Below are 55,824 nucleotides of genomic sequence, written 5' to 3'. Positions count from 1 at the left end.
ACCACCCCCCACCCCCAGCAACACCAACGCCCCCCTCCCCCTCCCCTCCCCCCCTCCACCAGCGAGAGGGACGCGCTGCGGGAGGGGCGGCGCAGGGGGTGGCCCGGAGAGGGGCGTTGCGGGTGATTTTCAGACTGCCTACGGCGATCAGCACCCCACCCACAGAGTCGGCAGTCGGAAAATCATCCAGCCCCCGGAGCGGCCACCCCCGGAGCCGCTCCGCACCCACCCTCCCGGGAGCCCCACCCCCGGAGCCCCTCCCGCAGTCGCCCCCCCATGTGCCGGACCAGCCGGTCCAGGTCCGCGCAGTACACCGACGGGTGCCCGAAGCCCCCGCCCGCACCGTCCCCCGCCCACCGGTGCGCGTACAGCCCGCCGCCGCAGACCCGGGCCAGCGGACACCCGGCGCAGACCGGTCCGAGCCCGGCGAGGCCGCGCTGGCGGGCCCGGAAGGCGGGGTGCGCGGCCGCCTCCGCGAAGCCGTGCCGCCACACGTCCAGGCCGGTCCCCGGGGCGCCGTCGTACGCCGCCTTGAGGCTGTCCGCCTGCTCGATGGTGCCGTCCGCCTCGATCACCACCAGGTCGACCGGGGTCAGGCCGACCGCTTCGCTGGCGGCCCGGCCGCCGAGCAGCAGGACGGCCAGCTCCTCGAACAGCCGCACTCCGGTCTCCCGCCGCGGCGCGCCGTACCAGCGGTCGAAGGCGGCGATCAGCCACTCCCCGTACGGCGCCGGGTCCGCGCCGGACGGTGGCGCGCCGGGCACGGGCCGTGCGCGCAGCCCGGGTGGTGGGGTGTGCCAGGTCCCGTGGGGCAGCAGCAGGTCGAGTCGGGGCGGCGCGAACTCCAGGAGCGCTTCGTAGGTGTCCACCGGGTCGGCCGCCAGGTCGACGACGCACAGCAGGCCGGCGAACAGTTCCCGGTGCCGGTCCGTGCCGAGCAGCCGCACCGCCTCGGCGGTCCGTGCCCAGCTGCCCGCGCCGGAGGGCAGCCGGCGGTGCCGGTCGTGGTCGGCCCGGGTGCCGTCGAGGGACACCCCGACCGCGACCCGGTGCCGGTGCAGGACGTCGAGGAGTGAGGGCTCCTCCAGCAGCCGCAGCCCGTTGGTCTGCAGGCTGAACCGCACCCGCGGCCCGCCCGCCACCGCGCCGCTCAACTCGCCGAGCAGTGCGTCCAGATGGCCTGTTCCGACGAGCAGCGGCTCGCCGCCGTGGAGCACCACGGAGATCTCGTCCAGCCCGTGTTCGGCGGCGTGTTCGGCGATCCGCCGGGCGGTGCGGCGGACCGTCGCGAGTTCCATCCGCCGGGGCCGCCGGCGCCAGCTCTGGTCCGCGCTCTCGTACACGTAGCAGTAGTCGCAGGCCAGGTTGCACCGACTGTGGATCTTCAGCAGGAACTGCCGGAACGGCACCATGCCCGTGAGCCTAGCGCCGCCCGACAAGCCTCCCGAGCCGCCGTCTCCTGACGTGCCGTCACACGTGCGGCGGCTCCACGTCCGAGTCCAGTCGCGCTCCCGCCCGCACCGCCACCGTCGTGGGGTGCTCCTCTCCCAGTGTCACCTGCGCCCGCCGGATGCAGTCCGCCCGCAGCTCGGCGGCGCGTTCGGCCTGTCCGGAGGCGGCCAGCGACAGCGAGAGGTTGGACTTGATGCCGATGGAGTCGTAGTGGTCCGGGCCGAGGGCTTCGGACATCAGCGGCGCGGCCTCCAGCTCCAGGTCGAGCGCGGCCTGGGTCCGGCCGGACAGCGCCAGGTCGTTCGCGTGGTTCATCATCGCGATCGGGATGTAGAGGTGGTGGGCGCCGAGGACGGCCCGGAACTGCGTCAGGGTGCGCCCGGACAGCTCCAGGGCCTCCTGGGTGCGTCCCGCCAGCCGCAGGTAGACCGACAGGTTGTTGGCGCCGGCCAGCGTCACCGGGTGGTTCTCGCCCAGGTAGTCGCGGTACCGCGCGAGCGCCCGTTCGGCCAGCGGGATGGCCCGGGTGGTGTCGCCGAGGGCGCTCAGGTCGCTGGCGAGGTTGGTGGCGGCGGCCAGGGTGTCGGGGTGCTCGGCGCCGTTGATGTCCAGGTAGCGCTGGTAGATGTCCTCGTCTATCTCCAGGGCTTCGTGGTAGCGGCCGGCCCGGCGCAGTGCCACGGCGAGGTTCTTGCGGGCGCGCAGGGTGTCGGTGTGGCCGTCGCCGATGGTCTGCTGGTAGATCCGGACGGTCTCCTCCAGCAGGTCCAGGGCCTCCCGCAGCCGCCCGGTCTCGCGCAGGTCGCGGGCGTAGTTGGAGGCGGAGGACAGCGCGTAGAGGCTGTGCGCGCCGAGCGCGTCGCGCTGCTGGAGGTAGTTGCTGCGGTGCCGTTCCAGGGCGGCCCGGCGGTCGCCGGCCAGGTAGTCGGAGACGGCGAGGTTGTTGGTGATCATCAGGGTGCGCGGGTGGTCGGGGCCGAGGGTGCGCCGGGCGGCGTCCAGGGTCCGGCGGTCGAGCGCCCGGGCCTCGTCGTAGCGGCCGAGGAAGCGCAGGTCGGCGCCGAGGCTGTTGGCGACGGCGAGGGTGTGCGAGTGCTCGGGGCCCAGGGTCGCGGTGAAGCGGTCCAGGATGTCCCGGTCCATCTCGTAGGCCTCCTGGAGGGCGCCCTGGGAGCGGCGGATGTTGCTCAGCTGGGTGCGCAGCATGAGCGTCTGGGCGTCGTTGTCGGCGTCGAAGCCGGGGCCGCCGTAGCCGTCCTGGCGCCAGTGCTCCAGGGTCCGTTCGGCCAGTTCGCGGCCGGACTCGTGCAGGCTGCGCTTCCACTGGTAGCGGACCGAGTCGATGATCCACTGCCGGACGTCCTCGTCGGCGCTGTCGACGGCCCCGGACGGCCAGAGGTGGGGCAGGAGTTCGGCGTACTCGGACCAGTTGGCGGGGACGTCCGGGTCGCCGGGGTTGGCGGTGGCGAGTGCGGCGTGGACGACGCCGCGCAGTTCGGCCCGCCGCTCCTCCTCGACCTGGTCCCGGAGGACGGCTTGGACCAGCCGGTGCACGGTGATGGTCTCGCTGCCCTGGTCGGTGCGGGCGAGCCCGAACCGGTTGATGGCGCGCAGGAATTCGCCGATCGCGAGCTTGTCGCGGGGCGCGCGCGGGGGCAGCCGCAGGGCGCGGGTGACGGCCCGGCTGTAGAGCAGTCGCATCGGGATGGCGTCGGGGCCGAAGAAGGCGCAGATCTCCAGGATCTGAGCGGCCGGGGCGTTCATCCGGCGGAGTTCCTCGACGGAGATGCGCCAGGTCGCGGCGGCCGAGTGCGGGTAGTCGGCGGTGCGCAGCCGGGTGCGCTCCAGCATCTCGGTGAGCTCCTCGTCGAGGAGTTCGAGGTAGGTGGCGATCGGCATCGACGTCTCCTGGAGCCAGACGGCGGCCTGGCCGACGGCGAGCGGCAGGTCGCCGAGGCGTTGCGCGACCTGGTCGGCGTCCTCCGGGGAGAGGCCGCTGTTGAAGCGGCGCAGCAGCCGGACGCTCTCCTCGCGGAGGAAGACGTCGACCTCCACCAGGCCGGCGTGCCGGGCCCAGCCCTGGTTGCGGGAGGTGATCAGCACGTGCCCGCCGGAGGAGCCGGCCGGCTGCCAGGGGGCGAGTTCCTCGGGGGTGCCGGCGTTGTCGAAGACGAGCAGCCAGCGGCGGTACGGCTGGCCGCGGCGCAGCGCGTCGAGGACGGCGGCGGCGGTGTGCGCGACGTCGTCGCTGGTGGGCACGCCGAGCCGGGGGGCGAGTTCGGCGAGCTTCTGCGGGATGTTGGCGGGCTCCTCGGCGGGCACCCACCAGACCACGTCGTACGCGGCCTTGAAGCGGTGCGCGTACTCGGCGGCGATCTGGGACTTGCCGGCGCCGCCGAAGCCGTAGAGCACCTGGCTGAGCACGGCGGCGGGGCCGCCGGTGAAGCGGTTGCGGAGCAGTTCGAGGAGTCGGCCGCGGCCGATGAAGGCGGCGTTGCGCGAGGGCGCTTCCTGGACCTGCGGCGCGGTGCCGGGGAAGCGTGCGGGTGCGATGATCTCGCCGCTGTCGGTGTCGAGTTGGCGGGTGCTGCCGGGTGGCGGGCCGAGTTCGCCGTACAGCTGGGACTCGGCGCCCGCCGCGGCGGAGCGGACCAGGTCGGGGGCGGCCTGTCCGGAGAACGGACGGGGCACCGGCTCGTCCGAGTCCTGCAGCCGCAGGGCGACCAACGCCGGTGAGCCGGAGACGAGTTCCCGGCCCTGCAGGAGCTGCCAGACCTCGGCGGCACGGGGCAGGGCGGTGTACTCGGGCGAGAGCAGGGCGAGCAGCCGACCCTGGCCTTCGAGCGGTCCGGCGACCTCCGGCGGCCGGGGGCCGGTGTACGGATCGGCGGCGTTGTGCAGGGAGGTCTGGTAGCCGAAGCGGGTGAGGGTGCCGGCGGCCCACTCGGCCCACATCCGGTCCTCGGGCGCGTAGCTGACGAAGACCTGGCGCGGCACCGCGCGGGCGGAGCGCAGGTAGGCGCCGTAGAGCCGGCGGCGGGTCTCGGAGGTGAGCGGGCGCAGGGTGCGGACCCGGCCGTCGGTGATCCAACCGGCCAGCCGCTCGAAGGCGTTGAGCAGGCTGCGGGCCTCCTGCGGCCGGTCGGCGACGGTGGCGGGGACCTCCTCGTAGGCGTAGAACGGCTTGTACGGCACCTCGACGTCGGCCCAGTAGGCGGCCCGCCGGTCGCCGGGCAGCCAGCGGCCGAGGTAGGGCGCGAAGGCCTCGCGGGCGTAGTCGCGGCCGGCCTCCAGGCGCTCCTGCTCGGCGTCCTCGACCCGCATCGGGACCGGGAGCACCCGGATCGCCCGTTCCTCGGCCTCGGCGATGGCCCGGGCGGCGTCGACGCCGCCGCGGATGTTCTGGGCGCTGAAGGTGAAGCAGTCCACGACGGTGTCGGGCATCAGGACGGTGCAGATGCCGGAGGTGTCGCTGACGCCGGTACGGCTGTCGATGAGCACGTAGTCGTACCCGCGGGCCCAGCGTTCGCGCAGTTCGCGCAGGAACTCGCCGCCGCGGATGTCCCGGCCGTGGTAGAAGCTGCGCCAGTTGAAGCTGGTGACGGCGGCGGCGTAGGCGGCGTTCTGGCGGCCGGCGGGCAGGAAGTCGAGCCGGCCGCCGGGCGGCAGGTCGAGGGCGAGGCCGCAGAGGTAGCCGTCGAGGCGCCCGGGTTCGTCCAGCCAGGCGGCCGGGGAGAGGCCGACCGGGCCGGTGGCGGAGGGCAGCGCCTGTTTGACGTAGGAGCGCAGCAGGTCGATCAGGCCGTCGGTGGAGTGCAGTTCGGGGTCGACCAGGAGCGGGTGGTAGTACCGGTGGAGGCCGGGGGCCTCCAGGTCCCAGTCGACGACCAGGACGCGCAGGCCCCGGCTGGCGAGGATCCAGCCGACGTTGGCCAGGGCCATGGTCCGGCCGGTGCCGCCCTTGAAGGAGTAGAACGTGACGACCGAACCCGGTCCGCCGCGCTCCGACTCTGCGCCGGGCTCAGTGGTCATCGTCCTGGTCTCCCCTCAACGGGACAGCGTTGTCCTTGCCACGACTCTGGTGCGGGAGGTCCGTGCGGCCCGGGCTCGGATCGAGGCGCGCGGGCGGGCCCTGGCGGGGTCCGGGTGGGCCGGCCGGGATGGACAGCCCTGGCATGGCCGGGCCGCCGCCGGGGCCGAAGCCGAAGGCGTCGCTGCCATCGTCCCCCCAATCCAGGTTGTCGTCCATGAGCTTGTTCTGAGCGACCGTCACCATGATGGTGAGGTCGTTGTCGAAGCTCTCCCGGCTCACTTTGACCCGGAACAAGTGCTCCATGTCGCTCCGGCGCAGCCAGTTGCGCCGGAACACGTCGCGTACGCCCGCCCACAGGGTGTCGCGCTCCGGCCCGTCGGCCGGGTCGGCGCTGCCGGTGGGCACCATCACGCCGGTGACGGGGTGGTTCTGGTCGTCGTACTCGCGCAGCGCGGAGCGGTAGCGCTCGCCGCCGGCCACCCACGGGTCCACCAGCAGGATGCTGACCTGGCTGTCCTCGCGGGCCTGGTCGAGCTTCCCGCCGAGGCCGCCGTCGACCTCCTCCAGCGTGGTGGTGTGCCCGGCGGCGGTGATCACCTGCTGGGCGCGCGCCACCAGCGACGGGTTGGTGGGCGGATGGTAGGGCGCCCAGTGCCACGGCTTGGCGCCGTACCAGCCGCCCGCGCGCGAGCCGCCCTCGGCGGCGGCCTCCGAGGCGCGCCCGGCCGCGATGAACAGCCGCACCATGCCGGGGGCGGAGACCACCTCCGGCGCCGCCGGGGGCGGGAAGTAGCCGCGCACCGTGCCGAGGTCGAACTCGGGCAGCTCGCCGAGCCGGCGCGCGGCCGCCTCCCGGACCCGCTCGGCGACCACCCGGACGACCTGTTCGTACGCCTCGCTCTGCGCGGTGCGCAGCAGGGCCCGCAGGCCGTACCGGGCGTAGGCCTCGCCCATGTCCGGCTGGGCCCACTGGATCTTGGTCACCTCGTCGGCCAGCTCGCCGGGCACGACGGGCTCCCAGAGCACCGGGATCAGGGCCGGGATGAGTTCCCCGCTGTCCTCGTGGTGGCGCCGGACCCGGCCGCGGAAGGCGGTCCACTCCTTGCCGCAGTACAGGCTGGTGAAGTAGGCCGGGGAGTAGAGCGCGATCATGGTCCGGCTGCGGCCCAGCATCGTCGCCAGCTTCTCGGCCCAGTCGTCGCCGAGCCGCAGCTGCTCGGTGTCGCGGTAGGCGAGTTCCTCGACGCGTACACCCGTCCCGACGAGCCGGCCGAGTTCGTCGCGCAGGTCGTTGAAGAACTGGTTGACGAAGGCGTCCTCGGCCTCGAAGTCACGACGCGCGTAGCTGAAGAAGAAGTACGGCCGTTGCTGTTCCTGCTCCATCACCCGTTCCCCCCGTGCCCGACGGTGCCGCGACGGCGCTGGTTTCATACCCCAGCATGTCGTGAACTCCACCGGCCGCGCTGGCGAGTTGGCGGATTCGGCCGCCCCGGTGGTTTAGCCGGTGATCAGGCGCACGCCCGCAGCCGGGCGCCGCTCCGGCGCTCGGGGGCGCACTGATGGGGGCGTGGGCGCGCCGAAGGAGTCGCGGGCGCCGGAGCCGCGCTACCGGCTACCGGCTACCGGCTACCGTCGAGCGACGACTGGAAGGCGGCGAGCGGCTCCGCGCCGGGAGTCAGGGCGTCCGCCACCACCCGGCGCAGCAGGTCGCCCAGGACGGTGTCGGGCAGGGCGTCGAGCTCTTCGAGCGACAGGGCGGCGACGTCGACCAGGTCAGAGTCGAGTCCAGCGGCGGCTTCCGCACCGGTGACGCTCATCAGTCCCTCACTCGATCGTGCCGGCACAGCGCGTTGCTGGCCGGATGTGCCTCGACCCAGGTCCGCGACGGGCATCCTACACCCGAGGCGTGACGGCCCATCAGCTTCACGCCGCCGCCGCGCCCGGACCGACCCGGTCGGCCCACCGGGCTCGCGAGGCCCCCGGAACCCGCAACGCCCGCAACGCCCGCAACGCCCGCAACGCCCGCGGGCCCCGTCGCACTCACGGGCAGAGCCGTTCCACCCGCCACCCCGTCGGGCTCGCCGGGTCGGCGAGGTAGCGGAGCCGGTCGTGCAGGCGGTTCTCGCGGCCCTGCCAGAATTCGACGCTCTCCGGGACCACCCGGTACCCGCCCCAGAAGGGGGGGACGGGCACGCCCTCGCCCTCCGGGTAGCGGCGTTCCAGTTCGGCGTAGCGCTGTTCGAGGACCTCGCGCCCGCCGACCGGGCTGGACTGCTCGCTGGCCCAGGCGCCCAGCTGGGAGCCGTGCGGGCGGGTGCGGAAGTAGGCGGCGGTCTCGTCGCGGCCGACCTTCTCCACCCGGCCCTGGACGGTCACCTGGCGGGCCAGGGCGATCCACGGGAACAGCAGCGCGGCGTACGGGTTGGCGGCTAGTTCGGAGCCCTTGCGGGAGCCGTAGTTGGTGAAGAACACGAAGCCGCGCAGGTCGTAGCCCTTGAGCAGGACGGTGCGGGAGCTGGGCCGCCCCTCGGCGTCGGCGGTGGAGAGCACCATGGCGTTGGGCTCCGTGACCCCGGCGTCGTCCGCCTCGTGGAACCAGCGGGTGAACTGGCCGATCGGCTCGGGCGCGAGCTGCTCCTCGACCAGGCCCTCGTGGACGTAGTGCTTGCGCATCACGGTGAGGTCCGGGCCGGGGCGGGCCTCGTCGGCCAGGGTCCGGGTGACGGGGCTCGGGGGTGTCGACTGGGCGGGTTCCGGGGTCTGCACGCCAACATCATCCCGTACGACAAGCAACGGGCACCGCTACCTCCGGACAAATCCCGGTGGGAGATAAGGTGTCTCGCCACCGCTTGGCCGCCCGTCGTGCGGAGAATTGTCCGGAACCGGGGGTTTGGTTCCGGGTTTCTCCCGGGCACGACCGACCCTCGACGGGAAAATCGAGCGGGCCTACGGCAAACATCACCACGGTGGTGTATGGCGCAATGCACCCCGTGCCTGTCACTCTGGCACCGAGTGCCAACCACGATTCGGTCACTGGTATGCCGCCCCACCACGGCGGAGCGCCGAACACAGAACTGAAGGAGCCGTCGCATGTCCGATTTCGTACCCGGGCTTGAGGGAGTCGTCGCGTTCGAGAGCGAGATCGCCGAGCCCGACCGGGAAGGCGGCGCCCTGCGGTACCGCGGTGTCGACATCGACGACCTGGTCGGCAACGTCTCCTTCGGGCACGTCTGGGGCCTGCTGGTGGACGGCAAGTTCAACCCCGGCCTGCCGGCCGCCGAGCCGTTCCCGATCCCGGTGCACTCCGGCGACATCCGGGTCGACGTGCAGTCGGCGCTCGCCATGCTCGCCCCGGTCTGGGGCCTCAAGCCGCTGCTGGACATCTCCGCCGAGCAGGCCCGCGACGACCTCGCCCGCGCCGCCGTGATGGCGCTGTCCTACGTCGCCCAGTCGGCTCGCGGCCAGGGCCTGCCGATGGTCCCGCAGAGCGAGATCGACAAGGCCGAGACGGTCGTCGAGCGGTTCATGATCCGCTGGCGGGGCGAGCCGGACCCGAAGCACGTCAAGGCCGTCGACGCCTACTGGACCTCGGCCGCCGAGCACGGCATGAACGCCTCCACCTTCACCGCCCGGGTCATCGCCTCCACCGGCGCCGACGTCGCGGCCGCCCTCTCCGGCGCGGTCGGCGCAATGTCGGGCCCGCTGCACGGCGGCGCCCCCTCCCGCGTGCTCGGCATGATCGAGGAGATCGAGCGCACCGGCGACGCCACCGCCTGGGTCAAGAACGCCCTGGACAAGGGCGAGCGCCTGATGGGCTTCGGCCACCGCGTCTACCGCGCCGAGGACCCGCGCGCCCGCGTGCTGCGCCGCACCGCCAAGGAGCTCGGCGCGCCGCGCTTCGAGGTCGCCGAGGCGCTGGAGAAGGCCGCGCTGGAGGAGCTGCACAACCGCCGCCCCGACCGTGTGCTGGCCACCAACGTCGAGTTCTGGGCCGCCATCATGCTGGACTTCGCCGAGGTTCCGGCCCACATGTTCACCTCGATGTTCACCTGCGCCCGCACCGCCGGCTGGTCGGCGCACATCCTGGAGCAGAAGCGCACGGGCCGGCTCGTGCGCCCCTCCGCGCGCTACATCGGCCCCGGCCCGCGCCGTCCCGAGGCGATCGAGGGCTGGGACGCCATCGCCCGCTGACCGCACCGGACGACCGTCCGCACAGTGCCCCTGACCAGCGGGTCCGGCCTCGGCCGGGCCCGCTGTCGGCATCTCTGAGCAGCGAAGATCACAGTCTCAGCGGGCGGACGACCGTACCCCCGCCCGGCCCCCGGCCGGTAGGCTGCGCGCGTGGCTCAGATCCAGATCCCCGCTGACATCAAGCCCGCAGACGGCCGTTTCGGCTGCGGACCGTCCAAGGTGCGCCCCGAGGCCCTGAGTGCCCTCGCCGCCACCCAGACCTCCCTGCTCGGCACCTCCCACCGCCAGGCCCCGGTCAAGAACCTGGTCAAGCGCGTACGCGAGGGCGTGAGCAGCCTCTTCTCGCTGCCCGAGGGCTACCAGGTCGTCCTCGGCAACGGCGGCTCCACCGCCTTCTGGGACATCGCCGCCTTCGGCCTGGTGCGGGAGAAGTCCCAGCACCTGGACTTCGGCGAGTTCTCCTCGAAGTTCGGCGCCTCGGTCAAGGCCGCGCCGTGGCTCGCCGAGCCGAGCGTGATCAAGACCGCCCCGGGCACCCACCCGCTGCCGGTCGCCGAGGCCGGTGTGGACGTCTACGGACTCACCCACAACGAGACCTCGACCGGCGTCGCGATGCCGATCAAGCGCCCGGCCGGCGCGGACGAGGGCTCGCTGGTCCTGGTGGACGCCACCTCGGGCGCCGGCGGCCTGCCTGTCGACATCACCGAGACGGACGTCTACTACTTCGCCCCGCAGAAGTCCTTCGCCTCCGAGGGCGGCCTGTGGCTGGCCACCTTCTCCCCGGCCGCCCTGGAGCGCGCCGCCGAGATCGCCGCCTCCGGCCGCTACATCCCGCCGTTCTTCTCGCTGCCGACGGCCATCGACAACTCGTCGAAGGACCAGACGTACAACACCCCGTCGATCGCCACGCTCTTCCTGCTGGCCGACCAGCTGGAGTGGCTGAACGGCAATGGCGGGCTGGACTGGGCCGTCGCCCGGACCGCCGACTCCTCCTCCCGGCTGTACGCCTGGGCCGAGAAGTCCTCCTTCGCCACCCCCTTCGTGGCGAACCCGGCCGAGCGCTCCCAGGTGGTCGGCACCATCGACTTCGACGAGTCGGTGGACGCCGCCGCGGTCGCCAAGGCACTGCGTGCCAACGGCATCGTGGACACCGAGCCGTACCGCAAGCTGGGCCGCAACCAGCTGCGCATCGCGATGTTCCCGGCGATCGACCCGGCGGACGTCGAGGCGCTCACCCAGTGCATCGACTACGTGGTCGAGCAGCTCTGAGCACCCGCTGAGCACCACCTGAGCACCCGCTGAGGCGTGCGTGAGGGCCACCACCCACCCGGGTGGTGGCCCTCACGGCCGTTTCCGGTCTACCGGCCGGCCAGTGAGCTGATCAGCACGACGACCAGCAGCAGCACCAGGGTGCCGGAGACGATACGCATACGAGTCTTGGGATCCACGGTCAACGAGCGTACCTCCGCCCCACGCCCGGACGGAGCGGAGGTCCCGGTAGCTCCGCTCAGCCCGACGCTAGCTCCAGTCCGCCAGGGCCCAGGAACCCAGCGACTCGTAGTGCGCCAAGCCGCCGTCCGGGTCGCTGTTCATCAGGTGCAGCTCGGTGGCCTCCCACTCCGGCCCCCGGTAGTCCGCCAGCGCCGCCGCCAGGCCGTCCAGCTCGGCCGCCGCGAGCCGCTGGACGGCCCGCCGGTGGCCGCGGTGGGAGCCGGCCCGGGCGAGGGTGAGGTGCGGGTGGAAGACGAAGGTGTCGGCCGTCTCCCCGACCGCCTCGGCGGTGACCTCGGCGACGGCCTCGGCCAGCCGGCGCAGCGCCCAGGTCTGGCCCTCGACGCCGGCCCAGAGCACCCGGTCGCCGAACCGCCCGGCGCCGGCGATCCGCAGCCGGTGGACCTCGTGCACCTCGGCCACCGCCGCCAGGCCCGCCGCCAGCTCGGGCAGCCGCTCGGCCGGCACCGCGCCGAGGAAGGCCAGGGTCAGGTGCCAGCCCTCGACGGTGGTCCAGCGCAGCCGGTCCGCCCCGGGCAGCCCGCGCACCGGCGCGACCGCGTCGGAGAGCCCCTGCAGCGCCTCGACCGGGGGGAGCACCGCCACGAACAGCCTCATGGACCCATCTTCCCGCGGTCGGCCTTTCGGTGTAGAAACGTTTTTCATGAAGATCCGCACCGGGGGGCCCGCGGACGTCCCCGACATCCTGTCCCTACTCGACGGCGCCGTCTCCTGGCTGGCGGCCGACGACCGCACCGGCCAGTGGGGCGACCAGCCCTTCAGCACCAACCCGGCCCGCGTCGACCAGGTCACCTCGTACGCCTCCGAGCCCTTCCTGATCCGCCTCGCCGTGGACGAGGACGGCCGCACGGTCGGCTGCTGCGTGCTCAACGAGGACCGCGGCAAGTGGATCCCGGCCGTGGACGAGCCCGAGCTGTACGTCCGGCTGCTGGTCACCGACCGCAGCCGCAAGGGCTCGGGCATCGGCTCCGCGCTGATCGCCGACGCGGTCGAGGAGACCCGTCAGCGCGGCATCGGCCTGCTGCGGGTGGACTGCTACGCCGGGAACGACCGCAAGCTGGTCGGCCGGTACCGGGCGCTCGGCTTCACCGAGACCGAGAGCTTCGAGGTCGAGCAGCCGAACGGCGTCTGGCCCGGCCAGGTCCTCGCCATCCGGCTCTGACGCCACGAACCCCCCGAGGCGAACCCTCGGGGGGCCTGACATATCCGACTGATCGTCAGCAGGCGGCGGCCAGCTCCGACTTGCGCGTCGGAGTGGTCCGCGGCACGACGGCCACGACCCGGCCGCCGCGGCCCGGGTGCAGGTCGAAGCGCACCCGCAGGTCCGCGCCGCGGGCCAGCACCAGGCCGACCGCACCGGCCGCCAGCGCGGACACCAGTCCGCAGGCCAGCAGGCCGAGCCGGGGCCCGTACGAGGCGGTCACCCAGCCGACGATCGGGGCACCGATCGGCGTGCCGCCGGTGAAGACCAGCACCAGCAGGCCCATCACCCGGCCGCGCATCTCGGGGTCGGTGGCCAGCTGCAGCATGGAGTTGACCGAGGTGTTGAAGCTCAGCCCGAACACCCCGATCAGCATCAGCAGCAGCGCGAAGGTCCAGTAGTCGGGCGCGAAGGCGGCGACCACCTCGAGCGTGCCGAAGGCCAGCGCCGCGCCGACCAGTCGGCGCAGCCTCGGCGCGCCCCGGCGGGCGGCGAGCAGCGCGCCGGCCAGCGAGCCGACCGCCATCGCGGTGTTCAGCAGGCCGTACTGGCCGGCGCCCACCTTGAAGGTGTCGTACGCGAAGCCGGAGAGCAGGGTCGGGAAGTTGAAGCCGAAGGTCCCGATGAATCCGGCCAGCACCATCGGAAAGAGCAGTTCGGGCCGCTCCTTCACGTACCGCAGACCCTCCCGCAGCTGCCCCTTCTCGCGGGCGATCCGCGCGGTCGGGCGCAGTTCGCTCTCCCGCATGGCCAGCAGTCCGCCGATCACGGCCGCGAAGGACAGCGCGTTGACGGCGAAGGCCCAGCCGCTGCCGACCGCGGCGATCAGCAGGCCCGCGACGGCGGGGCCGACCAGGCGGGCGGTCTGGAAGTTGGCGGCGTTCAGGCTGACGGCGTTGGCGAGGTCCTTGGGTCCGACCATCTCGGAGACGAAGGCCTGCCGGGTCGGGTTGTCGACCACGGTGACCAGGCCGAGCAGCAGCGCGAACGCGTACACGTAGTACGGCGTCACCACACCGCCGATGGTCAGCACGGCGAGGCCCGCGGCCAGCAGGCCCATCGCGCCCTGGGTGTAGATCAGCAGCCGGCGCTTGGGCATCCGGTCGGCGAGCACGCCGCCGAAGAGGCCGAGCAGCAGCATCGGCAGGAACTGCATGGCGGTGGTGATGCCGACCGCGAGCGGGCTGCCGGTGAGGCTCAGTACCAGCCAGTCCTGGGCGATCCGCTGCATCCAGGTACCGGTGTTGGACACCACCTGGCCGGCGAAGTAGTAGCGGTAGTTGCGAACGCGCAGGGAGGAGAACATCCCCCCGGGCCGGGTGAAACGGGCGCCTGTGGGAGATGAGGCCGCGTGGCTGCGGCCGGGAGCGGCGGGGTCGTCCGCCGCGGTGCGTTCGTCGGGGTCGTCGTCGCCGCTGCCCGGCAGCCCCGTGGGGGCGGGTGCCTGGGTGTCGGCGGCCGCGGTGTTGGCCGCGGCGGGGTCGTTGGTCGGGTCGTCGGTACGGATGGCGGCGGCGCTGGCTGCGGCCGGCGGTGTCACGGTGCTCTCCCCTCGCAGCGCGACGGCCATGGCGGTGGCCGTCGCGCTCCTGGTGTCGGTGGTCGGTCCTGCGGTGATGCGGGCTCCTTTGTCTCCCGGCGGCCGGCCGGGTTCGGTGTGCCTCAGAGGTGTGCGAGCTTGTAGAGCACGGGCGCGGCCTCCCGGAGGACGGCCCATTCCTCCTCGTCGAGCCCTTGGGCGAGCTCGGCGAGCCAGACGTTTCGGCGCCGACGACTCTCCGCGAGGATCGTCTCGGCCTGCTCGGTGCTGCTGACGACCACCTGTCGGCGGTCCTCGGGGTGCGGCTCCCGCCGCACCAGCCCCTTCTCCTCCAGCATCGCGACGATCCTGGTCATCGAAGGAGGCTGCACGTGCTCCTTCCGGGCGAGCTCACCCGGCGTCGCCTTTCCGCACCGGGCGAGGGTGCCCAGCACCCCCATCTCGGTGGGACTGAGCGACTCCTCCACCCGCTGGTGTTTGAGTCGTCGGGAGAGGCGCATCGTGGACGATCGCAGCTGATTGACGGCTGCGAGGTCCTGCTCGGACATCTCGGGCATCTCTTTAGACTACGTCATTACTCTCGCTAAAGAAAATCGGCGTCCCGCCGCGCCGGAGCATCCGCCCGGTGCCATATTGGTGATGGGTGATCGTTCCCGACTCCCGGAAGGGCCGACCAGACATGTCCGACCTCGCCGCTGAGCAGTCCGCCGAACAGTCCACGCCGAACGACGGCGGGTTCGCCAGGCTCGCCATGGTCACCATCGACTGCGCCGACCCGGTCGCGCTGGCGTCGTTCTACGGCGAACTGCTGGGGTGGGAGACCCGGCACGTGGACGAACACTTCGCGATCCTGGACAACCCGGAGGGTGGCAGCCCGCTGGGCTTCGGGCGGGTGAAGGGGTACCGGCCGGAGCCGTGGACGGAGCCGGACGGGAGCAAGCACTTCCACCTCGACTTCTACGTGGACGACCTGGAGGAGTCCACCGCGAAGGCCCTCGCGCTCGGCGCGACCCAGCCCGCGTACCAGCACGGGCGCACGCTCAAGGTGCTGATCGACCCGGCCGGCCACCCGTTCGGGCTAGCACCCTTGGAGTAAGGCACGAACGGGCCCGGGGAGCGTGCGCAGGCGGTGTCAGGGCTTGGTGCCAAGATCATGCAGGAGCGGTAAAGGTCCATCCTGACCTGGGATTTCACCAAAAGCACGAACATTGTGCGACCGGCGGGTAGTGGCTACTCTCCCCCGTTGTCAGGGGCACCACACGCCAGGCTCCCCCCGGCGGACCCCGTTCCGTTTCCGTGCCCGTTTCCGCACGCTTCCCGACCGCCCCGGTCGACCGCGTCCGCCCGAGCCCTGGCGCCCTCAACCCCTCGTCCAGGGAGCTCAATTGGGTGAGATCCATCATGCCGACCACGGCTGGGTGACGCCGGCGGTCTCGTACTTCGTCGCCTGCCTCGGCGCCTTCGTGGCGCTGCGCGGCGCCCGCTGGGCACTCGTCTCCAAGGGCCGCAGCCGGGCCGTCTGGCTGCTCTTCGCGTCCACCTCGCTCGGGGCCGGCATCTGGTCCATGCACTTCATCGCGATGCTCGGCTTCTCGGTGACCGGCGTCGAGATCACCTACCAGCCCGGGCTGACCGTGATCAGCCTGCTGGTCGCCGTCGCCTTCGTCGGCGTCGGGCTCTTCACCGTCGGGTACTGGCGCAAGCACCCGGCGCTGGCGCTCATGGTCGGCGGGCTGACCACCGGCCTCGGGGTCGCCGCGATGCACTACATGGGCATGGCCGCGATGGTCCTGCCCGGCCGGCTCGGCTACGACCACACGACGGTGGCGCTCTCGGTCGCCATCGCCGTCTTCGCGGCCACGGCCGCGCTCTGGGCCGCGCTGAACATCCGGGGCACGATCGCCGTACTGGCGGCGGCGCCGGTGATGGGCGTGGCGGTCTGCGCGATGCACTACACGGGCATGGCGGCGCTGTCGGTCCGGGTGGACCTCTCGCACTCCACCCAGGGCGGCGTGATGGCGCTGCAGTTCATCTTCCCGCTCGGGGTCGGACTCGGCTGCTACGTGTTCTTCGGTTCACTGGCCTTCGCCGTCTCCCCGAGCCGCCCCGACTCGCAGCCCCTGCTGGCCGGACCGGCCGCCCCGCTGCCCCCGCGGGCACCCCGGCCGCCCCGGCCGCCCCGCGTCCCGCAGCAGCGGCTGGGCGGGGCCGGCGTCCGGCGCTGAGCGGGCCGACAGACACAGAACGGGAGACACAGAGCGACGCCCGGCCGGGGTGGGGGACCCGGCCGGGCGTCGCCGTGTGTCGGCCCGCCGGCCCCTTACGCGGGCCGCCCGAGCAGCCCGGTCAGGTGCTCCGGCGTGGCCACCGGGCAGACCTTGTGCACGAAGTCCCGCCGCAGCCCGTGGTACGGCTCGTCGGTCCGGTAGAAGTTGGCGTGCATCCGCCGCAGTTCCTCCGCCCGGTACTCGGCCAGCGGCTTCGCCTCCTCGTCGGCGGCGCGGCGGCGCTTCTTGTCCACCAGCCGCCCGGTGAGCTCGGGCGAGCCGGCGATCCCGGCCGCCTCCCGGGCCACCCAGCGGCGGAACTCCGCCGCGTCCCCGCCGGACGTCCGGTCCACCAGGCCGATCCGGCGCGCGTGTTCGGCCCCGACCGGCAGCGCCTCGGTGGTGAGCCGCTCGGCCTGCTCGGCACCGACCCGGTTCGGCAGGGTGTACGTCCAGTACTCGGAGCCGTACAGGCCCATCAGGCGGTAGTGCGGGTTGAGCACCGCCGAGTCGCGGCACCACACCTCGTCGGCGGCGAGCGCCATCATCAGCCCGCCGGCCGCCGCGTTCCCGGCGAGGGCCGCGACGGTGACCTTGTCCGTCGTGGTCAGGACGGCCTCGACGAAGTCGTCCATCGCGTTGATGTTCTCCCAGGACTCCAGCGCCGGGAAGGCCGCGCCCTCGATGACGTTGAGCTGGATCCCGTTGGAGTAGAAGTCCCGGGGAGCGCCGAGCACCAGCACCGAGGTGGGCCGGGCGGCCGCCTCCCGGTAGGCGGCCAGCAGCCGACGGCACTGCTCGGTGCTCATCGCCCCGCCCGGGTAGGCGAATTCGAGGTAGCCGACGTCGCCCTCCTCCCGGTAGCGCAGCTCCGACCAGGTGTCGCGACGGGCGGCCGCCGCCGGGCGCACCGGCACCTCGCGGACCCGGTACAGCTCGTCGGCGAGGACCGTCGCGGCGGGCAGCTTGAAGGTGGCCGGCCCGCCGGGGGTGCGGCGCGGGCGCAGCTGCGGGATCCACACCGCGCCGTCCACGGTGGCCCGGCAGATCGCGCCGTCCCTGGTGGCCAGCACGGCGCCGGGCACCGGGCCGCGCAGCTCGTCCTCGGGGTGGGCGCCGTGCAGGAAGAACTCGCGCCCGTACAGCTCGTCCAGCACGCCGGGCTGGGAGTCGGCGGCGCGCAGCTTGCGCAGCACGGTGGCGGTGTCGTCCTGCTCCCAGTCGATCCGGCGCGCCTCCTGGCGCAGGAAGGGCCGCAGCTCGCCGTGGACGTCGGGTCGGCCGTAGTCCAGCGGCTCGGGGGTGAACAGGCCGCCCTCGTAGCGCTGGACGGCCAGCAGGACGGCCTCCACGGCGGCGTCGGCGACCTCGCCCCGGTACAGCTCGCTCTTGCCGCAGTCGGGGACGGGGAACTCGACGGACGCCCAGATGTCACCGGCGTCCATCTCCTCGACGGCCTGCAGCACCGTGACGCCCCAGCGCTCCGCGCCCTCGGTGATCGCCCAGTCCAGCGAGGAGGGGCCGCGGTCGCCGGTGGGCCCGGGGTGCACGATCAGGACGGTCCGGCTGGACCAGATGTCCTGCGGGACGGCCTTGGTCAGCATCGGGCAGATGATCAGCTCGGGGTCGGTCCGGGCCACCCCCGCCCGCATCTGCTCGTCCCCGAGGGCGAGCTGGACGGCGACCTGGTGGCCGCGCTCGCGCAGCTCGGCATGGACGCGCTGGGTCAGGCTGTTGAACGCACTGGCGATCAGGAGAATGCGCAAGGGGGGCCTCCGGCGGTACAGGGGTCGCGCGGAGGTGATGAAACCAGGGCATGGACACGTAACGATTACGGTCCGTACCTCGGCGCTCTACCCTCACGTACCCCGCACACCTGTGGTCCCGGCGTGCTCCCCCTTCGCCCGATCTCCCCAGCTGTTTCCCAGAGTTGGTCTAGCGCGGAGCGCCCCCGGCCCAGTGCGGAACGCCCCGCCCTACCGCGGGAACGCCCGCCGGGCCCGCCAGGTGGTGTGCTCGCGGGAGACCGCGTCCTCCGCCTCGGCGGCCAGCCGGGCCCAGCGCGCCTCGGCGTCCGGCGCCCTGACGTCCAGGTCGGAGAGCTGGTTGCCGACGTTCTCCAGCTCGCGCGCGGCCAACTGGTAGGCGGCGGCCAGCGGGCGGAGCTGCTTGAGCTGCGTCCAGGCGATGATCGCCGCGGCCGCGGCCGAGCTGGCGCCGAAGATGTGCACCTGCAGCGCACCGGTGGCCTGGGCGATGGCGGCCGCCGCGCCGAGGATGATCAGCACCGCGATGCCGAGCCCCCAGGAGACCGCCTGCGACTCGCAGGCGTCCGCCCGGGAGCGGTACCAGGTGCGCTGCCCCTCGACCCGGGTGCGCAGGTAGAGGGTGCGCCGGGCGGTCAGGCTGTCGGCACGCAGCCGCCGCATCTCCGGGGTGATCTCGGCGACGGTGTCGGGCGGCACGATCGCCGGGTCCTCGAAGGCCCGCATCACGTCCTCGACCTGCAGCAGGTAGCCCCGGTCCACGTCCGGGGACTGCCCCTCGCCGTCGAACGGGCTGGCCCGGACGGTGTACTTCCAGGCCAGTGTCTTGACCGACTCGGCCGCCGCCCGCGCCTCGTACCAGCGGCCCTGCGGGTTGCTGCGGCGCAGCCGGGACCAGAAGTAGCCGGCCAGCAGGAAGGCGGCCACCGAGAACAGCGGCCAGGGGTCGAAGTCGCCCTTGTGGTCCGGGCCGGGGAACGACCCGATCAGCGCGGCGACCACCAGCATCGCGATCAGGCCTCGGTACCAGCGCAGCGTCTCGCGCTGGCCGTCCAGCGAGGCCTTGTCCGCCGTCCGGAACAGCTCCGGCAGCAGCTGTGCCTCGACGCCCCCGGGCGGATCCTGTTGCACCATCGGTCGAGTCCCCTCCCCCTTCTCCGTCCAGCCAGTATTCCCACCGTCAACTGGCCTACACGGGCGCCTTTTTGACAGCTTCCGACAGTGGCTGATTGCCCGACCATCCGGTAACCGATAGAAACGGTTACATGCCGCTGCACTGGAAGCTCGTCATCGACTGCGCCGACCCGCACCGCCAGGCCGCCTTCTGGGCCGCCGCCCTGGAGTACACCCGGGAGGACCACGGCCCGCTGGTCACCCGCCTGCTTCAGGCCGGCGCGGTCGGCCCCGACGCCACCACCGAGGTGGACGGCCACCCCGCCTGGCGCACCCTGGCCGCCGTCCGCCACCCCGAGGACCCGTTCGACCCGGCCTCGGACACCGGCCTCGGCCGTCGCATCCTCTTCCAGGCCGTCCCCGAGCCCAAACGGGCCAAGAACCGACTGCACCTCGACGTCCACCCCGCCCCGGGCGAGCGCGCCGCCACCGTCACCCGCCTCGAAGCCCTCGGTGCCACCGTCCTGCGGGAGGTCAAGGAGCCGGGCGGCGAGTGGACCACCATGGCCGACCCCGAGGGCAACGAGTTCGACGTCCAGTGACACCACGGGGTCCGGTGACACCACGGCCGGTGAGACCACGGCCGGTGACACTTCGGAGCACGGTGGCACTTCGGAAACGCCGCGGCCCCGTACGGCGTCAGAGCAGGCCGAAGGCCGGCATCAGGTAGTAGAAGGCGAACACCGCCGCCACCGCGTACAGCGGGGCCGGCACGCCGCGGCCGCGGCCGGCGGCCACGCGCAGGACGCAGAAGGCGATGAAGCCGAAGCCGATGCCGTTGGTGATGCTGTAGGTGAACGGCATCATCACGATGGTCAGGAAGGCCGGGATCGCGATCGTGTAGTCGGCCCAGTCGATCTCCTTGATCGAGTTGGCCAGGATCAGGAAGCCGACCGTGACCAGGGCCGGGGTGGCGGCCTGGGCGGGGACCATGGTGGCGAGCGGGGTGAGGAAGAGCGCCACGACGAAGAGCAGGCCGGTGACGATCGAGGCGAAGCCGGTCCGGGCACCCTCGCCGACGCCGGCGGTGGACTCCACGAAGCAGGTGTTGGCGGAGGAGGAGGTGGCGCCGCCGAGCGCGGTGGCGATGCCGTCGACCATCAGGACCTTGTTGATGCCGGGCAGGTCGCCCTTCTCGTCCAGCAGGTGGGCCTCGTCGGCCACGCCGAGGATGGTGCCCATCGCGTCGAAGAAGCACGACATCAGCACGGTGAAGACGAACAGCACGCCGGTCAGCACGCCGACCTTCTCGAAGCCGCCGAACAGGCTGACCTTGCCGACCAGCCCGAAGTCCGGCGCGGCCACCGGGTTGCCCGGCCAGGCCGGGACGGTCAGGCCCCACTTGAGCGCCGGGATGTCGACGACCTTGTCGAGCACCACGGCGAGCGCGGTGGAGGCCACGATGCTGATCAGGATCGCGCCGGGCACCTTGCGGATGACCAGGATCAGGGTGAGCAGCAGGCCGACGACGAAGACCAGCACCGGGAAGCCGAGCAGGTGCCCGTTGCCACCGAGCTGCAGCGGGACGGTGGTGTGCGCGGCGTCCGGGACGCGGCTGACGAAGCCGGAGTCGACCAGGCCGACCAGGCTGATGAACAGGCCGATGCCGATCGCGATGGCCTTGCGCAGGCCGAGCGGGACCGCGTTCATGACCCGCTCGCGCAGGCCGGTGGCGACCAGCAGCATGATCGCGAGGCCGGCTAGCACGACCATGCCCATGGCGTCCGGCCAGGTCATCTTCGGGGCGAGCTGGAGCGCCACGATGGTGTTGACGCCGAGGCCGGCGGCCAGGCCGATCGGGACGTTGCCGATCACACCCATCAGCAGGGTGGTGAGACCCGCGGTGAGGGCGGTGGCGGTGACCAGCTGGGCGCTGTCCAGGTGGGCCCCGGTCATGTCCGTGGCGCTCGCCAGGATGATCGGGTTCAGCACCAGGATGTACGCCATGGTGAAGAAGGTGGCGACGCCGCCGCGGATCTCGCGCGGCAGGGTGGAGCCGCGCTCGCTGATCCGGAAGTAGCGGTCGACGGCGCCGGTGGGGGGCTTGGGCGCGGCGTCGGCGGGTTCGGGCGACTCGGTGGTCGGCTGGACCACAGGCATGCGTGCGTCCTCTGTGGGGGAGCTGAGGAGAGGGGGTCGACGCCCGAGGCGACGGCGGCTCGGTGTCAGACCTTTAAGTATGGTTTCCCCATCGCACACGCGCTATCTTCGCGCGTAGAGCCCGCGGCAGGCCCACAGGCCGCCCGCGCGGCCCCCGCCTGGCCCGTGCGCGGCGGCTGCGCGACGACGACCGGCCCCCACCGCACCGTACGCTAGGCCCCATGCCGAAGACGCCGCTGCACCCCTCGCCCCCTCCGCTGGAGGCCAACGACGTCGCCATCGTCGGCGGCGGCACGGTGGTGTGGTTCGTCGCCTTCCTCGCCCTGCTCCCCTTCCAGGGCACGCTCTCCGAACACGGCCACGGCACCTGGCCGTGGATCTGCCTCTCCGGCGGCCTGCTCGGCCTGATCGGCCTCTGGTACTGCCGCGCCCGGCGCGACGCGATCGCCCGCAGCCGCGCCGCCGAGGCGGCCGGACGCATGACGGACGGCGACGGTCAGGACCCGGCCACCCGGTCGGACTGAATAGCCCTTTAGTAGCACGCATCGGACATAAGGCACCCGTAGAGTCGGTGCCATGACGCAGCCTGCCCAGCCAGCGGAAGAGCGGCCGACCGACGGGGACCGTCCCGACGGAGCCCACCCCCTCGGGCTGCTGCCCGGGCGGCGCGGCGGACTGACCGTCGCCGAGGTGGCCGAGCGGGTCGCGCAGGGACAGGTCAACGACGTCCCGGTCCGGTCCAGCCGCTCCACCAGGGAAATCGTCCGGGCCAACGTCTTCACCCGCTTCAACGCGATCATCGGCGTGATGTTCGGGATCATCCTGATCGTCGGACCGATCCAGGACGGCCTGTTCGGCCTGGTCATCGTCGCCAACACGGCGATCGGCATCATCCAGGAGCTGCGCGCCAAGAAGACCCTGGACAGCCTGGCCCTGATCGGCGAGGCCCGCCCGCAGGTCCGCCGGGACGGCGCCGTCCAGCAGATCGGCGTCTCCGAGATCGTCCTCGACGACACCGTGCTGCTCGGCATCGGCGACAAGGTGATCGTGGACGGCGAGGTCACCGAGGCGGACGGCCTGGAGATCGACGAGTCGCTGCTCACCGGCGAACCCGACCCCGTCCTCAAGCAGCCCGGCGACCAGGTGATGTCCGGCAGCTTCGTGGTGGCCGGCGCGGGCGCGTTCACCGCCACCAAGGTCGGCCGCGAGGCCTACGCCGCGCAGCTCGCCGAGGAGGCCAGCAAGTTCACCCTGGTGAAGTCGGAGCTGCGCAGCGGCATCGACAGCATCCTGCGGTTCATCACCTACCTGCTGTTCCCCACCGCGATCGGCCTGATCATCAGCCAGCTGGCCGTCGAGGGCCGGGACTGGCGCGAGGCCGTGCGGCGGATGGTGGCCGGCATCGTCCCGATGGTCCCCGAGGGCCTGGTGCTGCTGACCTCGGTGGCCTTCGCGATCGGCGTGATCCGGCTCGGCCGCAAGCAGTGCCTGGTCCAGGAGCTGCCGGCGATCGAGGGCCTGGCCCGGGTCGACACCGTCTGCCTGGACAAGACCGGCACCCTCACCGAGGGCGGCATGGACGTGATCGACCTGCGGGTGCTCTCCGATGGGGAGCCCGCCGCCGTCGACGCCGAGACCGTCCGGCGCGCGCTCGCCGTGATGGCCGGCGCCGACCCCCGCCCCAACCCGTCCATGCAGGCCGTCATCGACGCGTACGGGCGCGGCGACGGTGACGGTGCCTCGGACGGTCCTTCCGGCGGATCCTCGGGCCGCGACGGCTGGCGGGTGATCGAGGCGATGCCCTTCTCCTCCGCCCGCAAGTGGAGCGGCGTGCAGCTGCTGGAGCCGCAGGGCGGCGAGGCCAGCTGGCTGCTCGGCGCCCCCGACGTGCTGCTGCCCGCCGGGCACCCGGCGCTGGCCGAGGTGGACGAGCTGGGCGCGCGGGGCCTGCGGGTGCTGCTGCTGGGCCGGACGCCCGTCCCGCTGGACTCCCCCGACCCGGCGGCCGACCTCACCCCGCTCGCCCTGGTGGTGCTGCAGCAGCGGCTGCGCGGCGACGCCGCCGAAACCCTGCGCTACTTCGAGGGCCAGCGGGTCCGGGCCAAGGTCATCTCGGGCGACGCGGCGGTCTCGGTCGGCGCGGTGGCCGGCCACCTGGGCCTGCCCGGCGCCGACCAGCCGCTGGACGCCCGCACCCTGCCCACCGACCCCGAGCAGCTCGCCGAGACCGCCGACCGGACCAGCGTCTTCGGCCGGGTCACCCCGCAGCAGAAGCGCCTGCTGGTCGGGGCACTGCAGTCCCGCGGCCACACCGTGGCGATGACCGGCGACGGCGTCAACGACGTGCTGGCGCTCAAGGACGCCGACATCGGCGTGGCGATGGGCACCGGCTCCGACGCCACCAAGGCGGTCGCCCAGATCGTGCTGCTCGACGACTCCTTCGCGACCCTGCCGTCGGTGGTCGCCGAGGGCCGCCGGGTGATCGGCAACATCGAGCGGGTCGCGTCGCTCTTCCTGGTGAAGACGGTCTACTCGGTGCTGCTGGCGCTGCTGGTGATCTTCACCCACTCGCCGTACCCGTTCCTGCCCCGGCACTCCACCGTGCTGTCCTCCCTGACCATCGGCGTGCCGGCCTTCTTCCTCGCGCTCGCCCCCAACAACGAGCGGGCCCGCACCGGCTTCGTGAAACGCGTGCTGCGGCTCGCCATCCCCGGCGGCGTCATCGCCGGGACGGGCACCTTCGTCGCCTACGCGCTCGCCCGCGCCGACCACGCGACCGACCTCAAGGCCGATACCAGCGTGGCCACCCTGACGCTCTTCCTGATCGCCATCTGGGTCCTCGCCATCGTCGCCCGCCCGTACTCCTGGTGGCGGCTGCTGCTGATCGGCACGATGTGCGGCGCGTTCGCCCTGGTGCTGCTAATCCCCCCGCTGAAGGAATTCTTCCAGCTCTCCCTGGTCGGCATCCGCGACCCGCTGCTGGGCGTCGCCATCGCGGTGGTCTGCGGCATCCTCCTGGAGCTCGTCTGGCGCTTCATGAAGCGCCGCGGCCTGGAGTGAGCCCGCCGGACCCGCCGGTCGGGGCGGGCCCGCCGGCGGGCCCGGCCCGTACGGCGGCTCAGCCCTCGAAGTCCCGGGCCGCCGACAGCTCGTACGCCCGGTCCGGCTCGCTGAGCGCGGCCAGCACCTCGAAGCGCCGGTGCCACTGTCCGACCGACCAGGCGAGGCCGGCCGCGAGGCCCTCCGGGGTCGCGGCGTGCAGCAGGCCCGGCACCGGCGGGACCTCGAACTCGTCGTCCTCGTCCTCGGCCTCGGCCAGCTCCGGGTCGTACGGCGGCTCCGGGGCGTCCGCCCCGGGGTCCCACCGCCAGTCCACCGCGGCCTCGTCGCCGTCCGGCCCGACGACCAGCAGCTCCTCGTGCTCCTCGTACGCGACCGGGCAGCCGGGCAGCAGCTCGCGCACCACGGCCGGGACCCGGTGCAGCACGCCCTCGGAGAGCACCCGGCCGCCGGCCACCTCGCTGGCCAGCGACACGTGCAGCCGCTCGGCGAGGTCGGCCGCGAGCGCCGGGGCGACCGGCAGCAGCGGGTGGGAGTGCAGCAGCTGGACCAGGTCGGGGGCGTCCGCGACGACCGCCTCGGTGGCGTCCACCACCACGGTGTGGGCGGGCCGCCGCCCGGTGGCCGGGTCCAGTGGCGGCAGCGCCCGCACCACGTCCAGCGGTTCGATCCGCTCGCGCTCCACCCGGGCCAACGCACTGTGCAGGCCGTGCAGTTGGCGGTGGGCGACCTCGACAGCCGGATCGGTCATCCGGTCCAGCACCTCGTCCGGCCCGTGCGGCTCGGCGAGCAGCGCGGTCAGCGTGGTGCGCACCCCGAGCGCGTGCAGGAACTGGTCGTCCAGGGTGGTGCGCGCCTCGTCGTAGAGGCCGCGCAGCAGCGGGTCGGCCCCGGCGGCGCGCAGCCCGGCGGGCTCGCGGCCCGCCAGCACCGGGTGGTCGCGCAGCCACCACGCGGTGTACGGCGGCAGGTCGGCGTACGAGCCGTCCGGCAGCAGAGTGCGCACCGGGTTGACCACGGCGTCCCGGTACGGCGGGCGGGCCAGCGCGGCGAGCGCCTCGGGCCAGGCGTCGTCGTCCACCAGGTCGAGGTCGCGTACGGCCAGCAGCTCGGCGGCCACCGGCGGGACGCCGATCGCCTCGTCGGCCTGCAGGGCCTCCAGGGCGTCCTCGGCCCAGTCGGCGAGCCCGTCCGGTGCCTCGTCCACCAGGCCGGTGGGGTGGCCGCCGGCCGCCCGGTCGGCGGGGACGGTGGGGTCGAGCCGCTCCAGGTCGTCCGGGTCGAGCACCACGTCCTCGGCGCGCACCAGGACGAAGTCCGCCAGGACGCCGACGGCCGCGAGCACCTCGGGCCCCCAGCGCTCCAGCAGGTCGTCGTCCACCCAGCCGGCGTCCTCCTCGCGCGCCAGCGCGGCGAACGGGCTGCCGGGCAGCACGAGTTCGCCCGCGCGGGCGGGCTCGCCCTCGTCGTCGAGCAGCGCCAGCCGGGCCAGCCACGGGTGGTCGCCCGGCTCCGGGGCGGCGGCCTTCACCAACGCCAGGACGGCGTCGGCGAGTTCGAGCGCGGTGTCCAGGTCGTCCTCGGCCACCTCGTAGGAGCGGGCGACGGCGGCCCGCACCTCGGGGGTGTCCAGCACCCCGGCCGGGGTCGCGGTGCCCGCGCCGAGCTTGGCCAGCAGCGGGTGGGCGGCCTCGGGGTGGGCCAGACGCAGGTCGAGCGCGGCGAGCGCGCCGGCCAGCGATTCGGGGTAGCCCGGGAAGGCCGCCCAGTCGGCGTCCTCCGAGGGCAGCAGGACGCGCCGCGGCCCGGTCACCGTCCGGCCGTCCGCGAGCGGTACGGGCAGCGCACCGAGCGCCTCCGGGTCGGCCCCGCCGAGCGCCGCGTACAGGTTGCGCCACCAGCCGGGCTCGCGGTCCAGGCCGCCGAGCTGGTCCACCACGTCGGCCAGCGGCACCCGGCGCACGTTCAGCACCCGCAGCTCGGTGCGGCGCTCCAGGCCGGCCGGCAGCAGCCCGGGGAAGATCGGCGCGAGCGCCTCGACCACCGAGCCGTCCGCCCCCTCCAGCAGCGTCGCGTCCCGGGGCCGCAGCGCGGGCGTGCCCTCCTCGACCGGCGCCGGGTGCGGCAGGAACGGCGTGCCGGGCAGCCGGGACAGCACCGCCGCGCGCAGCGCGTTGTCCAGCGCGCCCTTGCCGAGCGGCCCGGGCACCAGGCCGAGCGAGCCGAGGTCGGCGCCGCGGGCGCGCAGCAGGTCGGCGTAGCTGTCGGCAGCACGCTCGGTGAGGAAGTCGGCCAGCGGGCCGGGCGCGACGTGCCGGCGGGTGGAGTCCAGCGGGTAGGAGGCGATCAGCAGCGCGGGCAGGCCGACCGGCTCGTCGCTGGGGGTCGGCGCGTGCAGCACGGACGCGATGCCGGGCTGCTGCGGGGCGCCGTCCACGCCGACCGGGACGGCCCAGGTCACCGTCCAGTACGGGCGGGCGCGCTCCTCGGTGGGCCGGTCGACCAGCAACTCGGTGGCCAGGCGGCCGGAGGCGCCGGCGGTCTGCCAGACCGTCTGCCGCAGCCGCCCGCCCGCGTCGTCGGTGACGGTGACCTCGGTGACGCCGTCCGGGCGGGTCTCGGCGGCGGCCCGGGTGAGCGTCCGGGTGCCCTCCGGGGTCTCCACCACGACCTCGGCGAGGCCGGGCAGGGTGAGCAGCAGCGCGTCGTCGATCCCGGCCAGCAGCCGGCGGGTCAGGTCCTCGGCGGCGGCGTCCCGCATCGGCAGCACGACCACCGTGTCGTAGCCCTCGGGCGCCGGGCCCTCGGCCGCGAACGGCAGCCGCAGCAGCGGCACGTGGCCGTCCCGGCGGCGCAGCTCCTCGGTCAGCGCGGGCTGCGCCTCGGCGAGCGACCGGGCCTCGCCGAGCGACCAGCGCACCCCGCCGGTGGCGCCGAGCACGGCGGGCTCGTCGGTGACCGCGAGGACGGCGGCGAAGCCGACCCCGAACCGGCCGACGGCGGGCTGCTCACCGCGCTTGGAGGAGGCGCGCAGGGTGGACAGCGACTCGACGGCGGCCGCGTCCAGCGGGGCGCCGGTGTTGGCGGCGGCGAGCACGCCGTCGGCGAGGGTCAGCCGCAGCCGCCCGGGTCCGCGCCCGGCGCGGACCGCCGCGTCGGCCGCGTTCTGCGCCAACTCGACCACCAGGCGGTCCCGGTAGCCGCCGAGCGCGAGTTCCTCCTCGGCGTTGGCGTCCTCCCGGAAGCGGGCCGGCGAGGCGGCCCAGGCGTCCAGCACCCGCCGCCGCAGCGCGGCGCTCCCGAAGGCGTCCGCGAGGTGCTCGTCCGTGCTGCTGCCGATGATCCGAGGTTCCACTGGACCTGCCGCCTTCCGCCGCCCTGTACGTCGTAGGGCATTCTTCCCTGCCCCACTGACTGCTCCCGACCACGGCCCCGGCCGGGGCCTGCGGCACCCGCCCCGAATCGGCGCGGCCCGTTCGGGAAACACCACGGCCCGCCCCGGATCGTCGCCGGGGCGGGCCGTGGAGCACAGACCTCAGGAGTGGCCGAGCTCCTCGGCGGGGGCGTCGGGCTCGACGGAGCCGGAGGCGCGGTCGGGGTGGAGCTGCAGGGGCTCGACCACCAGCTCGTCCAGGATCAGCTCGGACGGCGCCGGCGGGGCCGGGATGACGGCCGCCTCGGAGTGCCCGCCGCAGCCGTACGCGAAGGAGACGACCTGGCCGTCGGCCGGCCCGAACTCGTTGCCGCACACACCGAAGGCCTGCCCGAGCGAGCCACCGATCGGGATCAGGAAGCCGCAGCTCCCGCACGAGGCCGGGGCGGCCTGCGCCATCGGGGTCTGCGAGCCGTGGGTCTTCTCCCAGCGCTCGGCGGCCAGGTGCAGGCCGAGCCGGGAGAGCACCCGGCTGCGGCCCAGGCCGAGCTCCTCGGCGATGGCGTTGATCCGGGCGCGGGCCGGGGCCGGCTGGACGTGCGGGTCGGTGACGACCAGGTCCTCGTCGTCCACGAGGGCGGCGGCGGCGGAGTTCGGCGCGGGCTCGTCCTCGCCGGTCCAGCCGGGCTCCAGGCGCAGGTCGTCGGCACCGGTCGGCAGCAGGTCGCCGGGGCCCATGTCACCGGGGCGCAGCCGCTCGCTCCACGGCACCCACTGGGGGGCGAGGACGGCGTCCTGGCCGGGCAGCAGCACGACCTCGTCCAGGGTGACGTTCTTGGCGCGCGGGGCGCGGGCGACCGTGACCGCCCAGTGCCAGCCGCGGTACGCGGCGTCCCGGCACTCGAAGGTGTGGGTGACGACGCGCTCGGCGTCCGCCTGGACGTCAAGGTGCGGCCCGACGGCCGCCGCTCCGACGGCCTCCTCGGCTGCCTGGCGGGCGATTTCGACGGCCTCGGCACAGAGCCGGTCGGGGGTACGGCTTCGCATCGCAGCACTCACGGCGTCGATTCTCTCCCAGTTCTTCTGTCGCCAACGGCGTGTTGCCCATTCCGTCGCGGCTTGGTAGTCCCTCATCCATTCTGCGCGACCGGAGGCCCCCTCGGGTACCGACCGCGCCGCTCGACCGGCCTGCCGGCGCCCCGGCGTCCCGGCGGGCGGACTTTGGGCAGGCTACCCGCCGGTCGGCACCCCGGCACAGTCCGGGGCGGACGCGTGCGTTCCACGGGCACGGAACGGCCGCGCCGAGCGGAGCGCAATCCCGCGTCGGCGCGCCGGATCTGGGGCAGGATGGGCTTGTGGCGGACGACAACTCGTCGCAGCACGCAGTGCGCGCCTCGCAGGCCGGCAGCCCCGACCAGGCGGACGCCGTGCCGCGACGGCAGCCTCCGGTCCCCGGCTCGGGCGAACCGCAGCCGGCGGGCGGAACCGAGGCGCCCGCCGCCCCCGTGAGCCTGGTCAAGCCGGTCGGGGACCACGCACCGCCCGACGCCGTCGGCACACCCGACGCGCCTGCCACACCTGACGCACCCGGCAACGCGCCTGACGACGGCGTCCCCGAGCCGGACGGCGCCCGCGCCCGCCACCTCGCCGCCCTCGACGAGGTCCCGGAGGAGGAGGTCCCCGAGTCCCGCCGCCCCTTCCTGATCCGCACCGCCTCCGCCGTCGGCGCCCGCACCGGCAAGGTGGTGCACGGCACCGGCCGCCGGATCCGCCGGGCCACCTCCGCCGAGGGCGCGGGCGAGTCCGGCCTCGCCAAGCTGATCGAGCTGCACGCGCTCAATTCGTTCGGCGACATGCTGATCACCATCGCCCTGGCCTCCACCATCTTCTTCTCGGTGCCCACCGGCGAGGCCCGCGGCCGGGTGGCGCTCTACCTGCTGATCACGATGGCCCCGTTCGCCCTCCTGGCCCCGGTGATCGGCCCGCTGCTGGACCGTCTGCCACACGGCCGCCGGGCGGCCATGGCGATGGCGATGCTGGCCCGGGCGGTGCTGGCCTGGACGATGGCCGGGGTGATCTCCGGCGGCGGCCTCGCGCTCTACCCGGAGGCGCTCGGCGTGCTGGTGGCGTCCAAGGCCTACGGGGTGGTGCGCAGCGTCGTGGTGCCCCGGCTGCTGCCGAGCCGGCTGTCCCTGGTGAAGGCGAACTCCCGGGTCACCCTGGCCGGGCTGCTGGCCACCGGTGTGGCGGCCGGGGTGGGCGGGCTGCTGCACCTGATCGGCCCGGGCTGGCCACTGCGCGGTGCCTTCCTGGTGTTCGTGGTCGGCACCCTGATGGCCTTCCACCTGCCGCACGCCGTGGACTCGGCCAAGGGCGAGCAGCGCGCCGTGCTGCACGCCGAGGTGCACGGCGAGGGCTCGCACCTGATCCACCACAGGCCGCCGCCGGTCAAGGCCTCGCTGCGCACCGTCGGCCCGTCGGTGATCCTGGCGCTGCGGGCGATGTCGGCGATGAAGTGGCTGGTCGGCTTCCTGGTGATGTTCCTGGCCTTCCTGCTGCGGGAGGAGCCGATCGGCGGCCTGCAGCCGACGCTGGCGCTGGGCCTGGTGGCCCTGGCGGCGGGGACCGGCAACGCGCTCGGCTCGGTGTTCGGCTCCTGGCTGCGCACCCGCGGCCCGGAGGCGACGGTCACCGCGATGCTGCTGCTGGCGACCGGTGTGACGGCGGCGGCCGCGCTCTGGTACGGCGTGGTGACGGTGATTCTGGTCGCCGGCATCGCCGGGATGGCGGCCTCGCTGGGCAAGCTGGCGCTGGACGCGCTGATCCAGCGGGACGTCCCGGAGGCGGTGCGGACCTCGGCCTTCGCCCGTTCGGAGACCCTGATGCAGCTGTCCTGGGTGGCCGGCGGCGCGGTCGGCATCCTGATGCCGCTGAACGGGGAGCTGGGCCTGTCGGTCGCCGCCGCGGTGGTCGGCCTGGCGCTGCTGTGGACGCTGCGCTCGCTCTTCCGGGTGGGCCTGCGCCGGCACCCCGCGGCGCCCCGGGTGGCCTGACCGGGCGGTGCGGCAACACGCGGTGGCCGACCCCCGCGTAGCGTGATCGGCCAGGCCCGGTAGATTCTGACGCATGAGCCTCAATTCCCGTGCCATCGCCGCCCTCGGCGCCGTCGTCGTGGTCGGCGCCGCCACGGTGGGCACCTCCGTCGCCGTCGCCTCCAACCAGACCGAGCACATCTCGCACCGTGCCACCCTCACGGTCGGCAACTCCTCGATCGTCGCGGACCCGCTGTGCTGGAACGGCGGCAGCGCGATCACCGAGGACCTCCAGCAGGACTGCCAGGACAAGGCCACCAAGGCCCTGAAGGACGGCACCCTGCCCACCTCGGACGTGGTGGCGAGCGACCGGGTCGGCGTCGGTGTCTCCCCGAACGTGGCCAAGTCGGGCTGGTGGGCCTTCTCCAACGGCGGCTCGTCCAGCAGCGGCGGGCGCACCAGCCTGTCCGCGTACGCCAAGGGCCAGACCTGGACGGGTGCCCAGCCGGCGAACAAGGTGCTCAACGCCAGCGGCAAGACCCTGGTCACCGTGGTCGAGGGCGACCAGAACTCGGACAACCCGATCGCCGTCTGGTACTTCCAGCTGAAGACCCAGGACAGCTGACGGTCCCGCGATGACCGCGCAGGACGCCGGGAACGGCGAGCACGAGCAGTCGGGCCCCGCGCGGGCCCGGCTGCTCGTCGTCGTCGCGGTGGCCGCCGAGGCCGAGGCGGTGCTGCGCGGCCTGCCCTGCGGGGCCGCCGCCCTGCCGCTGCCCGGCGGCACCCTGCACCGGGCCGAGGGCGCGCCGGTGGACGTGCTGGCCGCCGGGGTCGGCCCGGCCGCCGCCGCGGCCGCCGCCTCCGCCGCGCTGGCCGCCCACCCGTACGCCCTGGCCGTTTCGGCCGGGATCGCGGGCGGCTTCGCGCCGCACGCCCCGGTCGGCGCCACGGTGGTGGCCGACGCCATCGTCGCCGCGGATCTCGGCGCCGAGACCCCCGAGGGCTTCGCCGACGTCACCGAGCTGGGCTTCGGCACCGTCCGGCACACCCCGCCCCCGGCCGTCGTCGCGCTCGTCGCGACCGCGCTGGCCGCCCCCGGCGCCGCCACCGGCCCGGGCCCGGTCATCGGCCCGGTGCTGACCGTCTCCACCGTCACCGGCAGCGCCGAGCGGGCCGCCGCGCTGGCCGCCCGCCACCCGGGCGCCGCCGCCGAGGCGATGGAGGGCTTCGGCGTGGCCGAGGCCGCCGCCCGGTACGGCGTACCGGCCCTCGAACTGCGCACCGTGTCCAATCCGGTGGGCCCGCGCGACCGGGCCGCGTGGCGGATCGGCGAGGCGCTGGCCGCCCTGGAGCGGGCCTTCGCCGCGCTGCCCGTCCACGAACTGGCCGCCGGCCACACAACGATCGAGGAGGCCGGCCGTGGCTGAACGGCTGAGCATCGCGTACTCGCCCTGCCCGAACGACACCTTCGTCTTCCACGCCTGGTCGCACGGCCTGGTGCCCGGGGCGGACGCCCCCGAGGTGACCTTCGCCGACATCGACATCACCAACGGCCTGGCCGAGCGCGGCGAGCTGGACGTCCTGAAGATCAGCTACGGCGCCCTGCCGTGGGTCCTGGACGAGTACACCCTGCTGCCCTGCGGCGGCGCGCTGGGGCGCGGCTGCGGCCCGCTGGTGCTCACCGTGCCGGGCGTGGAATCCCCCGCGGACCTCGCCGGGAAGACCGTCGCGGTGCCCTCCGAGCGCTCCACGGCGTACCTGCTGTTCCGGCTCTGGGCGGCGAAGGCGGTGCCGGGCGGCTTCGGCGAGATCGTCGTCCTGCCGTTCCACGAGATCATGCCCGCCGTCCGGGACGGCCGGGTGGACGCCGGCCTGGTGATCCACGAGGCCCGCTTCACCTACCGGCAGTACGGCCTGCACAGCCTGGCCGACATGGGCGAGGCCTGGGAGCAGGAGACCGGCCTGCCGATCCCGCTCGGCGCGATCGTCGCCAGGCGCTCGCTCGGCCCCGAGCGGCTGCGGGCGGTCGCCGAGGCGATCCGCGCCTCCGTCCGCCAGGCCTGGGCGGACCCGGAGGCGAGCCGCGCGTACGTGCTGGCGCACGCCCAGGAGATGGACCTGGACGTCGCGAAGCAGCACATCGGGCTGTACGTCACCGAGTTCACCGAGGACCTCGGCGAGGAGGGCTACGCGGCCGTCCGCGCACTGCTCACCCGGGCCGCCGCGGAGGGGCTGGTGCCCCCGCTCGACCCGGGTGCGCTCGCGTTCGGGTAGCGCTTCCCCGCACCGTCCTACACGTCGAACTGGTCGGCCACCGCGCGCAGCAGGCCGGCCAGCTTCTGACCGGTGGGCTTGGCGGGGTAGCGGCCGCGCTGGAGGCCCGGCAGCACCGCGTCCAGGGTGGTGATCAGGTCCTGGACGATCGGGGCCATGTCGTCCGCGCTGCGGCGCTGGGAGACGGCCACCGAGGGCAGCGCGTCCAGCAGCTGCACGGCCATCGCCTGATCGCCGCGGTGCCCGGCGACCACGCCGAACTCGACCCGCTGACCCGGCTTCAGCACGGTGACACCGGCGGGCAGTGCCTTGGTGTGGACGAAGACGTCGCCGCCGTCGTCGCGCGACAGGAAGCCGAAGCCCTTCGTCTCGTTGAACCACTTGACCTGGCCGGTGGGCATCTCGAACAGTCCTCGAATGGGTGTGAGGGATCCCGGCCCTGGCCGGGGATCACTGGGTGGTGGGAAAGCCGCGGGCGACCTCGGCTCGGCGCCCGCAGGCGCTCATGGTCAGCTCGCTGTCAGGAGCAGACTAACGGTCCGTGACTGCCTCATCCGCGTTCCGCGAAGGATCCGCGTTCCGAGGCCCGCTCGGGGCGGTCGGGGCGCGGAGTTCTCGGGCCCACGGGCAACCCGGTACTGGCACGGCCGGGTCGCGTCTCGGCGCTGTCCATCGGCTCACACCCCCGGGTCTGAGGACACGGGGCGCACCTGCAGCGCCCCTCGGCACCCCCTGCATACCCCCGCCCAGCAGGGATCAAAACGTTGAGCTGCCGGGAAACTGCGCAACGTGACGGAGCCGCTCCGATGGGCGCCCCCGACGGCGGCTCTGCCAGACTGGGGTCGGTCCGGCCCCGCCCCGAGGAGTGAGCAGACGTGAGCAGCCAGAGCGCCGATCCCGGCGACGTGTACGTCAAGGCCGGGGCGATCGTCTTCGGTCTCGGCGCACTCGCCACCCTGGTCACCTTCGTCCCGCTGTTCCTGCACCTGACGCCGCTGCCGACGGCCGCGTACTGGCTGAGCATGCTGATGCCGGCGGGGTTCCTGGCCGCGCTGACCGGGCTGCTCCTGAACGCGCGCGCCCAGCGCCGCCGGGTCGGGCCCTGACCGGACCAGGTCCGGCCCGGGAAGCGCCCTGACCGGCCCTGGCCGGTTCCCAGGCGGGTCCTAGCCGGCCAGGTGGCGGGTGAGCCAGTCCGGGAACGCCGTGAGGTCCGCCAGCACCACGTCCGCGCCCGCCTCGCGCAGCTCGTCCGCGCCGTACGGGCCGGTGGGCACACAGACCGCGACGGCGCCCGCGTGCCGGGCGCCCCGGATGTCGCCGAGGTGGTCGCCGACGTAGATGCTCGCGCCGTGCTCGCGCAGCGCCTCGCCCTTGGTCTCCGCCCACAGGTCGCCGATCAGCACGTCCGCCGCCATGGCGGCGTGCTCCAGGTGGAGGCGGGCGTTCGGCTCGTACTTGCCGGTGATCACGGCGACCCGGCCGCCGTGGGCGCGGACCGCCTCGACGGCGGCGTGTGCGCCGGGCAGGGCCACGGTCGGGGCGAAGGCGTGGTCGCGGTAGAGCTCGCGGTAGCGCGTCACGGCCCGCTCCACCTCCTCCTCCGGGAACCAGTTGCGGATCTCGTCCAGCAGCGGCGGGCCGATCCGGGTGACCACCAGGTCGGCGTCGATCGGGGTTCCGGTCTCGGCGGAGAGCGCCAGATAGGTGGCGCGGATACCCGGTCGGGTGTCCAGCAGTGTCATGTCGAGGTCGAAGCCGACGGTGAGCGGGGCCTGTGAGGTCGCGGGCATGCCGCCAGGCTATCCAACGCGCAGCCCGCTCCACGAGGCGATTTGCCCCGGCTTCGCGGCGGAACTTAGGTTTACCTGAGTTGTCTGCGGAGAGGGCCCATGACCGACGACACCACCGCACCGCCCAGCCCGCCCGGCGCGCCCGGCACGCCCGGCACGCCCGGCACGCCCGGCACGCCGTACCGCGCGCCTCGGCGCCGATTACCGTGGCTCGCCGCCGCACTGGCCGTGCTGGCCGCCGCGGTGCTGCTGAGCCTCGCGGTCGGCAGCCGCACCGTCCCGTTCGGCGAGACCCTCGACGCCCTGCTGCACGGCGGCAGCACCGCCGACGCCGTGGTGATCCGCGAGCTGCGGGTGCCGCGCACGGTGGTCGGCCTGGCCGTCGGCGCCGCGCTCGGCCTGGCCGGGGCCGTCATGCAGGGCCTGACCCGCAACCCGATCGCCGACCCCGGGATCCTCGGCGTCTCCCAGGGCGCGGCGGCCGGCGTGGTGGTCGCCATCTCCGGCTTCGGCATCTCCACCCTCACCGGGTACGTCTGGTTCGGCTTCGCGGGCGCGTTGATCGCCACCATGCTGGTCTACGGCCTCGCCGGACGCGGCCGGGGCGGGGCGACGCCGATCAAGCTGGCGCTGGCCGGCTCGGCGATGTCCGCCTTCATCGCCTCGCTCATCGCCCTGGTGCTGACCACGGACGCGGCCACCATGGACCGGTTCCGCTTCTGGCACGTCGGCTCGCTCTCCGGACGGACCTCGGACGTGGCCTGGCAGTTGCTGCCGTTCCTGGCGGTCGGCACCGTCCTGGTCGTCGCGGTGGCGCGCGGACTGGACGCGCTGGCGCTCGGCGACGACACGGCGAAGGGGCTGGGCGCGAAGACCGGCCTGGCCCGGGCGGTCGGCGCCCTCGGCGCGACCGTCCTGACCGGTTCGGCGGTCGCGGCGGCCGGCCCGATCGCCTTCGTCGGCCTCGCCGTCCCGCACGCGGCCCGCGCCGTCGCCGGTGCCGACCACCGCTGGATCCTCGCCTTCTCCGCGGTCCTCGGCCCGGCCCTCCTGCTGCTCGCCGACACCCTCGGCCGGGTCCTGTTCCCGCCGTCCGAGGTCCCGGCGGGCGTGATGACGGCCCTGGTCGGCGTCCCGGTGCTGGTGGCCCTGGTCCGCCGCCGGAAGGTGGTCGCCGCGTGAACACCCTCTCCTCCGGCGGGAGCGGCCTTTCGCTGCGCGGCTACTCCGTGGTGCGGGCCGGGCGGGCTTCCCTCCTGCTGCACCGGCGCTCGGCGTTCGTCGCGACCGGGTTGCTGGTGGCCCTCGCCGGGACGGTGGTGGCCTCGCTGTGCCTCGGCGAGTCCACCGTGTCGCCGGCCGAGGTGGTGAAGGTGGTGCTCGGGCAGCCGAGCCCGGACGAACTGGTGGTCGGCGAGTTCCGGCTGCCCCGGGTGGTGGTCGGACTGCTGGTCGGCACGGCGCTCGGCGTGGCCGGGGCGCTGATCCAGACCGTCGCCCGCAATCCGCTGGCCAGCCCCGACGTGGTGGGCGTGACCTGGGGCGCGACCTCGACCGTGGTCGGCCTGATGGCGTACGGGGTGGTGGGCTCGACCGGCGAGGCGCCGTACGCGGCGGTGGCCGGCGGGCTGGTCGCCGGGCTGCTGGTGTACGCGCTGGCCTGGCGGCGCGGGCTGCACGCGCAGCGCTTCGTGCTGATCGGCATCGGGATCAGCGTCGCCCTGTCCTCGCTCACCTCCGTCTTCCTCACCAAGGGCGACGGCTTCCAGGCGCAGGCCGCGAAGGTCTGGATGACGGGCAGCCTGAACGGCTCCGGCTACGAGCAGGCCGGCCGGCTCGCCTGGGTGCTGCTCGCCGCCGTCCCGGTCGCGCTGTGGGCGGCCCGCGCCCAGCGGTCGATCTCCTTCGACGACGCGACCGCCGTGGGCCTGGGCCTGCGGCTGGACCGGATCCGGCTGGGCATGGCGCTGTTGGGCATCGTGCTGGCCTCCTGCGCGGCCGGGGCCGCCGGGCCGGTGGACTTCGTCGCGCTGATGGCACCGCAGATCGCGCTGCGGCTGGCCCGCTCGGCGCAGGTCCCGCTGTTCTGCTCGGCGCTGACCGGCGCGCTGGTGGTCGTCCTCGCCGACCTGATCGCCCGGCGGCTGCTGGCGCCGACCGAGCTGCCGGTGGGCGTGGTGACCGGCATGGTCGGCGCGCCGTACCTGATGTGGCTGCTGATCCGATCCCGCCGTGGAGGTTCCTGATGTCCGCCCACCAGCCGTCCGCTCACCGTCTGGAGGCCCGGGGCCTCACCCTGGCCTACGAGGCGCGCACGGTCGTCGAGGGCCTGGACATCCGCGTCCCCGACGGGCGGGTGACGGTGATCGTCGGCCCGAACGCCTGCGGCAAGTCGACCCTGCTGCGGGCCCTCGGGCGGCTGCTGAAGCCGGTCCGGGGCGCGGTGCTGCTGGACGGCGAGGAGCTGGCGCGGATCCCGACCAAGCGGATCGCCCAGCGGCTCGGCCTGCTGCCGCAGTCGCCGACCGCCCCGGAGGGCATCTCGGTGGCCGACCTGGTCTCGCGCGGCCGCCAGCCGCACCAGAGCTGGTGGCAGCAGTGGTCGCCGGAGGACGAGGCGGCGGTCTCGGAGGCGCTGGAGCGCACCTCCACCGCGGAACTCGCCGAGCGCAGCATGGACGAGCTGTCGGGCGGCCAGCGCCAGCGCGCCTGGATCGCGATGGCGCTCGCCCAGGGCACCGACATCCTGCTGCTGGACGAGCCGACCACCTACCTGGACATCGCGCACCAGGTGGAGGTGCTGGACCTGGTCCGCCGGCTGAACGTCGAGCGCGGGCGGACGGTCGTCGCCGTGCTGCACGACCTCAACCAGGCCGCCCGCTACGCCGATCATCTGGTGGCGATGCGGGACGGCCGGGTGGTGGCGCAGGGCGCGCCCGGGGAGGTGGTGACGGCGGAGCTGGTGCGGGAGGTGTTCGGGCTGGACTCGGTGGTGGTGCCGGATCCGGTGACGGGCACACCGCTGGTCGTTCCGGGCGCTCCGTGGGCCTCAACCACGGCGACGGCGGCGGTGGACGCCTGACGGCACGCTTAACGGCACTTCAGGTGCCATTTCGGACATAATCGACGGCACCCCGACTCCGCCGCGCCCCCTGAGGACCGCCGATGCCCCGGATCGCCCGCCGCACCCTGCTCACCGGCCTCGGCGGGGCCGCGCTCGCGGCCTGCACGGGCGGCACCACCCGGCCCCCGGCCCCGGCCACCGCCGACAGCCTCGACGCGACCGCCTCGCCGACCGCCACCCAGCTGCCCCCGGTGACCGTGAACACCGCCACCGGGCCGGTCCTGGTGCCGGGCAAGCCGATGCGGGTGGTCGTCCTGGACACCGACGTGCTCGACTCCGCGCTGACCCTCGGCATCACCCCGATCGGCGCCGCGCTCCCCGCCCACGACACCCGGTACCCCGACTACTGGCCGACCCTCCGGACCGCCGGGATCCGGCTCGTCGGCCCCGCCGGATCACCCGACCTGCCGACCGTGCGGGCCCTGCGACCGGACCTGATCCTCTCCAACCAGACCCGCGACGGCGACCGGTACGACCAACTGCGCGAACTCGCCCCCACCGTGCTCACCCAGACCACCGGCGCCCCCTGGAAGGCCAACTTCCAGCTGCACGCCCAGGCACTGAGCCGGGAGGCCGCCGGCGCGGCCTTCGTCGGCGCGTACCAGAAGCACGCCGGCCAGGTCGCGCAGGCCCTGTCCGCGGCGAAACTGTCCGGGCGCAAGGTGAGCCTGGTGCGGTTCGTGGAGGGCGGCGGGATCCGGCTGTACGGCCGGCAGAGCTTCCCCGGCAGCGTGCTCGCCGATGCCCAGGTGGGACGGCCGGACCCGCAGAACGTCGACCAGTCGGACTTCGAGGTCCCCCCGGACCAGATCGGGAAGGCCGACGGCGACCTGCTGCTGTACGCGACGTACGGCGACCCGGAGCCGGCGGGCCTCAACGCGACGCTGGCGAGCCCGGGTTGGCAGGCGCTGGGGGCGGTCCGGGCGCACCGGGCGTTCCCGGTGGACGACCAGCTGTGGTTCCAGGGGATCGGCTACACCGGGGCCAACTACCTGCTGGACGAACTGCAGCGCTTCCTCGGGGCGTGAGCGCACGGGCGGGCCGAGGCAGCGGCCCGCTCGGGCACGATCGATCACGATTCGGTTCTGGAGTTAGGCGCTTGACCTGCGGGCCCGTCAGAATGAGCCGGTAACTCGCCGCTCACTCTCCGGGGACGACACCGTGTCAACTACCGCAGCTCCACAGGCTCCTGCCCGCAAGGGCGGGGCCGCCGCCCTCGGCTGGCTGATCAGCATCGGCTTCAACGTCGTCGCACCGATCCTGATCTACAACCAGCTGCACGACCACGGCTACAGCGAATCCACCGCGATCCTGCTCTCGGGCCTGGGACCGGTGGTCGACACCGTGATCTACCTCCTCTGGCACCGCCGGATCGACGAGTTCGCCGTCGTCTCCCTGGTGTTCGTCGCCCTGACCCTGGTGGTCGCGCTGATCGGGCCGCAGGACCCGAAGATGCTGCTGGCCAAGGACTCCTTCGTCTCCGGCCTGCTCGGCGTGTTCTACCTGGGCTCGCTCGCCGCACCGAAGCCGATCATGTTCTACTTCGGGCGCAAGTTCGCCACCGACGGCACGCCGGAGATGGTCGCCTGGTGGAACTCGATGTGGCAGTACCCGGGCTTCCGCCTGGTCCAGCGCAACCTGACCATCGTGTGGGGCGTGGCGTTCATCCTGGAGGCCGCGCTGCGGATCGTGCTGGTCTACACCCTGTCGCACGGCACGGTGGTGACGGTCAACAACATCCTTCCGTACGTGGTGCTCGGCGGGCTGGTGTACTTCACCATCGCCTACGCCAAGCGGGCCAGCGCCAAGGGCCGGGCCGCTGCTGCCGCCGCGGCGGAAGCCGGTCAGCCCGCCGCCGCGTAACGGGCCGGGGGCTCGCCGACCACGGCCGTGAAGTCGCGGGTGAGATGGGCCTGGTCGGCGTAGCCCAGTTCGGCGGCGAGCGCGGCCAGGTCCAACTCGCCGCCGCCGCTCGCCCGTTCGGCCGCCTCGTGGAGCCGGGCGCGGCGCAGCACCCACTTCGGGGAGGCGCCGACGTACTCGGCGAACAGGCGCTGGAGGCGTCGGACGCCGAGCCCGAACTCGGCGGCCAGATCGTCCACCCGGCAGAGATCCGGCGAGCCGGTGATGCGCTCCACCATCGCGGCGACCTCGTCCGCGACCGGGTCGGGCGCGGGCAGCCGGGGCAGCAGGAAGGCGTCGGCGAGGGCCGCCGGGTCGGCCCCTTCGCCGCCCAGCAGGGCCGCGTCGAGGCGGTCGGCAGCGGGCCCGAAGAACTCGACGGCGGGGACGGACCGGTCGGCCAGCGCACTCACCGGACGGCCCGCGAAGGGGCGGAAGGCCCCGGGGCGGAACTTCACGCCCAACACGTGCCCGGTCCCCTCCAGCCGACGGACGAAGAGCGAGCGGTCCACCCCGTAGACCCGGGCCCGGGGGGCCTCGAAGACCAGATGGACGTTCGGGTGGGCGAGCACCTTCTGCTCGTACGACGGCAGGCCGTGCAGGTCCCAGCGCACCAGCCAGTAGTACTCGACGAACCGCGCCACCGCGGGATCGGGCGCCAGGCGCTCCACGCTGATCAGCTCGGCTGCCCGGGCCGGGTGCAGCACGCCGCGGCCGAGATCGGGAGAGTCGGCGGAGTCCATGGCCGCCAGGGTAGCGTCGCGTTTCTTCAAGACCCGGACCTTCCGGCCGGTGCAGGATCGGTCACATGAACGTCCACCCGATGCACCCCGTCCTGGCCCGCGCCGCCACCGCTGCGGCCGAGGTCGCCACCGCCGTCCCGGCCGGCTTCGCGTCGGACGCCCCGACGCCCTGCACGGGTTTCGACACCCGCGCGCTGATCAATCACTGGGTGCTCTACACCTCCCACGGCCTGGAGCACCGGGCCCGGCGCACCGAGCTGCCCCAGGAGCTGATCGAGCGGGACTTCACCGCCGAGGCCGACTGGCGCTCCGCGTACGGGGCGCAGCTGGAGCGGGCGGTCGCCGCCTGGGCCGATCCGGCCGCCTGGGAGGGCGACGTCGACCTCGGCGGCTCACCGATGCCGGCGGTGGGCATCGCCCGGATGCTGATCCTGGAGCTGGTGCTGCACGGCTGGGACGTCGCCCGGACCGTCGGTGCGGAGATCTCGGTCGATGAGCAACTCGCCGCGATGGCACTGGAGATCGTCGAGGAGAACGCCGAGCTGTACCGGCAGTACGAGGGCTTCGCCGAAGCGGTGGCACTGCCGGACGACGCCTCCACCTGGGACCGCGCGCTCGCCGCCTCGGGCCGGGACCCGCACTGGAAGGCCTGACCCCCACCCGGGGGGAGCCGCGAGAAGCCACAGCCCCCCGGGAAGTCCGTCAGGACAGGGTGTCCGCGAGCTTGCTGGAGCCGCGCTGGACGATGTTGTCACGGGTGTTGCCGGCGTCGAGGCAGACCCCCGGGTGCCCCGGCCCGTGAAGATCGAGGAGTTCCACGTGAGGTTGTCGGACGGGCTGGTGGCGTCCTTGGGGCGGGGAGGGGGTTGTCCGACGATCACTCGGAGCCCAACGCCGCCCGGAGTTTGGCGCGCAGGACCCGGACGGCCGGGGAGTGCTGGTCGGGGCGGCTGACGAGCGCGAGGCAGGAACGGACGGCAGCGTCCGCGATCACCATGGTGCTCAGGCCGGGGCCCTCGACGGAGGAGGGGCTGAGGACCGCGACGCCGGCTCCGCGTTCGGCGAGACGGAGGACGGCGACCGGGGAACTGGCGTCGATGTCCACCCGCGGGTCGAGGCCGAGCTGCGCGCAGGATCGCTCGTAGGCGGAGCGGATGCCGGTGCCCGGGGAGAGGCAGAGGATCTTCTCGCCGCGCAGGTCGGCGAGGGTCAGTCCGGGCCGGTCGAGCGCATGCCCGGTCGGGACGACGGCGGCGATCTGCTCGTCCACGACGACGCCGGCGTCGAGGCCCGCCGGAGCCTCGCCCGCGTAGCCGATCAGGGCCAGGTCGAGGGCACCGGACAGGACCTGCGCCTGGAGCAGGTCGGAGTGGCCCTCGTGCAGGCTCAGTTCGATGCCGGGGTGGGTACGGCCGAGATCGGCGACCACGTCGAGGAACGGCGGGATCGAGCAGCCCATGATCATGCCGAGCCGGACCCGGCCGCGCACCGCGTCGGCGAACTCGGCGGCGGTGTGCCGGATGGCGTCCAGGGTGGCGAGGGCGCTCTTCGCCAGCGGGAGAACGGCCTCCCCGGCCGGGGTGAGGCGGACCTGGCGGCCGGATCGGTCGAGCAGTTGCTGGCCCAACTCCTTTTCCAGCTTGGCCACCTGGGTACTGACACCGGACTGGCTCACGTGCAGGCGACGGGCGGCGGCGGTGAAGGTCCCCTCGTCGACCACGGCGGCGAGGTAGCGCAGCTGATGCATCTCCATAACTCATGATGATAGAAGGTATCGGATCCATCTGTTGGACGGATTGCCCGCCGCGCAGAACGATGGAGACATGACGACGACGAAGAACGCACGCGAGCTTGCCGAGACCTACTTCACCGCCTGGGAGGCGGGCGACTTCGAGACCATCCGGGGACTGCTGGCCGACGACGTGGACTTCGTCGGGGCACTGGGAACCGCCAGCGGCGTGGAGCAGGCACTGGCCGGACTGCAGGGGCTCGGCCGGGTGCTGGAGAAGATCGACGTGAAGGTGCGCGTCGCCGAGGGCGACGAGGTGATCACCTGGTTCGAGCTGAACACCAGCATCGCGGAGCCCACGCCGACGGTGAACTGGATGCACGTGGAGGACGGGAAGATCGCCCGGATCCGGGTCACCTTCGACCCGCGCGCCCTGCTCGCCGGATTCGAGAAGAAGAGCTGAGCCGGGGGGCGGTGACGGCCCTCCTCCAGGGGTGTCAAAGCCGACGAATTCGACCACCACGCCGCCCGGCATGCCGGAGTGGGAAGTCGGCCCCACCGACTTCCCACTCCCCACCTCCACTCCCATTCCCACTCCCACTCCCCTGCCTCACTCGCCGGAGCGGATCGGCTCTCCCGTCCGGTGCAGGTGGGCGAAGATCTCGCGGTACGAACGGAGCAGGCCCACCTCGTAGTACGGGATGCCCTGCTCCGCGCAGAACTCCCGGGTGATCCGGGCGGCCCGGCCGAGCGCCGGAGTCGGCATGCTGGGGAACAGGTGGTGCTCCACCTGGTAGTTGAGGCCGCCCATCACCGAGTCGACGACCGCGCCGCCCCGCACATTGCGCGAGGTGAGCACCTGGCGGCGCAGGAAGTCCAGCTTCATCTCGGGTGTCACCATCAGCATGCCCTTGTGGTTCGGGGCGAAGACGCAGCCCAGGTACACCCCGAGCAGCGCCTGGTGCACGGCAAAGAAGGCGATCGCCTTGCCGGTCGGAAGCGCGGCGAAGATCAGGCCGAAGTAGGCCACGAAGTGCACGACCAGCAGCACGCCCTCCAGCAGCGGCCGCTTCATCGTGGGGCTGCGCAGCGCGCGGAAGCTGTTGAAGCTGAGGTTGAGGCCCTCCAGCAGGAGCAACGGGACGAACAGGTAGGCCTGTCGGCGGCCGATGAACCGGGCGAGGCCGCCGGCCTCCCGGGCCTGCCGCTTGGACCACACGACCAGGTCGGGGGAGACGTCCGGGTCCCGTTCCTCGTGGTTCGGGTTGGCGTGGTGGCGGGTGTGCTTGTTCATCCACCAGCCGTAGCTCATGCCCATCAGCAGGTTGGCGGCGATCCGGCCGCCGATCTCGCTCGGCAGGCGCCGGGTGAAGACCTGACGATGCGCCAGATCGTGAGACAGCAGGGCGACCTGGGCGAAGACGAGGGACATCGCCGCCGCCAGGCCGAGCTGCCACCAGGTGTCGCCCAGCGCGAACAGGGCGTACCAGCCGCCGACGAACGCGGCGAGCACCAGGGCGATCCGGGCGGCGTAGTAGCCGGGGCGCCGGTCGAGCAGGCCCTCGGCGGCGATCCGGCGGCTCAACTGGGCGAAGTCGCTGCCACCGCTGCCCGCCTGCGGGGTGGTGATGGTGGGGGCGGTGGTGGTGGCAGGGGCCTCGGTCATCGTCAAGGGCTGTGTGGGCATGCCCCGAGTCTGGTGCGGCCGGGCGGCCCGAAGAACGGGGAAAGCACCCTTCCCGTACGGGTGTTAACCCCCGTACGGGAAGGGGTGCCGGCCCTGCCGCGGCGGTGCTTCACCCCGCGCCCGACGGTCGGAACAGCTCGGCGGTTCCAGCTCATCCCGGTGCTCTCCGGCGTCAAGGCGCTCCCGCTGCGCGATCCCCCGCCCCCGCCTCAGCCCTGCTGCTGCGGCGGACGGCGGCGCATGCCGACCAGCAGCAGGACCACCGCGGAGATCACCGCCGACGCCCGCAGCACGTTCGGGGCCGACGACCAGCCGATCTGCCCCAGCGGGGAGCCCGACTGCAGCCCGCCGCCCTGGCCGCCGCCCTGCTTGGCGTGCTGCATGGCGTACAGGGTGGTCGCGCTCATCGTGATCAGCGGAATCCCGAGGATCGCGAACTTGCGCATCAGATCAGAGAGCTGGCGGGACAGGTAGCCGAGGCCCCAGCCCGCCAGCATCACCGGGAAGAAGCCGGTGACCGCGCCGCCGACCAGCAGGACGCTGGAGAGCAGGATCAGCGGGGACACCTTGCGGGCACCGGCATCCTTGCCCGCGCCCTTCCCCCCTGCGGGAGCCTTGGGCGCTCCGGCGGCGGGGGCCTGCCCAGCCGCCTTGCCCCTGGCCTTCCGCAGCTTCTTCGACTTCCGCAGCGTCTTCGGGTCCGCCCCGGGCTCCACCGGCTGCGCGGCGGACTCGGCCGGGTCCGCGGGCTCGCCCGGCGCACGCTGATCGGGGATCGGCTTCGGCGCGGGCTCCGGCCCGTCCGAGAAGTCGAACACCGTCATGGTCCACGGGCCGGTGCTGCTCACCGTCGGCGGCGGGATGGCGGACGCCCGCGCCTCGGCGTCCACCACGTCCGGCGGGTTCAGCGGGACGGACGGGATCCCGGCCGCGCTCGGCGCCGGCGGGTCGTACACGCTGTCAGGATCGTGAGCGGGCACGGCCGGCGGCACCGACGGCGCGGGCGGCACGGACCCGGCGCCCGACGCCCCCGACGCTCCGCCCCGCGCGGCCCGGTCCTCCGCACCCCCGACCGGACGCTCGCTCCACGGCCCGCTCTTGCGCCACCACTCGCCGTCCGTCATCACCGACACCCCGCCTCGCCCGGCTCGCCCATGGAGAGCGCGGCCGCCCACCGAACCGCCCTCGGCGTGACGCTACCCACCCCGCCCCCACCCACGCGAGTCCGACGGCCGGCGCGGGGCACCGGCCGGTCCGGGCGGTGTCCGGGACACCTCGCCGTCCGCCCGCCCGACTAACCTAGGTCGAATGACCACACAGCAGGGCCACCAACGCCGGGGCAGGTCCGCCGCCGGCCCGCGCACCCTCGCCGAGGAGCTGCGCGCCCGTCCCGACGACGCGCTCGCCGCCCTGCTCCGCTCCCGTCCCGACCTGCTGAACCCGGTCCCCGGCGACCTGACCCAGCTGTCCGCCCGGCTCTCCTCGCGCGCCTCCGCGCTGCGCGCCCTGGAGCGGCTGGACCGCTTCACCCTGCAGGCCGCCGAGGCTCTGGCCACCGCCCCGGACGGCACCTCCCTGGCCACCGTCCGCTCCCTGCTGACCGGCCCGGCCAAGGTCAAGCCGCACCCCGGCGCGACCCCGCTCACCCCGGCCGACCGGTCCGCCGTGGCCGCCGCCCTGCCCCGCGCGATCGCCACCCTGCGCGACCGGGCGCTGCTCTGGGGCCCGGACAACGGCCTGCGACTGGTCCTCGCCGTCCGCGAGGCACTCGCCCCGACGGCCGCCAATCCCGGCCGCACCGGCCTCGGCCCGACCCTCGCCGAAGCCACCGTCGGCATGTCCCCGGCCCGGCTGCAGCAGCTGCTCGCCTCGGCGGGCCGGCCCGCCACCCCGGACCCGGTCACCGCCGTCGCCGCGCTCACCGCGCTGCTCACCGACCGCGACGCCTGCACCGCGCTGCTCGACACCGCCCCCGAGCCCGCACTGCGGCTGCTGGAGCGGCTGGTCTGGGGGCCGCCCACCGGCACCGTCCCGGACGCCGTCCGCCCGGTCACCGCCGAGGACGCGCAGAGCCCCGTCGAGTGGCTGCTCGCCCGCGGCCTGCTGCTGCCCACCAGCCCCGGCAGCGTCGTGCTGCCCCGCGAACTCGCCCTGCACCTGCGCGGCGGCCGCACCCACCGCACCGTCGAACCGGTCCAGCCCGAGCCCGCGCCCGCCGCCGCCCCGCGCGATCCCCAGGTGGTGGACAGCGCCGCGGCCGGGCAGGCCCACACCGCCGTCAAGACGATCGAGGAGCTGCTGGACGGCTGGGGCCTCACCCCGCCGCTCACCCTGCGCGCCGGCGGCCTCGGCGTCCGCGACCTCAAGCGCGCCGCCCAGGCCCTGGAGGCCACCGAGCAGCAGACCGCGTTCTGGCTCGAACTCTCCTACGCCGCCGGCCTGCTGGCCCCCGACGGCGGGGTGGACGAACGCTGGGCCCCCACCCCTCGGTACGACGCCTGGCTGCAGCTGGACACCGCCGAGCGCTGGTCCGTCCTCGCCACCGCCTGGCTCGCCGCCACCCGCGTCCCGGCCCTCACCGGCACCCAGGACGGCAAGGGCAGGCCGCGCGCCGCCCTCGGCCCCGAACTCGACCGCACTCTCGCCCCGTCCGTCCGCCGCGCCGCCCTCGCGCTGCTCGCCGAACTCCCGCCCGGCACCGCGGCCACCGCCGAGGAGCTGCTCCCCGCCCTGCGCTGGCAGCGCCCGCTGCGCGGCGGCCCGACCGGCCCGGACGGCCGCGACCTGCGCGACGAACTCACCGCCTGGACCCTCGACGAGGCCGAACTCCTCGGCGTCACCGGCCGCGGCGCCCTCGCCGCCCCCGCCCGCGCCCTGCTCACCGCCGAGGCCGACCCGGCCGAGGTGCTCGCCCCGCTGCTCCCGAAGCCGCTGGACCACGTCATCCTCCAGCCGGACCTCACCGCGATCGCCCCCGGCCCGCTGCTCACCCCGCTCGCCCACGCCCTCGCCCTGTGCGCCGACGTCGAGTCCAAGGGCGGCGCCACCGTCTACCGCTTCACCCCGGCGTCCGTGCGCCGCGCCCTCGACGCCGGGCGCACCGCCGCCGACCTGCGCACCTTCCTGGAGCAGCACAGCCGTACGCCCGTCCCGCAGCCGCTCACGTACCTGATCGACGACGTCGCCCGCCGGCACGGCATCCTGCGGGTCGGCGCCGCCTCCTCCTACCTGCGCTGCGACGACCCGGCCCTGCTGAACGAGGTGCTCGCCGACCGCCGCTCCGCCGACCTGCGGCTGCGACTGCTCGCCTCCACCGTCCTGGCCTCCCAGGCCGCCCCGGACGTCCTGCTCGCGACGCTCCGCGCCATGGGCTACGCGCCGGCCGCCGAATCCGCCGAGGGCGACGTGCTGATCACCCGCCCGGATAGCCACCGCACCCCGCCCCGGACCGCGCCCGTCCCCGTCCCCGACGGCCCGCCCACCCCCGACGACGTCCTCCTCGCCGCCGCCATCAAGGCCATCCGGGCCGGCGACCGCGCGGCCACTGCCACCCGCCGCGAACCCACCGCCGACCCGCGCCGGCTCCCGCGCACGGCCGCCGCCGAGACCCTGGCCGCCCTCCAGACGGCCGTCCTCCTCGGCGAGCGGATGTGGATCGGCTACCTCAACGCCGAGGGCATCGCCAGCCAGCGCATCATCGACCCGGTCAAGGTCGAGGGCGGCTTCGTCACCGCCTTCGACCACCACGCCGACGAACTCCGCACCTTCGCCCTCCACCGCATCACCGGCGTCGCGGAGTTGGAGGAGTAGGGCGCCGGTCGGGCCGTCAGTGCCCCTGCGACTCCTTCATCTTCTCCTTGACCGCCTGGTCCGCCAGGCTGCCGATCTGCCCCTGCCCGACCGGCATCTCACCCCCGGTGACGGTGTCCGCGAGCAGGAAGCCCGGCGCCGCGAGCAGGCCGCCGGGCCCCTCGCCGATGCCCGCGAGAGCGTGGGCGGACCCGGCCGAGGAGGCGGTGGCGGCGAAGGCCGTGCCCATCAGGGCGAGGGCGGTGAGAACGCGCTTCGACTTCTTCATGACCAGCTCAACGAGCGAGTACGCACGGTGGTCACTCGGCCCGTTTGACGGCCCGCTCCCACCGGCGTAGTCCGGGAACAGGGGGGTTCTCGACAAAGGAGGCACCCACCATGCTCGGCGAACTCATCGGCGAGATCCAGGGCGAGGAGACCGGTCGACGGGTCCTCTCCGTCGGCGACGGGCACCCGATCGTCGAGGTGTCCATCCGGGGCACCGCCAGCTACTACGGCACGGCGGTCAACACCATCGGCACCTACGAGTCCGAACTGCGCGCCGACGGCTCCCTCTTCGGCGAGGGCCAGGGCGTCGACATGACCGCCGACGGCCAGGGCGTCAGCTGGCACGGCAGCGGCATCGGCCACTTCACCGAGGCCGGCAGCACCGAGTTCCGGGGCGCGATCTTCTTCTCCACCGTCGCACCACAACTCGAACGCCTCAACGCTGTCGTCGGCCTCTTCGAGTTCGACACCGACGCCGGCGGCAAGATCACCGGCCGGATCTACGAATGGAAGTGACCCCCGGGTGGAAGTGACCCCCGGGCCGTAGCTCCCGGAGGCACCCGTTCCACCTGCCCGTCCACAGAGCCGGTCCACGGAGCGGGTCCACAGAGCGGGTCCACGTCGGCGGCGGAATGCGCGACACTGGAGGGTCTGCGTCAATCCACCCTGTCAGCCAGTGGAGGGCTTCCCCGCGTGAACGACGGACCGCTCATCGTCCAGAGCGACAAAACTCTCCTCCTGGAGATCGACCACCCCAAGGCCGCCGACTGCCGTCGCGCCATCGCGCCGTTCGCCGAGTTGGAGCGGGCACCCGAGCACGTGCACACGTACCGGGTGACCCCGCTCGGGCTGTGGAACGCGCGGGCGGCCGGCCACGACGCCGAGCAGGTGGTGGACGCCCTGGTGACGTACTCGCGCTACCCGGTGCCGCACGCACTGCTGGTGGACGTGGCCGACACCATGGGCCGGTACGGCCGGCTCCAGCTGGTCAAGCACCCGACGCACGGGCTGGTGCTCAGCACCACCGACCGGCCGGTGCTGGAGGAGGTGCTGCGCTCCAAGAAGATCGCCCCGCTGGTCGGCGACCGGGTCGACCCGGACACCGTGGTGGTGCACCCCTCCGAGCGCGGGCAGATCAAGCAGGTGCTGCTCAAGCTCGGCTGGCCCGCCGAGGACTTCGCCGGGTACGTGGACGGCGAGGCGCACCCGATCGAACTCGACGAGGACGGCTGGCAGCTGCGCCCCTACCAGTCGCAGGCCGTCGAGGGCTTCTGGCACGGCGGCTCCGGCGTCGTCGTGCTGCCCTGCGGGGCCGGCAAGACGCTGGTCGGCGCGGCCGCGATGGCGCACGCCAAGTCGACCACGCTGATCCTGGTCACCAACACCGTGTCGGCCCGCCAGTGGAAGCACGAGCTGGTCAAGCGCACCTCGCTCACCGAGGACGAGATCGGCGAGTACAGCGGCACGCGCAAGGAGATCCGTCCGGTCACCATCGCCACCTACCAGGTGATGACCACCAAGCGGAAGGGCGTCTACGCGCACCTGGAGCTCTTCGACGCCCGCAACTGGGGCCTGGTGGTCTACGACGAGGTGCACCTGCTGCCCGCCCCGGTGTTCAAGTTCACGGCCAACCTGCAGGCCCGCCGCCGACTCGGCCTGACCGCGACGCTGGTGCGCGAGGACGGCCGCGAGGGCGACGTGTTCAGCCTGATCGGTCCCAAGCGCTTCGACGCGCCGTGGAAGGAGATCGAGGCGCAGGGCTACATCGCGCCCGCCGACTGCTGCGAGGTCAGGGTCACCCTGACCGACTCCGAGCGGCTCGCCTACGCGACCGCCGAACCGGAGGAGCGCTACCGCTTCTGCGCCACCACGGCGACCAAGCGGCGGGTGGTGGAGGCGCTGGTCAAGAAGCACGAGAAGGACCAGACGCTGATCATCGGCCAGTACATCGACCAGCTGGACGAGCTCGGTGAGACCCTGGACGCCCCGGTGATCAAGGGCGAGACCAGCAACGCCCAGCGCGAGAAGCTCTTCGACGCCTTCCGGAACAAGGAGATCGGCGTCCTGGTGGTCTCCAAGGTCGCGAACTTCTCGATCGACCTGCCCGAGGCGACGGTGGCCATCCAGGTCTCCGGGACCTTCGGCTCCCGCCAGGAGGAGGCCCAGCGCCTCGGCCGCGTGCTGCGTCCCAAGGCGGACGGCCATGCGGCCCACTTCTACTCGGTGGTCGCCCGGGACACCGTGGACCAGGACTTCGCCGCCCACCGGCAGCGCTTCCTCGCCGAGCAGGGCTACGCGTACCGGATCATGGACGCGGACGACGTGCTGTAACGGCGGGAACGCTCAGTAGCGGACACCGTCGCGCCCGAGGAAGATCACGCGCGCGGCGGTGTCCAGGGCGATGCCGACGTTGCGGACGGCGGTGCTCAGCGGGTTGCGGTGGCGGCCCTGGACGGCGGTCGCGCCGGCCGGGCCCGTACGGGGGGTGTGGGTTTCGGTGCTCATGTCTTCAACGGTAGGCACCCGGACGGCTGCGGGCATCACTCCAAAGGCCGTATCCGCCTCGGCGGCCCTCGTCCTCCGGGTGTACGGCGCCCCCTGAGACCTGCGGGGCTGGAACCCCGAGACGGACGGGTCTAAGATCGTCCGTCTGCCCCCTCCCGAACCGTGGTACCTGCTGAAGTCCCGCAGGCAGCCGGGGGAGGCGCCGACCGCACGGCAACCGGTCGGCTGTACCCCACCGTGAGCTCCATCGATCCGCTGCGCCCGCCACCGGGGCAGCCGGGAAGGTTCGCTGTGCCTGCCACCCCCACCACCGACCCCCTCCAGCGCGAACGCGAGCACCTGGCCGCGTCCCGGTCCGCGCTGCGAGCGATGCGCGAGGACGTCGAGTCGCTCGACCTGCGCGACGTGACCGGCACCTGGGTGTCCGCCGCCGTCCTCCACAACCAGATCGAGGCCCGGATCGCCGCCCTGGCCGACCTCTCCCACACCCCGCTCTTCTTCGGCCGCCTCGACTACCTGCACGCGATCAGCGAGGAACTGAGCGAGGGCGGGGGAGGGGAGAACTTCTACATCGGCCGCCGCCACGTCCACGACGCCGACGGCGACCCGATGGTGATCGACTGGCGCGCGCCGGTCTCCCAGCCGTTCTACCGGGCCAGCCGCACCGAGCCGCTGGACGTCGAGCGCCGCCGCCGCTTCGGCTACACCGGCGGCGAGCTCACCGCCTACGAGGACGAGCACCTCACCGACCCCACGGAGACGGAGGGCACCTCCGCCCTGCTCGCCGCCGAGATCGAGAAGCCCCGCGTCGGGCCGATGCGCGACATCGTGGCCACCATCCAGCCCGAGCAGGACGAGATCGTCCGCTCCGACGTGACGGGCACCATCTGCGTCCAGGGGGCGCCGGGCACCGGGAAGACCGCCGTCGGCCTGCACCGCGTCGCGTTCCTGCTGTACGCGCACCGCGAGCGCCTGGCCCGTACCGGCACCCTGGTGATCGGGCCGAACAACGCCTTCCTCTCCTACATCGAGCAGGTGCTCCCGGCCCTCGGCGAGCTGGACGTCGCCCAGGCCACCGTGCAGCAGCTGGTCGGGCACGTCGAGGTCCGGGGCGAGGACAGCCCGGAGTCGGCCCGGCTGAAGGGCGACGCCCGGATGGCCGAGGTGCTGCGCCGGGCGGTGCGGGCCGGCATCAGGCTGCCCACCGAGCCCTGCGTGGTGGTCCGCGGCTCCCGCCGCTGGCGCGTCCCGGTGTACGAACTCGTCGAGATCATCGAGGAGTTGAAGGGCCGCGAGGTGCGCTACGGCGCCGCCAGGGACGCCCTGCCGCAGCGCATCGCGCACGCCGTGCTGCTGAAGATGGAGCAGGGCGGCGAGGCCCCCGACGACCGGGTGCAGGACGCGGTGGCCCGCAACAGCGCCGTCAAGGCGGTGGCCAAGGAGTGCTGGCCGGCCGTCGACCCGGCGAAGCTGGTGCTGCGGCTGCTCTCCGACCCGGAGTTCCTGGCCGAGTGCGCCGAAGGCGTGCTGACGCCCGAGGAGCAGCAGGCGGTGCTGTGGCCCAAGCCAGGCCGCTCGGTGAAGACCGCCCGCTGGACGCCGGCCGACGCCGTCCTGGTGGACGAGACGACGGACCTGGTGCAGCGCACGCCCTCGCTCGGCCACGTGGTGCTGGACGAGGCGCAGGACCTCTCCCCGATGCAGTACCGCGCGGTCGGCCGCCGCTGCACCACCGGCTCGGCGACCGTCCTCGGCGACCTCGCCCAGGGCACCACCCCGTGGGCGACGGCGAGCTGGCCGGACGCGCTGCGCCACCTGGGCAAGCCGGACGCGCACATCGAGGAGCTGACCAAGGGCTTCCGGGTGCCGGAGGAGGTCATCGCGTACGCCTCCCGGCTGCTCCCGGCGATCGCCCCTGGCCTGGCCCCGGCCACCTCGGTCCGTGACACCGCCGGCTCGCTGACGATCCGCCAGGTCACCGAGGGGGAAGGGGTCGAGGCGGTGGTCGCCGCCTGCCGGGAGGCGCTGGAGCACGAGGGCTCGACCGGCCTGATCGCCGCCGACGCCCGGATCCCGCTGTTCGCCGAGGCGCTGACCGCGGCCGGGCTGCCGTACCTCTCCCCCGGCACCGAGACCAGCGCCGAGGCCCGGCTGACCCTCGTCCCGGCCTCGCTGGCCAAGGGTCTGGAGTACGACTACGTGGTGCTGGACGAGCCGGCCGCGGTGATCGCCGGCGAGCCGGACGAGCGGACCGGCCTGCGGCGGCTGTACGTGGCGCTGACCCGCGCCGTCTCCGGCCTGACCGTGCTGCACGGCGAGCCGCTGCCCGAGCAGCTGCGGTAGCGCGCAAGAGGGCCGGCCCGCGGGGCGGCCCTCTCGCGTGCACTCAGGCGTCGATCAGCGCCCGCCACTCGGCGACCTTGGCCGCGTCCACCGGCGTCCGCCAGCCGTCGGCCCGCACCGCGCCGCCGACGTGGAAGGCGTCGAAGCCCTCCGCCCGCAGCCCCTTCAGGTGCTCGGCCCGCAGGCCGCCGCCGACCAGGATCCGCTGCCGGTAGCCGGGCTCGCCGGCGCGGGCCAGCTCGGCCGAGAGCGCCTCGCGGCCGGCGTCCACCCCGGCGGCCGCGCCGGAGGTGAGGAAGGTGTCCAGCCCGGGCAGCGCGCCGACGGCGGCGCGCAGGGCGGCGCGGTCGGCGCTGTGGTCGATCGCCCGGTGGAAGGTCCAGCGGCAGCCGGCCACCGCCTGGGCGACGGTCGCGGTGGCGTCCGGGTCGACCGCGCCGTCGGCGTCGAGGAAGCCGAAGACGAACTCCTCGGCGCCCTCGGCCCGCAGCGCGGCGGCCCGGGCGCACAGCTCGTCCAGGTCGCCGGGGGCGAAGCCGTCCCGGATCCGGAGCATGACGCGCAGCGGGATGCCGACGGCGGCCCGGATCCGGGCGAAGTCCTCGACGGACGGGGTGAGTCCGTCGGCGGCCATGTCGGTGACCAGTTCGAGCCGGTCGGCGCCGCCCGACTCGGCGGCCTGGGCGTCCTGGGGCGTCAGCGCGATGACTTCGAAAATTGGTCTAGACATATCAGACAGCCTGCCACACCCGCCCGCCCCCGACGAGACCGCGCCCCCGGTTCCGGTCACGCCGGGCCGGGGGCGCCCGTCACACCCGTCCCGGCAGCATCCCGTCGGCTCCCCGCCGGCCGAAACGGTGGCCCGCCACCGCCACCAACACCAGCAGGGCCACCACCGGCACCGCCACCGGCAGCAGGTGCGACATCCCGCCGGACCCCCGCCAGATGTTGAACAGGCTGCCGGGCCCGGTCAGCACCAGCACCGCCAGCCCCACCGCCGCCGGCCCCATCCGCCCGCGCAACCCGGCGAAGGTCAGCAGCACCGGGGCGATCAGCATCACCACGAACCACTGACGGTCCAGCGGGAAGGTCGTGTCGTCCCAGTTCTGGACCGCCTCCAGCAGCCCGCCCGCGGCCATCGAGGCCAGCACCAGAGCGGCGGTCCGCAGGTTCGGCCGGGGCAGCAGGTCGGTCGGCGCGGCGACCAGCAGCAGCGCGGCCACCACGAACGGCAGCGAGGCCATCCCGACGTAGCCGACCCACCAGGCGTCGAGACCGGACGTCCGCCAGGCGGCGTCGCCCAGGTCGTACAGCCCGACGGCGCCCAGGAGCAGCGCGGTGACCCGAACGGCCGTCCAGCGCCCCAGCAGGGCCGCCACCCCGAGCAGCAGCGCGGCCACCGGCGGGCCGAAGGCCCGGACGTGGTTGCCGAACGAGTCGTCCCAGGCCAGCCACCTGGTGGTCCGTTCCAGGGTGGCCAACCAGGGCACCATGGTGGCCCCGACCACCGCACCGGCGATCATCGGCGCCACCAGCGCGAGCAACCGGCCGGCCGCCGAACCGCCGGTCAGCCCGAGCCGTACCCGCAGCCCGTACGCCGCCAGGCCGAGTACCTCCCGGGCGACCGCCGTGCGACCGCCCTCGGCCGCTGTGTCGGCGAACACCTCGGCCAGTTCCTCACCGCGGTCACGGCGGTACTGCGCCGGGTAGAGCTGCAGCGCGGCCCGCAGCGCCGCCGAGGGCGCGGGACCGATCACCGGCATGGTCATGAGAGTCCTCCCCCCGCGGCGGGCCGCCCCTGCGGCCCGGCCTTCCCCGGCAGCATCGACCGGATCTTCGTCAGCCGGCGTTCAGCCTCGGTGGCGACCGCACGCAGGCGCCCGGCCTCGGCGGCGAGGGCACCCCGGCCGGCGTCGGTCAGCGCGTAGCTGCGCCGGGCGCGGCCGTCCACCACCTCCTCGGCGGCGACCTCGATGAGGCCCTGGCCCAGCAGCCGGTCGAGTGCGCCGTAGAGCGTGCCGGTGCGCATCTTGACCCGGCCGTCCGAGATCGCGGCGATCTCCTGGATGAGCGCGTAGCCGTGCCTCGGGGCGTCGGCCAGCGCGGTGAGCAGAAGCAGCGTCGGCTCCTGCATGGAGCGTTCTGTCATACGTCTACATATATCGTCAACCGGCACATCCCGTCCACCGGAACGGCCCGACACAATGTGCCCCATGCCGACCGAGGACCTGCTCACCGCCTGGACCGCCCTGCTGCACCGCTGCGGCACCACCGACGACCCCGAACCGTACGGCCGGGAACTGCTGCGCCGCTGGTCGGACCCGCGCCGCCGCTACCACTCCACCGAACACCTGCGCGCGGTCCTGCACCACGTCGACGAGCTCGCCGGGCACGCCGCCGACCCCGACGCCGTCCGGCTCGCCGCCTGGTTCCACGACGCCGTCTACCGGCCCGACCGCACCGAGAACGAGGAGCGCAGCGCCGCCCTCGCCGTCCGCGCGCTGACCGCCGCCGGCCTGCCCGCCGCGCGCGTCACCGAGGTCGAACGTCTGGTCCTGCTCACCATCGGCCACGACCCGGCCCCCGGCGACCGCGACGGCGAGGTGCTCTGCGACGCGGACCTCGCCGTCCTCGGCGGCACCCCCGAGGCCTACGCCGCCTACGCGGCCGCCGTTCGGGAGGAGTACGCCTTCGTCCCCGAGCCGGACTTCCGCACCGGCCGGGCCGCCGTCCTGCGCCGGCTCCTGGCGCTCCCGGCCCTCTACCGCACCCCCGCCGCCCGCGGGCGCCTCGGCACCGCCGCCCGCAGCAACCTCACCGCAGAACTCCGGCAGCTGGAGGGCTAGGCCCAATGCCGGTGACTTTGTCTTGCTGTTCTCGTTGGTTGTGGTGTGGCGAGGGTGGGGCAGGTCAAGTCACCTGCGAGTGAGCGGGTATCGGACCG

At 73.8% G+C, this 55,824-nt stretch carries 49 protein-coding genes; 25 read left to right on the top strand and 24 right to left on the bottom strand.

The features are described from left to right. Positions 1–182 precede the first annotated feature (182 nt). The 5 genes from ACZ51D_RS36180 to pdxH form a co-directional block, all read right to left on the bottom strand. Positions 183–1,412: an FxsB family cyclophane-forming radical SAM/SPASM peptide maturase gene (locus ACZ51D_RS36180; protein ID WP_465616452.1), complete on the bottom strand. Its 1,230-nt coding sequence runs from the start codon at positions 1,410–1,412 to the stop codon at positions 183–185. A 58-nt stretch (positions 1,413–1,470) separates the two neighbouring features. Next, positions 1,471–5,484: an FxSxx-COOH system tetratricopeptide repeat protein gene (gene fxsT / locus ACZ51D_RS36175; protein WP_360494652.1), complete on the bottom strand. Its 4,014-nt coding sequence runs from the start codon at positions 5,482–5,484 to the stop codon at positions 1,471–1,473. Continuing rightward, positions 5,474–6,868, bottom strand: a complete 1,395-nt coding sequence (locus ACZ51D_RS36170) for a TIR-like protein FxsC (protein WP_465616450.1) — start codon at positions 6,866–6,868, stop codon at positions 5,474–5,476. Before ACZ51D_RS36170 ends, fxsT begins: the two co-directional genes overlap by 11 nt. Positions 6,869–7,104: 236 nt before the next feature. Further along, positions 7,105–7,302 (bottom strand): FxSxx-COOH cyclophane-containing RiPP peptide, encoded by a 198-nt coding sequence (gene fxsA / locus ACZ51D_RS36165; RefSeq protein WP_360494658.1) that lies wholly within the window; start codon positions 7,300–7,302, stop codon positions 7,105–7,107. Positions 7,303–7,525: 223 nt separating this feature from the next. Then, the gene (pdxH, locus tag ACZ51D_RS36160; protein ID WP_360494838.1) at positions 7,526–8,158 is read right to left on the bottom strand and encodes a pyridoxamine 5'-phosphate oxidase; all 633 of its coding nucleotides are present in this window, start codon (positions 8,156–8,158) and stop codon (positions 7,526–7,528) included. 417 nt (positions 8,159–8,575) lie between these two features. Here pdxH and ACZ51D_RS36155 point away from each other — a divergent pair, with 417 nt between their 5' ends. Continuing rightward, entirely contained in the window at positions 8,576–9,676 is a 1,101-nt protein-coding gene (locus tag ACZ51D_RS36155) for a citrate synthase 2 (protein WP_360494660.1), read from the top strand. 150 nt (positions 9,677–9,826) lie between these two features. Continuing rightward, a complete protein-coding gene (gene serC, locus ACZ51D_RS36150) occupies positions 9,827–10,945 on the top strand; it encodes a phosphoserine transaminase (protein ID WP_360494663.1) in 1,119 nt (372 codons plus the stop codon). Positions 10,946–11,194: 249 nt separating this feature from the next. Here the strand turns inward: serC and thpR are convergent, their stop codons facing one another. After that, complete coding sequence (thpR, locus tag ACZ51D_RS36145) at positions 11,195–11,785, bottom strand: RNA 2',3'-cyclic phosphodiesterase (protein WP_465616447.1); 591 nt, start codon at positions 11,783–11,785, stop codon at positions 11,195–11,197. Positions 11,786–11,831: 46 nt separating this feature from the next. Between thpR and ACZ51D_RS36140 the strand changes: the two genes are divergently transcribed. Next, positions 11,832–12,350: a GNAT family N-acetyltransferase gene (locus ACZ51D_RS36140; RefSeq protein WP_465616445.1), complete on the top strand. Its 519-nt coding sequence runs from the start codon at positions 11,832–11,834 to the stop codon at positions 12,348–12,350. A 55-nt stretch (positions 12,351–12,405) separates the two neighbouring features. Here the strand turns inward: ACZ51D_RS36140 and ACZ51D_RS36135 are convergent, their stop codons facing one another. Continuing rightward, entirely contained in the window at positions 12,406–14,106 is a 1,701-nt protein-coding gene (locus tag ACZ51D_RS36135; RefSeq protein ID WP_465664670.1) for an MFS transporter, read from the bottom strand. After that, positions 14,052–14,486: a MarR family winged helix-turn-helix transcriptional regulator gene (locus tag ACZ51D_RS36130; RefSeq protein WP_030057117.1), complete on the bottom strand. Its 435-nt coding sequence runs from the start codon at positions 14,484–14,486 to the stop codon at positions 14,052–14,054. Before ACZ51D_RS36130 ends, ACZ51D_RS36135 begins: the two co-directional genes overlap by 55 nt. A gap of 122 nt (positions 14,487–14,608) precedes the next feature. Between ACZ51D_RS36130 and ACZ51D_RS36125 the strand changes: the two genes are divergently transcribed. Both ACZ51D_RS36125 and ACZ51D_RS36120 read left to right on the top strand, forming a co-directional pair. Next, a complete protein-coding gene (locus ACZ51D_RS36125) occupies positions 14,609–15,025 on the top strand; it encodes a VOC family protein (RefSeq protein ID WP_465616441.1) in 417 nt (138 codons plus the stop codon). A gap of 289 nt (positions 15,026–15,314) precedes the next feature. Continuing rightward, positions 15,315–16,154, top strand: a complete 840-nt coding sequence (locus tag ACZ51D_RS36120; protein WP_465664669.1) for an MHYT domain-containing protein — start codon at positions 15,315–15,317, stop codon at positions 16,152–16,154. A 95-nt stretch (positions 16,155–16,249) separates the two neighbouring features. On the opposite strand, the gene ACZ51D_RS36115 is transcribed toward ACZ51D_RS36120, so the two are convergent. Further along, positions 16,250–17,962 (bottom strand): hydrogenase maturation protein, encoded by a 1,713-nt coding sequence (locus ACZ51D_RS36115; protein ID WP_465664668.1) that lies wholly within the window; start codon positions 17,960–17,962, stop codon positions 16,250–16,252. A 210-nt stretch (positions 17,963–18,172) separates the two neighbouring features. Continuing rightward, entirely contained in the window at positions 18,173–19,096 is a 924-nt protein-coding gene (locus ACZ51D_RS36110; protein WP_360494682.1) for a DUF4231 domain-containing protein, read from the bottom strand. 131 nt (positions 19,097–19,227) lie between these two features. Between ACZ51D_RS36110 and ACZ51D_RS36105 the strand changes: the two genes are divergently transcribed. Beyond that, entirely contained in the window at positions 19,228–19,677 is a 450-nt protein-coding gene (locus ACZ51D_RS36105) for a VOC family protein (protein WP_360494685.1), read from the top strand. Positions 19,678–19,774: 97 nt separating this feature from the next. Here the strand turns inward: ACZ51D_RS36105 and ACZ51D_RS36100 are convergent, their stop codons facing one another. After that, positions 19,775–21,235: an NCS2 family permease gene (locus tag ACZ51D_RS36100; RefSeq protein ID WP_465616434.1), complete on the bottom strand. Its 1,461-nt coding sequence runs from the start codon at positions 21,233–21,235 to the stop codon at positions 19,775–19,777. A 221-nt stretch (positions 21,236–21,456) separates the two neighbouring features. On the opposite strand from ACZ51D_RS36100, the gene ACZ51D_RS36095 reads away from it, so the two are divergent. Together ACZ51D_RS36095 and ACZ51D_RS36090 are read left to right on the top strand one after the other, a co-directional pair. Beyond that, entirely contained in the window at positions 21,457–21,759 is a 303-nt protein-coding gene (locus ACZ51D_RS36095) for a DUF2530 domain-containing protein (RefSeq protein WP_360494690.1), read from the top strand. A 52-nt stretch (positions 21,760–21,811) separates the two neighbouring features. Further along, positions 21,812–24,295 carry an HAD-IC family P-type ATPase gene (locus ACZ51D_RS36090; protein ID WP_465664667.1) on the top strand — a complete coding sequence of 828 codons (2,484 nt, stop codon included), beginning with the start codon at positions 21,812–21,814 and terminating at the stop codon, positions 24,293–24,295. 58 nt (positions 24,296–24,353) lie between these two features. On the opposite strand, the gene ACZ51D_RS36085 is transcribed toward ACZ51D_RS36090, so the two are convergent. Both ACZ51D_RS36085 and ACZ51D_RS36080 read right to left on the bottom strand, forming a co-directional pair. Beyond that, positions 24,354–27,650: a sacsin N-terminal ATP-binding-like domain-containing protein gene (locus ACZ51D_RS36085; protein WP_465664666.1), complete on the bottom strand. Its 3,297-nt coding sequence runs from the start codon at positions 27,648–27,650 to the stop codon at positions 24,354–24,356. Positions 27,651–27,830: 180 nt separating this feature from the next. After that, complete coding sequence (locus tag ACZ51D_RS36080) at positions 27,831–28,715, bottom strand: DUF3027 domain-containing protein (RefSeq protein WP_360494844.1); 885 nt, start codon at positions 28,713–28,715, stop codon at positions 27,831–27,833. Between the two features lie 653 nt (positions 28,716–29,368). Between ACZ51D_RS36080 and ACZ51D_RS36075 the strand changes: the two genes are divergently transcribed. The 4 genes from ACZ51D_RS36075 (at position 29,369) to ACZ51D_RS36060 (ending at position 32,977) form a co-directional block, all read left to right on the top strand. Beyond that, on the top strand, positions 29,369–30,721 hold the full coding sequence (locus ACZ51D_RS36075) for an MFS transporter (protein WP_465664679.1): 1,353 nt from the start codon (positions 29,369–29,371) through the stop codon (positions 30,719–30,721). Between the two features lie 73 nt (positions 30,722–30,794). Next, positions 30,795–31,325, top strand: coding sequence for a hypothetical protein (locus ACZ51D_RS36070; protein WP_360494699.1), 531 nt, complete (start codon positions 30,795–30,797; stop codon positions 31,323–31,325). A 10-nt stretch (positions 31,326–31,335) separates the two neighbouring features. Continuing rightward, positions 31,336–32,130: a futalosine hydrolase gene (locus ACZ51D_RS36065; RefSeq protein WP_465616428.1), complete on the top strand. Its 795-nt coding sequence runs from the start codon at positions 31,336–31,338 to the stop codon at positions 32,128–32,130. Then, positions 32,123–32,977 (top strand): 1,4-dihydroxy-6-naphthoate synthase, encoded by an 855-nt coding sequence (locus ACZ51D_RS36060; protein WP_465616426.1) that lies wholly within the window; start codon positions 32,123–32,125, stop codon positions 32,975–32,977. The genes ACZ51D_RS36065 and ACZ51D_RS36060 overlap by 8 nt, the downstream gene beginning before the upstream one ends. Positions 32,978–32,994: 17 nt before the next feature. Here the strand turns inward: ACZ51D_RS36060 and ACZ51D_RS36055 are convergent, their stop codons facing one another. Then, positions 32,995–33,378, bottom strand: a complete 384-nt coding sequence (locus ACZ51D_RS36055) for a cold-shock protein (RefSeq protein WP_360494708.1) — start codon at positions 33,376–33,378, stop codon at positions 32,995–32,997. 474 nt (positions 33,379–33,852) lie between these two features. On the opposite strand from ACZ51D_RS36055, the gene ACZ51D_RS36050 reads away from it, so the two are divergent. Further along, positions 33,853–34,083 (top strand): hypothetical protein, encoded by a 231-nt coding sequence (locus tag ACZ51D_RS36050; RefSeq protein WP_360494711.1) that lies wholly within the window; start codon positions 33,853–33,855, stop codon positions 34,081–34,083. Positions 34,084–34,143: 60 nt separating this feature from the next. Here the strand turns inward: ACZ51D_RS36050 and ACZ51D_RS36045 are convergent, their stop codons facing one another. Next, complete coding sequence (locus ACZ51D_RS36045; protein ID WP_465616423.1) at positions 34,144–34,770, bottom strand: HAD family hydrolase; 627 nt, start codon at positions 34,768–34,770, stop codon at positions 34,144–34,146. Between the two features lie 99 nt (positions 34,771–34,869). On the opposite strand from ACZ51D_RS36045, the gene ACZ51D_RS36040 reads away from it, so the two are divergent. The 5 genes from ACZ51D_RS36040 (at position 34,870) to ACZ51D_RS36020 (ending at position 39,757) form a co-directional block, all read left to right on the top strand. Then, positions 34,870–35,952 carry a FecCD family ABC transporter permease gene (locus tag ACZ51D_RS36040; RefSeq protein ID WP_465664665.1) on the top strand — a complete coding sequence of 361 codons (1,083 nt, stop codon included), beginning with the start codon at positions 34,870–34,872 and terminating at the stop codon, positions 35,950–35,952. Beyond that, on the top strand, positions 35,949–37,016 hold the full coding sequence (locus ACZ51D_RS36035; protein ID WP_465616419.1) for a FecCD family ABC transporter permease: 1,068 nt from the start codon (positions 35,949–35,951) through the stop codon (positions 37,014–37,016). Before ACZ51D_RS36040 ends, ACZ51D_RS36035 begins: the two co-directional genes overlap by 4 nt. Next, positions 37,016–37,852 (top strand): ABC transporter ATP-binding protein, encoded by an 837-nt coding sequence (locus ACZ51D_RS36030; protein WP_465616417.1) that lies wholly within the window; start codon positions 37,016–37,018, stop codon positions 37,850–37,852. The genes ACZ51D_RS36035 and ACZ51D_RS36030 overlap by 1 nt, the downstream gene beginning before the upstream one ends. A gap of 83 nt (positions 37,853–37,935) precedes the next feature. Further along, complete coding sequence (locus ACZ51D_RS36025; protein ID WP_465616415.1) at positions 37,936–38,922, top strand: ABC transporter substrate-binding protein; 987 nt, start codon at positions 37,936–37,938, stop codon at positions 38,920–38,922. A gap of 133 nt (positions 38,923–39,055) precedes the next feature. Beyond that, positions 39,056–39,757, top strand: coding sequence for a VC0807 family protein (locus ACZ51D_RS36020; RefSeq protein ID WP_465616410.1), 702 nt, complete (start codon positions 39,056–39,058; stop codon positions 39,755–39,757). On the opposite strand, the gene ACZ51D_RS36015 is transcribed toward ACZ51D_RS36020, so the two are convergent. Beyond that, positions 39,739–40,539: an AraC family transcriptional regulator gene (locus tag ACZ51D_RS36015; protein ID WP_465616408.1), complete on the bottom strand. Its 801-nt coding sequence runs from the start codon at positions 40,537–40,539 to the stop codon at positions 39,739–39,741. The genes ACZ51D_RS36020 and ACZ51D_RS36015 overlap by 19 nt on opposite strands. A gap of 65 nt (positions 40,540–40,604) precedes the next feature. Between ACZ51D_RS36015 and ACZ51D_RS36010 the strand changes: the two genes are divergently transcribed. Next, positions 40,605–41,192 carry a TIGR03086 family metal-binding protein gene (locus tag ACZ51D_RS36010; RefSeq protein ID WP_465616406.1) on the top strand — a complete coding sequence of 196 codons (588 nt, stop codon included), beginning with the start codon at positions 40,605–40,607 and terminating at the stop codon, positions 41,190–41,192. Positions 41,193–41,416: 224 nt separating this feature from the next. Here ACZ51D_RS36010 and ACZ51D_RS36005 read toward each other — a convergent pair whose 3' ends face one another. Further along, on the bottom strand, positions 41,417–42,292 hold the full coding sequence (locus ACZ51D_RS36005; protein WP_465616404.1) for a LysR family transcriptional regulator: 876 nt from the start codon (positions 42,290–42,292) through the stop codon (positions 41,417–41,419). Between the two features lie 70 nt (positions 42,293–42,362). On the opposite strand from ACZ51D_RS36005, the gene ACZ51D_RS36000 reads away from it, so the two are divergent. Further along, complete coding sequence (locus tag ACZ51D_RS36000) at positions 42,363–42,731, top strand: nuclear transport factor 2 family protein (protein WP_360494735.1); 369 nt, start codon at positions 42,363–42,365, stop codon at positions 42,729–42,731. A 147-nt stretch (positions 42,732–42,878) separates the two neighbouring features. Here ACZ51D_RS36000 and ACZ51D_RS35995 read toward each other — a convergent pair whose 3' ends face one another. Together ACZ51D_RS35995 and ACZ51D_RS35990 are read right to left on the bottom strand one after the other, a co-directional pair. Then, positions 42,879–43,955: a fatty acid desaturase family protein gene (locus ACZ51D_RS35995; protein WP_465616402.1), complete on the bottom strand. Its 1,077-nt coding sequence runs from the start codon at positions 43,953–43,955 to the stop codon at positions 42,879–42,881. Positions 43,956–44,164: 209 nt separating this feature from the next. Beyond that, positions 44,165–44,911 carry a hypothetical protein gene (locus ACZ51D_RS35990; protein ID WP_465664664.1) on the bottom strand — a complete coding sequence of 249 codons (747 nt, stop codon included), beginning with the start codon at positions 44,909–44,911 and terminating at the stop codon, positions 44,165–44,167. A 352-nt stretch (positions 44,912–45,263) separates the two neighbouring features. Here ACZ51D_RS35990 and ACZ51D_RS35985 point away from each other — a divergent pair, with 352 nt between their 5' ends. Then, a complete protein-coding gene (locus ACZ51D_RS35985; RefSeq protein WP_465664663.1) occupies positions 45,264–47,765 on the top strand; it encodes a helicase-associated domain-containing protein in 2,502 nt (833 codons plus the stop codon). A 16-nt stretch (positions 47,766–47,781) separates the two neighbouring features. On the opposite strand, the gene ACZ51D_RS35980 is transcribed toward ACZ51D_RS35985, so the two are convergent. Further along, positions 47,782–48,033 (bottom strand): hypothetical protein, encoded by a 252-nt coding sequence (locus ACZ51D_RS35980; protein WP_360494744.1) that lies wholly within the window; start codon positions 48,031–48,033, stop codon positions 47,782–47,784. Between the two features lie 110 nt (positions 48,034–48,143). Between ACZ51D_RS35980 and ACZ51D_RS35975 the strand changes: the two genes are divergently transcribed. Beyond that, complete coding sequence (locus ACZ51D_RS35975; RefSeq protein WP_360494747.1) at positions 48,144–48,548, top strand: hypothetical protein; 405 nt, start codon at positions 48,144–48,146, stop codon at positions 48,546–48,548. 177 nt (positions 48,549–48,725) lie between these two features. Then, on the top strand, positions 48,726–50,363 hold the full coding sequence (locus ACZ51D_RS35970) for a DNA repair helicase XPB (RefSeq protein WP_465664662.1): 1,638 nt from the start codon (positions 48,726–48,728) through the stop codon (positions 50,361–50,363). A gap of 12 nt (positions 50,364–50,375) precedes the next feature. Here ACZ51D_RS35970 and ACZ51D_RS35965 read toward each other — a convergent pair whose 3' ends face one another. Continuing rightward, a complete protein-coding gene (locus tag ACZ51D_RS35965) occupies positions 50,376–50,537 on the bottom strand; it encodes a hypothetical protein (protein ID WP_360494753.1) in 162 nt (53 codons plus the stop codon). 291 nt (positions 50,538–50,828) lie between these two features. On the opposite strand from ACZ51D_RS35965, the gene ACZ51D_RS35960 reads away from it, so the two are divergent. Continuing rightward, positions 50,829–52,880 carry a HelD family protein gene (locus ACZ51D_RS35960; protein WP_465616393.1) on the top strand — a complete coding sequence of 684 codons (2,052 nt, stop codon included), beginning with the start codon at positions 50,829–50,831 and terminating at the stop codon, positions 52,878–52,880. 43 nt (positions 52,881–52,923) lie between these two features. Here ACZ51D_RS35960 and ACZ51D_RS35955 read toward each other — a convergent pair whose 3' ends face one another. From ACZ51D_RS35955 to ACZ51D_RS35945, 3 genes are all read right to left on the bottom strand, one after another. Continuing rightward, positions 52,924–53,610 (bottom strand): copper homeostasis protein CutC, encoded by a 687-nt coding sequence (locus ACZ51D_RS35955; RefSeq protein ID WP_465664661.1) that lies wholly within the window; start codon positions 53,608–53,610, stop codon positions 52,924–52,926. Between the two features lie 79 nt (positions 53,611–53,689). Then, complete coding sequence (locus ACZ51D_RS35950; RefSeq protein ID WP_465664660.1) at positions 53,690–54,649, bottom strand: hypothetical protein; 960 nt, start codon at positions 54,647–54,649, stop codon at positions 53,690–53,692. Further along, the gene (locus ACZ51D_RS35945) at positions 54,646–55,029 is read right to left on the bottom strand and encodes a PadR family transcriptional regulator (RefSeq protein ID WP_465616387.1); all 384 of its coding nucleotides are present in this window, start codon (positions 55,027–55,029) and stop codon (positions 54,646–54,648) included. Before ACZ51D_RS35945 ends, ACZ51D_RS35950 begins: the two co-directional genes overlap by 4 nt. A gap of 64 nt (positions 55,030–55,093) precedes the next feature. Between ACZ51D_RS35945 and ACZ51D_RS35940 the strand changes: the two genes are divergently transcribed. Then, complete coding sequence (locus tag ACZ51D_RS35940; protein WP_465616385.1) at positions 55,094–55,726, top strand: HD domain-containing protein; 633 nt, start codon at positions 55,094–55,096, stop codon at positions 55,724–55,726. Positions 55,727–55,824 lie beyond the last annotated feature (98 nt).

The organism is Kitasatospora sp. NPDC033851, assembly GCF_055576085.1.
The sequence above is the reverse complement of the archived record's forward strand: the minus strand, read 5'-3'. Positions and strand labels throughout refer to the sequence as shown.

What these genes read in the sequence shown, in the direction of transcription:
- ACZ51D_RS36015 (WP_465616408.1), bottom strand. Translation starts at nt 40,539, where the DNA reads ATGGACTCCGCCGACTCTCCCGATCTCGGCCGCGGCGTGCTGCACCCG.
- ACZ51D_RS36030 (WP_465616417.1), top strand. Translation starts at nt 37,016, where the DNA reads ATGTCCGCCCACCAGCCGTCCGCTCACCGTCTGGAGGCCCGGGGCCTC.
- ACZ51D_RS36170 (WP_465616450.1), bottom strand. Translation starts at nt 6,868, where the DNA reads ATGGAGCAGGAACAGCAACGGCCGTACTTCTTCTTCAGCTACGCGCGT.
- ACZ51D_RS36025 (WP_465616415.1), top strand. Translation starts at nt 37,936, where the DNA reads ATGCCCCGGATCGCCCGCCGCACCCTGCTCACCGGCCTCGGCGGGGCC.
- ACZ51D_RS35945 (WP_465616387.1), bottom strand. Translation starts at nt 55,029, where the DNA reads ATGACAGAACGCTCCATGCAGGAGCCGACGCTGCTTCTGCTCACCGCG.
- ACZ51D_RS36045 (WP_465616423.1), bottom strand. Translation starts at nt 34,770, where the DNA reads ATGCCCGCGACCTCACAGGCCCCGCTCACCGTCGGCTTCGACCTCGAC.
- ACZ51D_RS36180 (WP_465616452.1), bottom strand. Translation starts at nt 1,412, where the DNA reads ATGGTGCCGTTCCGGCAGTTCCTGCTGAAGATCCACAGTCGGTGCAAC.
- ACZ51D_RS35940 (WP_465616385.1), top strand. Translation starts at nt 55,094, where the DNA reads ATGCCGACCGAGGACCTGCTCACCGCCTGGACCGCCCTGCTGCACCGC.
- ACZ51D_RS36055 (WP_360494708.1), bottom strand. Translation starts at nt 33,378, where the DNA reads ATGCCCACCGGCCAGGTCAAGTGGTTCAACGAGACGAAGGGCTTCGGC.
- ACZ51D_RS36135 (WP_465664670.1), bottom strand. Translation starts at nt 14,106, where the DNA reads ATGGGCCGTCCTCCGGGAGGCCGCGCCCGTGCTCTACAAGCTCGCACA.
- ACZ51D_RS35985 (WP_465664663.1), top strand. Translation starts at nt 45,264, where the DNA reads ATGACCACACAGCAGGGCCACCAACGCCGGGGCAGGTCCGCCGCCGGC.
- ACZ51D_RS36100 (WP_465616434.1), bottom strand. Translation starts at nt 21,235, where the DNA reads ATGCCTGTGGTCCAGCCGACCACCGAGTCGCCCGAACCCGCCGACGCC.
- ACZ51D_RS36105 (WP_360494685.1), top strand. Translation starts at nt 19,228, where the DNA reads ATGCCGCTGCACTGGAAGCTCGTCATCGACTGCGCCGACCCGCACCGC.
- ACZ51D_RS36155 (WP_360494660.1), top strand. Translation starts at nt 8,576, where the DNA reads ATGTCCGATTTCGTACCCGGGCTTGAGGGAGTCGTCGCGTTCGAGAGC.
- ACZ51D_RS36065 (WP_465616428.1), top strand. Translation starts at nt 31,336, where the DNA reads ATGACCGCGCAGGACGCCGGGAACGGCGAGCACGAGCAGTCGGGCCCC.
- ACZ51D_RS36140 (WP_465616445.1), top strand. Translation starts at nt 11,832, where the DNA reads ATGAAGATCCGCACCGGGGGGCCCGCGGACGTCCCCGACATCCTGTCC.
- ACZ51D_RS35965 (WP_360494753.1), bottom strand. Translation starts at nt 50,537, where the DNA reads ATGAGCACCGAAACCCACACCCCCCGTACGGGCCCGGCCGGCGCGACC.
- ACZ51D_RS35975 (WP_360494747.1), top strand. Translation starts at nt 48,144, where the DNA reads ATGCTCGGCGAACTCATCGGCGAGATCCAGGGCGAGGAGACCGGTCGA.
- ACZ51D_RS36010 (WP_465616406.1), top strand. Translation starts at nt 40,605, where the DNA reads ATGAACGTCCACCCGATGCACCCCGTCCTGGCCCGCGCCGCCACCGCT.
- ACZ51D_RS36110 (WP_360494682.1), bottom strand. Translation starts at nt 19,096, where the DNA reads ATGGTGCAACAGGATCCGCCCGGGGGCGTCGAGGCACAGCTGCTGCCG.
- fxsT (WP_360494652.1), bottom strand. Translation starts at nt 5,484, where the DNA reads ATGACCACTGAGCCCGGCGCAGAGTCGGAGCGCGGCGGACCGGGTTCG.
- ACZ51D_RS36005 (WP_465616404.1), bottom strand. Translation starts at nt 42,292, where the DNA reads ATGGAGATGCATCAGCTGCGCTACCTCGCCGCCGTGGTCGACGAGGGG.
- thpR (WP_465616447.1), bottom strand. Translation starts at nt 11,785, where the DNA reads ATGAGGCTGTTCGTGGCGGTGCTCCCCCCGGTCGAGGCGCTGCAGGGG.
- ACZ51D_RS35950 (WP_465664660.1), bottom strand. Translation starts at nt 54,649, where the DNA reads ATGACCATGCCGGTGATCGGTCCCGCGCCCTCGGCGGCGCTGCGGGCC.
- pdxH (WP_360494838.1), bottom strand. Translation starts at nt 8,158, where the DNA reads ATGCGCAAGCACTACGTCCACGAGGGCCTGGTCGAGGAGCAGCTCGCG.
- ACZ51D_RS36040 (WP_465664665.1), top strand. Translation starts at nt 34,870, where the DNA reads ATGACCGACGACACCACCGCACCGCCCAGCCCGCCCGGCGCGCCCGGC.
- ACZ51D_RS36000 (WP_360494735.1), top strand. Translation starts at nt 42,363, where the DNA reads ATGACGACGACGAAGAACGCACGCGAGCTTGCCGAGACCTACTTCACC.
- ACZ51D_RS36080 (WP_360494844.1), bottom strand. Translation starts at nt 28,715, where the DNA reads ATGCGAAGCCGTACCCCCGACCGGCTCTGTGCCGAGGCCGTCGAAATC.
- ACZ51D_RS36090 (WP_465664667.1), top strand. Translation starts at nt 21,812, where the DNA reads ATGACGCAGCCTGCCCAGCCAGCGGAAGAGCGGCCGACCGACGGGGAC.
- ACZ51D_RS35980 (WP_360494744.1), bottom strand. Translation starts at nt 48,033, where the DNA reads ATGAAGAAGTCGAAGCGCGTTCTCACCGCCCTCGCCCTGATGGGCACG.
- fxsA (WP_360494658.1), bottom strand. Translation starts at nt 7,302, where the DNA reads ATGAGCGTCACCGGTGCGGAAGCCGCCGCTGGACTCGACTCTGACCTG.
- ACZ51D_RS35995 (WP_465616402.1), bottom strand. Translation starts at nt 43,955, where the DNA reads ATGCCCACACAGCCCTTGACGATGACCGAGGCCCCTGCCACCACCACC.
- ACZ51D_RS36130 (WP_030057117.1), bottom strand. Translation starts at nt 14,486, where the DNA reads ATGCCCGAGATGTCCGAGCAGGACCTCGCAGCCGTCAATCAGCTGCGA.
- ACZ51D_RS36070 (WP_360494699.1), top strand. Translation starts at nt 30,795, where the DNA reads ATGAGCCTCAATTCCCGTGCCATCGCCGCCCTCGGCGCCGTCGTCGTG.
- ACZ51D_RS35955 (WP_465664661.1), bottom strand. Translation starts at nt 53,610, where the DNA reads ATGTCTAGACCAATTTTCGAAGTCATCGCGCTGACGCCCCAGGACGCC.
- ACZ51D_RS36095 (WP_360494690.1), top strand. Translation starts at nt 21,457, where the DNA reads ATGCCGAAGACGCCGCTGCACCCCTCGCCCCCTCCGCTGGAGGCCAAC.
- ACZ51D_RS36125 (WP_465616441.1), top strand. Translation starts at nt 14,609, where the DNA reads ATGTCCGACCTCGCCGCTGAGCAGTCCGCCGAACAGTCCACGCCGAAC.